Annotated in this window: 53 protein-coding genes (2 of these 53 only partly in view); 20 read left to right on the top strand and 33 right to left on the bottom strand. The window is 62.6% G+C overall.

Going from position 1 to position 56957, the window contains the following annotated elements; all coding sequences use genetic code 11:
- The 4 genes from DS839_RS04345 to DS839_RS04360 all read right to left on the bottom strand — a co-directional run.
- On the bottom strand, positions 1–1321 hold the 5' portion of the coding sequence (locus tag DS839_RS04345) for an aldehyde dehydrogenase family protein (protein ID WP_119269050.1). 149 nt of this gene lie to the left of the window's left edge; 1321 of the gene's 1470 nt are visible here — the first part of the coding sequence; it begins with the start codon at positions 1319–1321; the stop codon falls past the left edge of the window.
- Positions 1318–2181 (bottom strand): carbohydrate ABC transporter permease, encoded by an 864-nt coding sequence (locus tag DS839_RS04350; RefSeq protein WP_119269051.1) that lies wholly within the window; start codon positions 2179–2181, stop codon positions 1318–1320. The genes DS839_RS04345 and DS839_RS04350 overlap by 4 nt, the downstream gene beginning before the upstream one ends.
- On the bottom strand, positions 2178–3083 hold the full coding sequence (locus DS839_RS04355; RefSeq protein WP_119269052.1) for a carbohydrate ABC transporter permease: 906 nt from the start codon (positions 3081–3083) through the stop codon (positions 2178–2180). Before DS839_RS04355 ends, DS839_RS04350 begins: the two co-directional genes overlap by 4 nt.
- Before the next feature lie 70 nt (positions 3084–3153).
- Positions 3154–4485, bottom strand: coding sequence for an extracellular solute-binding protein (locus DS839_RS04360; protein ID WP_162918299.1), 1332 nt, complete (start codon positions 4483–4485; stop codon positions 3154–3156).
- A 199-nt stretch (positions 4486–4684) separates the two neighbouring features.
- Here DS839_RS04360 and DS839_RS04365 point away from each other — a divergent pair, with 199 nt between their 5' ends.
- The 5 genes from DS839_RS04365 to DS839_RS04385 all read left to right on the top strand — a co-directional run bounded on the left by DS839_RS04365 (position 4685) and on the right by DS839_RS04385 (position 9942).
- Entirely contained in the window at positions 4685–5719 is a 1035-nt protein-coding gene (locus DS839_RS04365; protein WP_119269054.1) for a GlxA family transcriptional regulator, read from the top strand.
- A gap of 90 nt (positions 5720–5809) precedes the next feature.
- Positions 5810–7558, top strand: coding sequence for an alkaline phosphatase (locus DS839_RS04370; protein WP_119269055.1), 1749 nt, complete (start codon positions 5810–5812; stop codon positions 7556–7558).
- Between the two features lie 80 nt (positions 7559–7638).
- Complete coding sequence (locus DS839_RS04375; RefSeq protein WP_119269056.1) at positions 7639–8055, top strand: hypothetical protein; 417 nt, start codon at positions 7639–7641, stop codon at positions 8053–8055.
- Between the two features lie 7 nt (positions 8056–8062).
- A complete protein-coding gene (locus DS839_RS04380) occupies positions 8063–8749 on the top strand; it encodes an ABC transporter ATP-binding protein (RefSeq protein ID WP_119269057.1) in 687 nt (228 codons plus the stop codon).
- Positions 8746–9942, top strand: coding sequence for an FtsX-like permease family protein (locus tag DS839_RS04385; protein ID WP_119269058.1), 1197 nt, complete (start codon positions 8746–8748; stop codon positions 9940–9942). The genes DS839_RS04380 and DS839_RS04385 overlap by 4 nt, the downstream gene beginning before the upstream one ends.
- A gap of 3 nt (positions 9943–9945) precedes the next feature.
- Here the strand turns inward: DS839_RS04385 and DS839_RS04390 are convergent, their stop codons facing one another.
- Positions 9946–10191 carry a hypothetical protein gene (locus DS839_RS04390; RefSeq protein ID WP_119269059.1) on the bottom strand — a complete coding sequence of 82 codons (246 nt, stop codon included), beginning with the start codon at positions 10189–10191 and terminating at the stop codon, positions 9946–9948.
- A 323-nt stretch (positions 10192–10514) separates the two neighbouring features.
- Here DS839_RS04390 and DS839_RS04395 point away from each other — a divergent pair, with 323 nt between their 5' ends.
- The 8 genes from DS839_RS04395 (at position 10515) to DS839_RS04425 (ending at position 15646) form a co-directional block, all read left to right on the top strand.
- Positions 10515–11909, top strand: a complete 1395-nt coding sequence (locus DS839_RS04395) for an ammonium transporter (protein ID WP_119269060.1) — start codon at positions 10515–10517, stop codon at positions 11907–11909.
- 12 nt (positions 11910–11921) lie between these two features.
- Positions 11922–12140, top strand: coding sequence for a hypothetical protein (locus tag DS839_RS04400; protein ID WP_119269061.1), 219 nt, complete (start codon positions 11922–11924; stop codon positions 12138–12140).
- Positions 12141–12315: 175 nt separating this feature from the next.
- A complete protein-coding gene (locus DS839_RS04405) occupies positions 12316–12606 on the top strand; it encodes a hypothetical protein (RefSeq protein ID WP_119269062.1) in 291 nt (96 codons plus the stop codon).
- Positions 12607–12617: 11 nt separating this feature from the next.
- On the top strand, positions 12618–12998 hold the full coding sequence (locus tag DS839_RS04410) for a hypothetical protein (RefSeq protein ID WP_119269063.1): 381 nt from the start codon (positions 12618–12620) through the stop codon (positions 12996–12998).
- A gap of 9 nt (positions 12999–13007) precedes the next feature.
- Entirely contained in the window at positions 13008–13169 is a 162-nt protein-coding gene (locus DS839_RS36305) for a hypothetical protein (protein ID WP_162918300.1), read from the top strand.
- 10 nt (positions 13170–13179) lie between these two features.
- Positions 13180–14589, top strand: coding sequence for an APC family permease (locus tag DS839_RS04415; RefSeq protein ID WP_119269064.1), 1410 nt, complete (start codon positions 13180–13182; stop codon positions 14587–14589).
- Positions 14590–14651: 62 nt separating this feature from the next.
- Complete coding sequence (locus tag DS839_RS04420; RefSeq protein ID WP_119269065.1) at positions 14652–15338, top strand: hypothetical protein; 687 nt, start codon at positions 14652–14654, stop codon at positions 15336–15338.
- Positions 15335–15646 (top strand): hypothetical protein, encoded by a 312-nt coding sequence (locus DS839_RS04425; RefSeq protein ID WP_119269066.1) that lies wholly within the window; start codon positions 15335–15337, stop codon positions 15644–15646. Before DS839_RS04420 ends, DS839_RS04425 begins: the two co-directional genes overlap by 4 nt.
- A gap of 18 nt (positions 15647–15664) precedes the next feature.
- On the opposite strand, the gene DS839_RS04430 is transcribed toward DS839_RS04425, so the two are convergent.
- The 4 genes from DS839_RS04430 to DS839_RS04445 all read right to left on the bottom strand — a co-directional run bounded on the left by DS839_RS04430 (position 15665) and on the right by DS839_RS04445 (position 19726).
- Positions 15665–16780 carry a lipid II:glycine glycyltransferase FemX gene (locus DS839_RS04430; RefSeq protein ID WP_119269067.1) on the bottom strand — a complete coding sequence of 372 codons (1116 nt, stop codon included), beginning with the start codon at positions 16778–16780 and terminating at the stop codon, positions 15665–15667.
- Positions 16777–17562 (bottom strand): class I SAM-dependent methyltransferase, encoded by a 786-nt coding sequence (locus tag DS839_RS04435; protein WP_119269068.1) that lies wholly within the window; start codon positions 17560–17562, stop codon positions 16777–16779. Before DS839_RS04435 ends, DS839_RS04430 begins: the two co-directional genes overlap by 4 nt.
- Positions 17563–17578: 16 nt before the next feature.
- Positions 17579–18805 (bottom strand): carboxylate--amine ligase, encoded by a 1227-nt coding sequence (locus DS839_RS04440; RefSeq protein ID WP_119269069.1) that lies wholly within the window; start codon positions 18803–18805, stop codon positions 17579–17581.
- A 294-nt stretch (positions 18806–19099) separates the two neighbouring features.
- Positions 19100–19726, bottom strand: a complete 627-nt coding sequence (locus DS839_RS04445) for a hypothetical protein (RefSeq protein ID WP_162918301.1) — start codon at positions 19724–19726, stop codon at positions 19100–19102.
- A 434-nt stretch (positions 19727–20160) separates the two neighbouring features.
- Between DS839_RS04445 and DS839_RS04450 the strand changes: the two genes are divergently transcribed.
- Complete coding sequence (locus DS839_RS04450; RefSeq protein ID WP_119269071.1) at positions 20161–21612, top strand: DEAD/DEAH box helicase; 1452 nt, start codon at positions 20161–20163, stop codon at positions 21610–21612.
- Here the strand turns inward: DS839_RS04450 and DS839_RS04455 are convergent.
- The 12 genes from DS839_RS04455 to DS839_RS04510 are packed head-to-tail and all read right to left on the bottom strand — an operon-like array spanning position 21609 to position 30997.
- A complete protein-coding gene (locus DS839_RS04455) occupies positions 21609–22904 on the bottom strand; it encodes a lipopolysaccharide biosynthesis protein (RefSeq protein ID WP_119269072.1) in 1296 nt (431 codons plus the stop codon). The two genes, DS839_RS04450 and DS839_RS04455, sit on opposite strands and share 4 nt — an antisense overlap.
- A gap of 52 nt (positions 22905–22956) precedes the next feature.
- Positions 22957–23346: a TfoX/Sxy family protein gene (locus DS839_RS04460; RefSeq protein WP_119269073.1), complete on the bottom strand. Its 390-nt coding sequence runs from the start codon at positions 23344–23346 to the stop codon at positions 22957–22959.
- A gap of 7 nt (positions 23347–23353) precedes the next feature.
- Positions 23354–23731, bottom strand: a complete 378-nt coding sequence (locus tag DS839_RS04465; protein ID WP_368911169.1) for a HesB/IscA family protein — start codon at positions 23729–23731, stop codon at positions 23354–23356.
- Between the two features lie 3 nt (positions 23732–23734).
- The gene (locus DS839_RS04470) at positions 23735–24118 is read right to left on the bottom strand and encodes an SUF system Fe-S cluster assembly protein (RefSeq protein ID WP_119269075.1); all 384 of its coding nucleotides are present in this window, start codon (positions 24116–24118) and stop codon (positions 23735–23737) included.
- A complete protein-coding gene (locus DS839_RS04475) occupies positions 24115–25362 on the bottom strand; it encodes a cysteine desulfurase (RefSeq protein WP_368911171.1) in 1248 nt (415 codons plus the stop codon). Before DS839_RS04475 ends, DS839_RS04470 begins: the two co-directional genes overlap by 4 nt.
- The gene (gene sufD / locus DS839_RS04480; protein ID WP_119269077.1) at positions 25359–26558 is read right to left on the bottom strand and encodes a Fe-S cluster assembly protein SufD; all 1200 of its coding nucleotides are present in this window, start codon (positions 26556–26558) and stop codon (positions 25359–25361) included. The genes DS839_RS04475 and sufD overlap by 4 nt, the downstream gene beginning before the upstream one ends.
- Positions 26555–27310, bottom strand: a complete 756-nt coding sequence (sufC, locus tag DS839_RS04485) for a Fe-S cluster assembly ATPase SufC (RefSeq protein WP_119269078.1) — start codon at positions 27308–27310, stop codon at positions 26555–26557. Before sufC ends, sufD begins: the two co-directional genes overlap by 4 nt.
- On the bottom strand, positions 27303–27590 hold the full coding sequence (locus DS839_RS04490) for a hypothetical protein (RefSeq protein ID WP_119269079.1): 288 nt from the start codon (positions 27588–27590) through the stop codon (positions 27303–27305). The genes sufC and DS839_RS04490 overlap by 8 nt, the downstream gene beginning before the upstream one ends.
- A complete protein-coding gene (locus DS839_RS04495) occupies positions 27587–27940 on the bottom strand; it encodes an ADP-ribosylation/crystallin J1 (protein WP_368911173.1) in 354 nt (117 codons plus the stop codon). The genes DS839_RS04490 and DS839_RS04495 overlap by 4 nt, the downstream gene beginning before the upstream one ends.
- Before the next feature lie 25 nt (positions 27941–27965).
- Positions 27966–29432: a Fe-S cluster assembly protein SufB gene (gene sufB / locus DS839_RS04500; protein WP_119269081.1), complete on the bottom strand. Its 1467-nt coding sequence runs from the start codon at positions 29430–29432 to the stop codon at positions 27966–27968.
- 10 nt (positions 29433–29442) lie between these two features.
- The gene (locus DS839_RS04505) at positions 29443–30522 is read right to left on the bottom strand and encodes a cysteine desulfurase family protein (protein WP_119269082.1); all 1080 of its coding nucleotides are present in this window, start codon (positions 30520–30522) and stop codon (positions 29443–29445) included.
- On the bottom strand, positions 30506–30997 hold the full coding sequence (locus DS839_RS04510; RefSeq protein WP_119269083.1) for an Rrf2 family transcriptional regulator: 492 nt from the start codon (positions 30995–30997) through the stop codon (positions 30506–30508). The genes DS839_RS04505 and DS839_RS04510 overlap by 17 nt, the downstream gene beginning before the upstream one ends.
- 217 nt (positions 30998–31214) lie before the next feature.
- Between DS839_RS04510 and DS839_RS04515 the strand changes: the two genes are divergently transcribed.
- Positions 31215–31862: an alpha/beta hydrolase gene (locus DS839_RS04515; protein WP_119269084.1), complete on the top strand. Its 648-nt coding sequence runs from the start codon at positions 31215–31217 to the stop codon at positions 31860–31862.
- A 55-nt stretch (positions 31863–31917) separates the two neighbouring features.
- On the opposite strand, the gene aqpZ is transcribed toward DS839_RS04515, so the two are convergent.
- The gene (gene aqpZ / locus DS839_RS04520; protein WP_119269085.1) at positions 31918–32622 is read right to left on the bottom strand and encodes an aquaporin Z; all 705 of its coding nucleotides are present in this window, start codon (positions 32620–32622) and stop codon (positions 31918–31920) included.
- Between the two features lie 64 nt (positions 32623–32686).
- The gene (locus DS839_RS04525) at positions 32687–33601 is read right to left on the bottom strand and encodes a hydrogen peroxide-inducible genes activator (protein WP_119269086.1); all 915 of its coding nucleotides are present in this window, start codon (positions 33599–33601) and stop codon (positions 32687–32689) included.
- Between the two features lie 161 nt (positions 33602–33762).
- Between DS839_RS04525 and katG the strand changes: the two genes are divergently transcribed.
- A complete protein-coding gene (gene katG, locus DS839_RS04530) occupies positions 33763–35955 on the top strand; it encodes a catalase/peroxidase HPI (RefSeq protein ID WP_119269087.1) in 2193 nt (730 codons plus the stop codon).
- Positions 35956–36136: 181 nt separating this feature from the next.
- On the opposite strand, the gene DS839_RS04535 is transcribed toward katG, so the two are convergent.
- The 4 genes from DS839_RS04535 to DS839_RS04550 form a co-directional block, all read right to left on the bottom strand.
- Complete coding sequence (locus DS839_RS04535) at positions 36137–37069, bottom strand: sigma-70 family RNA polymerase sigma factor (protein ID WP_368911175.1); 933 nt, start codon at positions 37067–37069, stop codon at positions 36137–36139.
- Positions 37070–37077: 8 nt separating this feature from the next.
- The gene (locus tag DS839_RS04540; RefSeq protein WP_119269089.1) at positions 37078–37530 is read right to left on the bottom strand and encodes a carboxymuconolactone decarboxylase family protein; all 453 of its coding nucleotides are present in this window, start codon (positions 37528–37530) and stop codon (positions 37078–37080) included.
- A 106-nt stretch (positions 37531–37636) separates the two neighbouring features.
- A complete protein-coding gene (locus DS839_RS04545; protein ID WP_119269090.1) occupies positions 37637–38836 on the bottom strand; it encodes an exo-beta-N-acetylmuramidase NamZ family protein in 1200 nt (399 codons plus the stop codon).
- A gap of 57 nt (positions 38837–38893) precedes the next feature.
- Positions 38894–39976, bottom strand: coding sequence for an anhydro-N-acetylmuramic acid kinase (locus tag DS839_RS04550; RefSeq protein WP_438816496.1), 1083 nt, complete (start codon positions 39974–39976; stop codon positions 38894–38896).
- Positions 39977–40055: 79 nt separating this feature from the next.
- Here DS839_RS04550 and tyrS point away from each other — a divergent pair, with 79 nt between their 5' ends.
- Positions 40056–41309: a tyrosine--tRNA ligase gene (tyrS, locus tag DS839_RS04555; protein ID WP_119269092.1), complete on the top strand. Its 1254-nt coding sequence runs from the start codon at positions 40056–40058 to the stop codon at positions 41307–41309.
- Here tyrS and DS839_RS04560 read toward each other — a convergent pair.
- The 6 genes from DS839_RS04560 to DS839_RS04585 all read right to left on the bottom strand — a co-directional run bounded on the left by DS839_RS04560 (position 41306) and on the right by DS839_RS04585 (position 51624).
- Positions 41306–41722 carry a RidA family protein gene (locus DS839_RS04560; RefSeq protein ID WP_119269093.1) on the bottom strand — a complete coding sequence of 139 codons (417 nt, stop codon included), beginning with the start codon at positions 41720–41722 and terminating at the stop codon, positions 41306–41308. The two genes, tyrS and DS839_RS04560, sit on opposite strands and share 4 nt — an antisense overlap.
- A 36-nt stretch (positions 41723–41758) precedes the next feature.
- Positions 41759–45169, bottom strand: a complete 3411-nt coding sequence (locus DS839_RS04565; RefSeq protein ID WP_119269094.1) for a YhdP family protein — start codon at positions 45167–45169, stop codon at positions 41759–41761.
- Between the two features lie 303 nt (positions 45170–45472).
- Positions 45473–46486, bottom strand: a complete 1014-nt coding sequence (locus tag DS839_RS04570; RefSeq protein ID WP_119269095.1) for an aromatic ring-hydroxylating oxygenase subunit alpha — start codon at positions 46484–46486, stop codon at positions 45473–45475.
- A gap of 68 nt (positions 46487–46554) precedes the next feature.
- Positions 46555–47686 (bottom strand): peptide chain release factor 2 gene (gene prfB, locus DS839_RS04575; RefSeq protein WP_119269096.1). Its coding sequence is split into 2 segments (ribosomal slippage): positions 46555–47616 and positions 47618–47686, totalling 1131 coding nucleotides; the frame shifts between segments, so codons are not numbered across the junction.
- A 36-nt stretch (positions 47687–47722) separates the two neighbouring features.
- The gene (locus DS839_RS04580) at positions 47723–50203 is read right to left on the bottom strand and encodes a penicillin-binding protein 1A (protein ID WP_119269097.1); all 2481 of its coding nucleotides are present in this window, start codon (positions 50201–50203) and stop codon (positions 47723–47725) included.
- 140 nt (positions 50204–50343) lie between these two features.
- Positions 50344–51624: an N-acetylmuramoyl-L-alanine amidase gene (locus DS839_RS04585; RefSeq protein ID WP_162918302.1), complete on the bottom strand. Its 1281-nt coding sequence runs from the start codon at positions 51622–51624 to the stop codon at positions 50344–50346.
- Positions 51625–52233: 609 nt separating this feature from the next.
- Between DS839_RS04585 and DS839_RS04590 the strand changes: the two genes are divergently transcribed.
- From DS839_RS04590 to DS839_RS04600, 3 genes are all read left to right on the top strand, one after another.
- Positions 52234–54777, top strand: coding sequence for a ribonuclease E/G (locus tag DS839_RS04590; protein ID WP_119269098.1), 2544 nt, complete (start codon positions 52234–52236; stop codon positions 54775–54777).
- Positions 54778–54925: 148 nt separating this feature from the next.
- Positions 54926–56296, top strand: coding sequence for a M48 family metalloprotease (locus DS839_RS04595; RefSeq protein ID WP_119269099.1), 1371 nt, complete (start codon positions 54926–54928; stop codon positions 56294–56296).
- 62 nt (positions 56297–56358) lie between these two features.
- Positions 56359–56957 carry the 5' portion of a DsbA family protein gene (locus DS839_RS04600; protein WP_119269100.1) on the top strand. 154 nt of this gene lie beyond the right edge of the window, so 599 of the gene's 753 nt are visible here — the first part of the coding sequence; it begins with the start codon at positions 56359–56361; its stop codon lies beyond the right edge, outside the window.

The following is a 56957-nucleotide window of genomic DNA, read 5'->3' on the forward strand; positions in this document are numbered from 1 at the left end:
CGAGATCGCGCGCGAGGGTCAGCGCCCGCGATATGTCCCGGCTGTAGACGCCCGAGACCAGGCCATAGCCCAGGCCATTGGCCAGCGCCTTCGCCTCATCGATCGTATCGAAGAGCTGCGCCACGGCGACCGGTCCGAAGATTTCCTCGCGGGCCAGCACGTTGCCGGCATCGACGCGATCGATGATCGTGGGCGCGATGAAATAGCCGCGATCGAGAGCCGGCGGCCGACCGCCGCCGAGCCTCACCCTGGCGCCGGAGCTGCGCCCGGCCGCGAGATAGGACTGGACCTTGTCATACTGCTCCTTCGAGACGAGCGGTCCGAGATCGAGATTGTCGAGGCCGGGTCCGACGCCGAGCTTCTTGGCATTCTGGGCAAGCCGATCGAGAAATTCCTCGGCAATGGAGTGCTGCAGGAGGAAGCGCGAGGAGGACGAGCAGACCTGCCCGCTATTGCCGAAGGCGCCGTCGATGGCATCGAAAGCGGCGCGCTCGAGATCGGCGTCGTCGAGCACGATCATCGGATTCTTGCCGCCGAGTTCGAGCACGGCGGGCTTCAGCCCTTGCGCGGCATTCATATAGATCTTGCGTCCCGTGGCGACAGAGCCCGTGAAGGTGATGCCGCGCACCATGGGATGGGCGACGAGGGCCGCCCCCGCCTCCTCGCCATAACCCGCCACGACATTGACGACGCCCGGCGGGAAGCCAACCTTGTGGCAAAGCTCGGCAAAGGCGAGAGCCGTCAGCGGCGATTGCTCGGCGGGCTTCACCACCGTCGCGCAGCCCGCGGCAAACGCCGGCGCCACCGAGCGCGCCACCATGCCGAGCGGATAGTTCCAGGGCACGATATGGGCCGTGACGCCGACGGGCTCGAGCACGGTGAAATCAACGAAGCCCGGGCCTAAGGGAATGGTCGAGCCTTCCATCTTGTCGGCCGCACCGGCATTGTAGCGGATCGTCGCGCACACGCCCCGGACATCGCCGAGCGACTCCTTGACCGGCTTTCCGACATCGAGCGTCTCGAGCAGCGCGAAGCGCTCGGCCTCCGCTTCGAGCGCATCGGCCAGCCTGAACATAAGCCGGCCGCGTTCGGCCGGCGTCATGTCGCGCCATTCGCCCTTCATGGCACGATCGGCCGCCGTGACCGCCAGATCGATATCCGCATCCCGGCCGCGGGCGATCTGGGTGAGCGTCTCTTCCGTGCTCGGATCGATGGTCGGGAAAGTCTCGCGTCCGACCGCCTTGTGCCGCGCCCCATCGATGAAATGCGCGTCGGGAAGCTCGCTCTTGAGGTCGTTGCGGGTATATCGTCTGTCGCTCATTGCTTGACGCTGCCTTGCGAAATGCCCTGGATGAAGTAGCGCTGCAGGAAACAGAAAAGCAGCAGGCTCGGAATGCTGAGGATCGTGACCGCCGCCATGGCGACGCTGTAGCCCTCGATCTGGGTGCGGGTGCCAACCACCGGCGTGAAGGCGGCGACGCCCACCGGCAAGGTCTTCATGCTCTCGTCGAAAGTGACGAGGAGCGGCCACAGGAAGCTGTTCCAGTTGAGGGTGAAGATGATGACCGAGGCGGCAATGGCGGGCGCCCGCGCCAAGGGCAGAGCGATGCGGAAGAAGAGATTGAACGGCCCGGCGCCATCCATTTTCGCCGCGTCCTCGAGCTCGGACGGGAAGTTGAGGAAGAACTGACGGAAGATATAGACGCTGAAGACATTGCCGATCGCCGGCAGGATGAGCGCCTGATAGGAGCTGGCCCAGCCGATCTTCACGAAAGCGAGAAGCAGCGGGATGACGGAAACCTCGACCGGGATCATCAGCGAGGCGAGGAAAATGACGAACAGCAGGTTGCGGCCGGGGAAATTCATGCGCGCCAGCGCATAGCCCGCCATGGCGCCGAACAGCACGCAGAAGAAGGTCGCGGCCGCCGCCTGGATCAGGCTGTTCACGCCCCAGCGCACCACCGGATACTCGAAGACCTTGATGTAATTGTCGAAGGTGACGCGGCTCGGCAGCCATTCGATATCCTGCGTCATCACATCGGCGGGGAATTTGAGCGAGGTCGAGACCATCCAGACGAAAGGCAATGCCCAGAGGATGGCGACGGCGATGCCGATCGGCCAGATCAGGAGATCGAGCCGGTTGAGGCGGCGTTCCTCCAATTCCCGTTCGAGCCAGCTCATGGCCTGCGCTCCTTGAGCAGGAAGCGCTGCGCGAAGGTGATGGCGAGGATCAGCACGAAGAGCAGGATGGCGATGGCCGAGGCATAGCCGAAGAGGTTGCGCACGATGGCGATGGAGTAGATGTAGTGGATGGGCGAGGATGAGGATCCCGCAGGTCCGCCATTGGTCATCACATAGACCTGGCTGAAGATGCGCAAGGTGGAGATGAGCTGCAAGGTGACGACCATGCTGATCACCGGCCTCAGATGCGGCAGGATCACATAGCGGAAGCGCTGCCAGCGATTGGCGCCGTCGACGATCGCCGCGTCGTTGATCTCGCCCGGAATGTCCTGGAGTGCCGCCAGGAACAGCACGAAAGCGAGCCCTAAGTCCCACCAGATCGAGGCGATGCTGACCCCCACCAGCGACCATCGGGTCGAGGTGAGCCACGGGACGTTGTCGATGCCTAAGAAGGAGAGATAGTGATTGATGAGGCCGAACTGGGTATCGAGCAGCCAGACCCACACCAGGCCGATGACCGTCGCCGAAACGACCGTCGGCGCGAAGAACAAGGTGCGCGCCAGGCTCGACAAGGGATAGCGCTTGTTGACGAAGAGCGCGAAGACGAGTCCCAGAACCGTGACGCAGGGAACGATGATGGCGCCATAGAAGAGAATGTTCTTGAAGGCGACGGCGACCCACTGGTCCCTGAAGGCGCGGGTGAAGTTGGCGAGGCCCTCCCATTTCGGTGAGCCGACGATGCTCCAGCGGGTGAAGGCGACATAGAAGCCGAACAGCACCGGCATGATGTTGAACAGGAAGAACGGGATCCCAAAGAAGGCGACAAGGAGATATCCGGCCTTGTCGACCTCGCTCGACGTCTCCCGCCCCGCGTGGTCGATGCTATGGGCGACTGCGCTCATTCCTGGTCCCGCGCTGCTCTAGAAAAAGGGGGCGCCACCGCCGAAGCGATGGCGCCATGGCACTTGCCCCTCAGCCCTCGTCGAGGTCCGCCTGCCATTGGGCCTGGATCTGGGTCATCGCGTCATCGATCGAGGTCTGGCCCGACCACACGCCTTCCAGCGTCTTCGCCAGGAAGTTGCCGCCGGAATAGATGGTGAAGTTCGGCCCATTGACGACCGGGATCTCGCCCACCGTGGCGAAGCTCATGCCGTCGACGAAAGCGCCGCGCACATCCCATCTGTTGCCGGTCGTCTTGTAGTCCGGCCGATCGAGGATCGACTTGCGGGGGCTCGCACCCCGGCCGACCGTCGTCCACAGGAAGCTGTTGTCGGACAGCCACTTGACCGCCTGCATCGTGGCTTCATAGCGGGCGGTGTCGGCCTGCTGGTAAAGCTCGAGACCGCCCATCTCGAAATAGGTGACATGCTTGTCGCCGATCTTGGGGAAGAGTGCCGTCTTGAAGTTGAGCTTCTGGCCGACATAGCCGTTGAGCGTCCATGGTCCGGTCCAGAAGATCGAGCCCTGCCCCGTGCCGAAAGCCTTGTAGCGGTCGGTGACGTCGCGCGTTGACACCTTGTGCTTGTCGAAGAGATCGAGCACCCATTGCATGGCCTTCTTGCCGGCGTCGGGATTGACGCAAGCGGTCTTGAGGTCGTCGCTCGCGCGCTGGAAGCCCATCTGCTCGGCGACGATGCCCCAGGTCACGGTTGGCTGGACGCCCGATCCCGTCATCATGATGCCGGAGCGCGTGACCTTGTCGCCGTCGCGCTTGGTCATCGCGGTGGCCCAGTTGAGCAACGTCTCGTCATCGACCGGCGGCTTCTCCGGATCGAGCCCCGCCTCCTTCACATGGTCGAGATTGATCTCCGGCTGCAAGCTCATCAGATCCATGGGGACCATGAACATCTTGTTGTCGTATTTCGGATAGCGCGACGCGGTGATCGAAGAGGCGCTGAAATCGGCAACATCGAGTCCGACTTTCGCCGCCAGATCGTCGAGCGGGATCACCACCTCGTCGCGCGCCAATTGCGCGCCCTTGCCGGCGGTGCCCCAGCCAAAATCAGGTGCCTTGCCGGTCGCCGCAGCCGCCAGCACCTTGGTGACATATTGCTCCTCGGGCACCACTTCCATCTTGATCTGGACGCCCTTGTCCCTATGCGCCGCGTTGAAATCGGCGATCATCTTGGCCCAGACCTCGCCGTCAGACGCGGCTAGCCAGCTCCAATGGACGATCTCGATCGGATTGCCGGCGCTGCGGCCGAGTCGCGGCGCGGCAAGAACGGCAGCCGCGGCGCCCGCGGTCTTGAGAAGGGCGCGCCGGTTCATGGCCGGCTTTGCATTGAACGTCGCTTTCGCAGACATAAAAACCTCCCTCATGGCATACGACAAGCCGCATGCCTCGTTGTGCTTCGAGCCATTTTCCTGAGCTTTTGGGCCGGTTTAGCTGTGTCCGGGCGCTGCCGGCCGTGACCTGGAGTTTTTGACAAATGGGCAAGTTTCAGTTGATACTGCGCGCCGAAAACTTTGCACAGAGCGACACTCGAGCTTGCAGGTAGAAGGGATGAGCGAGGAACGGCGCAACGGCGCTTTGGATCGGAAGCCGAAATTCGCTTTCCTGCTGCAGCCGGAATTTCCGTTGAATGCCTTCATCCTGGCGACCGAAGCGCTGCGCATCGCCAATCAGAACAGCGGCAAGGATCTTTTCGACTGGGTGCTCGCATCGGAGACCGGCAAGCCGGTCAGGGCCAGCAACGGCATGCGGATCGAGGTCGACAGCGACCTCTCATCCCTTCCCCACTGCGATTATCTGATCCTGCTCGAAGGCAACCTGCCGACCCAAAACAACTCGCCGCAGCTTCTCTCGACCTTGCGCAATGCCCACCGGCACGGATCGACGGTGATCGGCGTCGATACCGGCGCTTTCGCCCTCGCCAGGGCCGGCCTCACCGGCGAGCGCAAGCTTGTTATCCATTGGGAAGCCGCCCCCGCATATCTCGAGCATTTTCCCGAGGCGCAGATCGAGAACCAGCTCTATCTCCTCGACAAGCAACTCGGCTTCTGCGCCGGCGGTGTCGGCATGCTCGATCTGATGCTCGACCTCATCGGGCGCCTGAGGGGTGCGGCGCTGGCGCGCGAGGTCGCCAATGCCCTCATCCACACGCCGCGCGATGCCGCCCGGGCGCAGCGTGTCGAAGGCGCCGATACCGACGCCGAGCCTTCCCTGTCGCGCCGCCTGATTGCGCTCATGGAGCGGCATCTCGATTTTCCGCTCGGCCCCCGGCTTCTCGCCGAGCAGCTCAGTATTTCAGTCCGCACATTGGAGCGTCATTGCGCCCGCGAATTCGGCCAGACGCCCTCGCAGCTTTATCTGCTCGTCCGCCTGCAGGCGGCGCGCAACCTCCTGTTCTATGAGGAAGGCGAGATCAAGGACATCGCGGTCGCCTGCGGCTTTTCCTATCCTTCCGTCTTCACCCGCGCCTTCAAGGCGCAGTTCGGCCAGTCGCCACGCGCCTTCCGGCAGTCCTTCCGCGACATCCAGGGCCGCCTGGTGCGTCCCGAGATCGCGCGCCTGTCAGCGGCGAACAAGCGAAATTGAACGGCTTACAATCGGGCCTTCTTTATCAATCTGTCATGTTCGGGTCCTACGCCCAAAAGAGTCGTCCCAGACTCTCATGGAGCACCCGAAATGCGCAGATTCCTCGCCACGCTGGCGGCTACGACCTTCCTCACCGGAGCGGCGGCCGCCGCCACGATCTATCCGATTGATCGCGCGACGATCCTCGTCGGCTCACCCTTCGATTTCAAGGTCGAATTCGCCGGCCTCGTCAAGCCTGAGGACGTGAAGATCACCGTGAACGGACAGCACTACAAGGCTGTCTTCGGCAAGGACATGGCTTTCACCGAGAAGGAGGAAAAGGCCGATGCCTCCGCCGTGGTCGCTCGCGGTGTCATCCTCTCCCAGCCCGGCATCTATACGGTCGAGGCGACGGCCGGCAATGAGACGAAGAGAGTCGTGTGGGATGTCTATGATACGGCCGCCACGCCGAAAGCGAAGAACATCATCTTCTTCCTCGGCGATGGCTTGTCGGTGGCGCATCGCACCGGTGCCCGCATCATGTCCAAGGGTGTTACCGAGGGCAAGGCGAATGGCCGCCTCAACATGGACATGCTCGACCGCATGGCCTTCATCGGCACATCGTCGGTCGATTCGATCGCCGTCGACAGCGCCAATTCCATGTCGGCCTACATGACCGGCCACAAGACCTCGGTCAACGCGCTCGGCGTCTATGCCGACCGCACGCCGGGAAGCCTGGATGATCCGCGCGTCGAAACCATCGCCGAGGCGCTGCGCCGCCAGACCGGCAAATCGATCGGCGTCGTCGCCACCGCCGAGATCGAAGACGCGACACCCGCCGCCGTCGTCTCTCATACGCGCCGGCGCGCCGACAAGGCCGACATCGTCGAGATGATCTACAATGTTAAGCCGGATGTCGTCCTGGGCGGCGGCTCGGCCTATTTCCTGCCGCAGGCCACGGCCGGCTCGAAGCGCAAGGACGACAAGGACTACATCCAGCTCTTCAAGGATGCGGGCTATGCGCTCGCCACCGACAAGACCGAGCTCGCGGCGGCTGCCGACTCGAACCAGCCTAAAGTTCTCGGCCTCTTCCACACCGGCAACATGGATGTCACGCTCGATCGCGAGTTCCTCAAGAAGGGCACGGTGTCGAAATTCCCGAACCAGCCTGGCCTCGTCGAGATGACCAAGGTCGCGCTCGACCGGCTGTCGAAGAATCCGGAGGGCTTCTTCCTGATGGTCGAAGGGTCCTCCATCGACAAGATGTCCCATCCGCTCGACTGGGACCGCTCTCTCTTCGAGACGATCGAGTTCGACAAGGCGATCGGCCTCGCGCGTGAATTCGCCGCGAAGAATCCCGACACGCTCATCATCGCGACCGGCGATCATACACATGGCTTTTCCATCATCGGCACGGTCGATGATGAGAAGCCCGGCAGCGACATGCGCGAGAAGGTCGGCACCTATGACAAGGCCGGCTTTCCCAACTACAAGGACGAGAATGGCGACGGTTATCCGGACAAGGTGAACGTGACCAAGCGCCTTGCGATGTTCGCCAACAACTTCCCCGACTATTACGAGACTTTCCGTCCGCATCTTGACGGCCCGTTCGTGCCGGCGGTGCAGGACGAGAACAAGAACTATATCCCCAATGCGGCCTACAAGGATATCCCGGGCGCCGTCCTGCGGGCCGGCAACATACCGAAGGATGGCGATACCGGCGTCCATGCGGTCGACGACGTCGTGCTCCAGGCACAAGGTCCTGGCTCGGAAGCCTTCAAGGGCTATATGGAAGAGAGCGACGTCTACCGCGTACTCGTGGATGTCTTCGCTCTCGGCAAGAATCAGCTCGGAAATTGATGCCTGACCGACGAGACTGTCTTCGCAGCATCCCTCCCCGCTCGGGGAGGGATGCACGATGTTCCCTGACCCGGCGCGCGATGCTTGGCGTCATCGCGCTTGCCGGCTTCGGCATTCCTGCGCAGGCGGCAGAGCCCCTCACCTTCGATGAGCTCTATGCCGTGCAAGGCGTGCTCGGGCTCAAATTCACTGAAAAGGTCAAGACGCTCGCGGGCCAACCGGTCACGATGAAAGGCTTCATGGCTCCGCCTCTCAAGGCGGAGGCGAAATTCTTCGTGCTCACCGAGATCCCGATGGCGCTCTGTCCTTTCTGCTCCTCCGATGCCGACTGGCCGGACAATATCGTCGTCGTCTATCTCGACGAGAAACAGACTTTCGTCCAGGCCAATGCGCCGATCGAGGTCGAAGGCACGCTCGACTATGGCTCCTGGACCGACCCCGAGACGGGATTCGTCAGCCTCTTGCGCCTGCGCCACGCCCAGTTCCAGACCGTCTGAGCCCCTGATGCTGCCGCTCAGCCTCGACAATGTCGCCGTCTCCTATCCGGGCCTCGCCGCCTCGGCCCTCGATATTCCAGCGCTGCGGATCGAGGCCGAGGAATGCGTCGCCGTCACCGGCCCATCGGGATCGGGGAAGACGACCTTCGTCAATGTCATCACCGGCCTCGCGCGTCCCGACCAAGGCCGCGTGCTCTGGGGCACGCAAGACATCGCGGCGCTCTCGGAATCGAGGCGCGACCGCTTCCGGGCAGAGACGATCGGCCTCGTCCTGCAGGAATTCCACCTGTTTCCCGGCCTCTGCGCCCTCGACAACGTCCTCTTGCCGGCGCGCCTGCGCCGCGTGGCGTCCGCGGCCACGGTCCGGCAAGCCGCCACCCTCCTCGAGCGCGTCGGCATAGCGCGTCACCGCCAGCCGATCGAAACCATGTCGCGCGGCGAGATGCAGCGCGTCGCGGTGGCGCGCGCCTTGCTGCGCCAGCCGAAGGTGCTGATCGCCGACGAGCCGACGGCCAGCCTCGATCCCGACAATGGCGGCGAGGTCATCGACCTCCTTCTGTCGCTTGCCCGTGAGACCGGCGCCACGCTGATTGCCGTCTCGCATGACGAAAGGCTCATCCAGCGGATGGATCGCGCGCTTCGGCTTGCCGCCGGCCGGCTCGGCGGCGGCAACAAAGCGAGCCTTGCCGCATGATGCGCTTCGTCCTCGCCGATCTGAAACGCCTCTGGCCGGCAGCGCTCGTCATCGTCTGCCTCGTCGGCCTCGCCTCGGCGCTCAGCATCGGCGTCACGCTGCAGGAACGCGCACTCCGGCTCGGCAGCGCCCGTGCCGCCGACAAATTCGATCTCGTCATCGGTGCGGCGGGCAGCGAGACGCAGCTCGTCCTCTCCTCCGTCTTCCTGCAAGCGGCACCACTGCCGCTCTTGCCCGGTGACGTCTTGACGAAGCTCCGGCAGGATCCGCGCGTGGCTTTCGCGGCGCCGATCGGCTTCGGCGATTCCTATGAAACCTATCCGATCGTCGGATCGACGCCCGAGCTTCTCGGCGCTTTGACCAACGGGATCGAGGGGCGCGCGCCCAGCGCCTTGCATGATGCAGTCATCGGCGCATCGGTCGAACTGCCTCTCGGCCAATCCTTCGCGCCGATCCATGGCCTCGCCGGCAATGCCGGACCGGTTCACACCGACTTCACCTACAAGGTCGTAGGCCGGATGGCGTCCGGCGGAACCGCCTGGGACCGCGCCATCATCGTGCCGATCGAAGCGGTCTGGGCGGTGCACGGCCTGCATGCTGAGGGCCATGATGCGCCTGTCGTTCCGGGACTTCTCGACGGATCGGTCACCGGCAAGCTCCCCGGCGTTCCGGCCATCCTGGTGAAGCCCAAGACCATCGCCGACGCTTACAGGCTGCGCGGCGAGTATCGTGGCGATGCGACCATGGCGGTTTTCCCGGGCGAGGTCCTGACCCGGCTCTATGCGACGCTCGGCGATGCACGCGCCGCCATGAGCTTGATCGCGCTGGCGAGCCAAGGCCTCGTCGCCGCGGCGATCGCCCTCATCGCCATCGCGCATGTGAACCAGCGCCGCCGCCAGATCGGCGCGCTGCGCGCTTTCGGTGCGCCGAGAAGTGCAATCTTCGGCATCGTATGGAGCGAGCTCATCCTCCTGATGGCGGTCGGTATCGCCTTGGGCTTCCTCATCGGCTGGATCGCGGTCAGGACTCTGTCGGCCGTCTTCACCGCGCAAAATGGCGTGGTCCTGCCGGTCGAATTCGCGTTGAGCGATCTGGGCCTTGCCGCAGCGCTCATCCTGGGCGCTGCGGTGATCGCCTCGATCCCGGCTGCTCTCGCTTTTCGCGAACCGGCGGCAGCAGCCCTGCGGAGCTGACGCTTAAACGAGCTTCACGCTGATGCCGGCCAGGAGCCGCGCGGCCATGCCGCCGGACGGCGGCACACGCGCCGGATCGAAACGCTCCGGCATGGCATGATCGGCAGAGAGCAGTGCTACGCCCGCCGCATGCGGCAGGCTCGACTGCATCTCGGCAAAGAGCTTCTCGGTGCGGGTCGCCGCGATGCCGAGAGCGAGGACCAGCCCGAGAAAGGTCTGGAGTTTGCTGCGGGCAACGAGGCGGAACATGGCGAAGGCGTCCTTTGCGATGAATTGATCGATGCGGGAAGATGCGCCATCACAGCTGTATGAAGACTGAGAAGTCCGTTAAGCCCGCGTTCAGCTTCGGATCGCACCGACCGCGCCACTTACAACCCATTGAATATGTTTATATATTATCGACAAGGCTTGGCCCTCCGGCGCAGCGGAAGAACTTCAGTGGGAAACCCTCGGTCCCGACTTGACTCTACGGCAATCGATCCCTTTCCTGTCATGCACATTTCGCCCCGCCGCCAATGAGTCGTGGGAGCGCCCAGCGGGGTTCAAAACGCGCTTCCCGGAGGGGACGTACGATGGGCGACAATCTCACTTCGCTGACCGTTATCTTCACGGAGTTCTACTACTGGGTGACGATCGTCATCATGTTTCTGATTCATGTCGGCTTCTGTCTTTACGAAGTCGGCGTGTCGCGACGACGCAACCATCTCAAGACGCTGATGAAGAACACAATGGCGATCCCGCTGGTGACCGTCACTTTCTATTTCTTCGGCTGGTACATCTATTTCGCCTTTCCGAACGGTCCCGGCTTCACCGGCGGCATGACGGCGGCACCCTGGGCAACACCCTGGAGCCCCCTGATGGCGACACATCTTTCCGGACCGACGCCGGATAGCGGCGTGGATGCGGCGATGGCGGGCCTGTGGCACCGTCTCAACGGCGTGTTCTGGGGTGCCTTCCTGCTCTTCTCGATCACCACCGCTTCGATCATCTCGGGCGCCATCATCGAGCGCGTACGCTCCGGCGCCTTCTGGCTCGTCGCGGTACTGATCGGCTCGGTGATGTGGATCCTCGATGCCGCCTGGGGGTGGCATCCGCTCGGCTGGATGGTCAAGCTCCTTGGCTATCACGACGCCTATGCGTCCGGTGTCGTGCATGCCATCGCGGGAGGGGCCGCGCTCGCCATGCTGATCGTGCTTGGACCAAGGCTCGGAAAATTCCGTGCCGACGGCACGCCGCGCGATATCCCGCCGCACAATACGTGGCTCGTCGCGATAGGCCTGCTGATGATCTATACCGGCTTCTGGGGCTTCTATGCCGCCTGCAACATCCCGATCATCAGTCCGACGACCATCGCCGGGCAGATCAGCGGTGCGACCTGGACGGCAACGAACATCTACTTGGCGCCGACGACACTTTCCGCCATCACCTTCAATTTCCTGATGTCGCTCTCGGGCGGCATGATGGCGGGCTACATCTTCTCCAAGGGTGATCCCTTCTGGACCTTCTCGGCGGGCTTGTGCGGCATCATCGGCGCCTCGGCGGGCAATGATCTCTATCACCCGATCCAGGCCATGCTGATTGGCGCGATCGTGCCGACCATCGCTTACAAGCTGCACAACTATGTCGAGCGGCGCTACGGACTCGATGACGCGGTCGGCGCCGTGGCGGTCCATGGCTATGGCGGGTTCCTCGGTGTGGTGATCGCCGGCATCATGCTATGGGGCACGCCCTCTTCGCCCTATGAAGGCTTCGCCACCATTACGCCGTGGGGCAATCTCATCGGCGCGGTGATCATGGTGTGCTTGGGCTTCGTACCGACCTTCATCCTGGCCAAGATCCTCGAAAGCGCCGGACTTCTGCGGGTACCGGCGAAGGTCGAGCTCGAGGGTCTCGATTTCGCGAACAATCAAGCTTACGAGGCCGCGCTTCGAGATGTGGCGGCGGCGGAGCGAGCGATGATCAAGTAACAGGAGCGACATATGTCTACCAATGGAATGACCAGTTGGGCTGTCGATCTCGCCAATGTGGGCGCCATCTATCCTTTCCAGGGGCTCGAGGTCTTGTTCGTGATCCTGGGGCTGGCCTTCTGGATCGGCTGGCACGTTCTGCAGACCCGCCAGGAAACGGCCGAGTTCAACCAGGACCTCAATGCCGATCCGCGCGGCGAGGAGACGAAAAAGGCAATAGATAGATACTGATACGAGGCGTCTCCGCTTCCGTTCCGATTAAATTGCTGCGAAAGGCGTTAACCGGTCTTGACTTTCGTCAAAGGCCGGTTTTTCCTGTGAGATAACAATTTTGCCCCGTAAGCAACGAATCGGAGGGGGCGGACGCGCTTAGCGGGGACAACGCAGCGCCCTTGGGAGGAACCAAATGGCTGACCTCAATCAGAGGATTGAGGCCATGTACCGTAGTGATTGTCGCGGTGCATGGGCCCTCATCGCGATCCTGTGGATCGTCATTCTCTTCGTGCTGTTCATGACTTGGCCGTACATACCCGACAACACCATTCGCATCGTGGTGCTGATCGGCGCGGCCGCCATCCTCATCTTCAACACCGCCGCCATCGCCGCCATGGTCAAGCACTATGCCGAGGACAAGGAGTTCATCTACGGCCTCGACATCAAGCATCTCGACGCCATGCGCAAGCAAGGCCGGCTGTAGGGGAGGACACAATGGCAAAATACATACCACCCGAACAAAACAAGGCGTTGCAATTCGTCGATGTGATCTTCCTCCTGGTTGCGATTTTCGTAGCGCTCTGGCTGCCGCTCAAGCTCGGCCTTGCTGGTGCCGCCAAAGCCATCGACAAGATCGAAAGCCCGACCTGGGAGCTGCTGGGGCAGAATCCCACCATGGTGTCGATCTGGGAGAAGCTCGGCTACACGCCCGAGACCGCGCATGACATCATACAAAACCGCTTCCACTACAATATCGACTGGATCAGCCTCATCCTGATGGCTGCGGTTCTCATCGGCTACTACGTCTTTCTCTTTCGCGCTTCCGACAAGGAATATCGCGAAGTGATCGCCGAGAAATTCGGCGACCGGAAATAGGAGCGGCTCATGTGGTTCACACTTTCATATATCGCCTGGGCAATCTCGGCCGCTCTCGTGCTGTGGATGGCCTATGACTGGTTCAAGACGGACTCGACCTATAGCGAGGATCAACTGACCTCCTCGCGTGAGGGTGAGATCGAAGCCGTCCAAGAAAAGCACAAGGTCTGAGGGGGAAGCCATGGCAGAAGCAGCTCAAGCCACCGCTACGGCAACTCCCTCCAGCGGGCAGCGCATCTCGCTGCTCCGGGTGCTCGGCCCCGCCCATGTCTGGGCGCTCGGAGTCGGCATCGTTCTCGTCGGCGAATTCACCGGCTGGAACTTCTCGGCCGACAAGGGCGGCGCGCTCGCCGCCCTCATCACCTGCTGGTTCGTCGGACTGCTCTACACTTCCGTCGCCATGATCGATTCCGAAGTGACCTCGACGGTCGCGGCGGCCGGCGGCCAATATGCGCAGGCTAAGCACATCGTCGGCCCGCTGATGGCCTTCAATGTCGCGCTCTATCTCGTCTTCGCCTATACGATGCTGGAAGTCTCCGACGCGATCCTGGTCGGCGACCTCATGACCACGGTGGCGGCGACCGAGGGCCTGACACGACACGCCTTCGTCGTGCTCGTCATCGTCGTCTTCGCCTGGCTCAACTACCGCGGCGTGCTGATGACGCTCAATGTCAACTTCATCATCACGGCGCTCGCCTATCTGTCGATCATCATCCTGTTCTTCTCGGTGCAGCCCTGGAGCCAAGGCGCTGTCCTCAAGCTCGGAGAGCTGGTTACGCCGCAAAACGCCCTGCCCTATGGCTGGATCGGCGTCATTGCCGCCTTCCAGTTCGCCATCTGGTACTATCTGGGGATCGAAGGGACGACACAGGCGGCCGAAGAGGTTCGCTCGCCGTCCCGTGCGCTTCCCTATGGCACGATGGCGGGCATCATCACGCTGCTCATCGCCGCTGCCCTCACCTGGTATGTCTGCGCCAGCCTGCTGCCCTGGGAATATCTGGGCTTCACCTTCTTCCCGCTCTTTGACGCCGCGCGCGTCACGGGAAGCCCGACGCTCGAATTCCTCTTGTTCTGGGGAACGGTGCTGTCGGCAGTGGCCTCGGCCAATGGCTGCATCAACGATGCGGCACGCGCCTGGTTCTCGCTCGGCCGCGACCGCTATCTGCCGGCATGGTTTTCGGCGGTGCATCCCACCTATCGCACACCCTATCGGTCGATCCTGTTCCTGCTGCCGATCGCCCTGGCTTTCGCCTTCATCGCGGACCTCAACCAGGCGATCACCTTCTCGATCCTGTCGGGCGTGCTGCAATATACCTTCATGAGCATAAATATCGTGATGTTCCGCAACAAGTGGCCCTTGGGCTCGATCCGGCGCGGCTATACCCATCCGTTCCACCCGATCCCGGCGCTCTGCCTGTTCGTGCTGTGCGTGGTTACTTTCTTCGCCATCTTCTTAGGGTTCGGATCGCAGCTCATCGCGATGGTGCTCTTCTATGTCATCGTGTCGCTGTGGTTCCACTTCTACCGCTACAAATTCGTGCGGCGCGGCGACCAGTTCACGATGCCGTGGCCGAAACCGCAAGGCTATTGAGCCCGGCCACAACCGCGAGAGACATATGGCCCGCCGGACAAAGGCGGGCCATATTCGTTGCGATGTTCGAAACCCTCACCACCCTCCTCGGCATTGCCGCCGCCATCGGCCTCGCGATCCATCTCGCGATCAAGCTGCGCCGGGCTGCTGAGAAGCGCGCCGCAGCGCCCGACCTCCTTTTCGCGAAGATCAAGCCCCTCATCGAAAATGCCCGCTATGAGGGTGAAAGCGGGGTCGGCTATCCCCAACTCGTCGGCCGCTACCGCGACCTCCCGGTCAGGCTTTATCCCGTCATCGACACGCTTGCCATCCGCAAGCTGCCTTCCCTGTGGCTCCTCGTCACCATTCCCGAAGCGCTGCCGGTCAGGGCCACCTTCGATCTCATGATGCGCCCAGCCGGACCCACTACCTTCTCGAATTTCGATCACCTGCCGGTAACCCTCGATTCCCTGCCCGACCTGCCGAACTATGCAGTGGTGCGCACGGATGACCCTGAGCATGTGCTGCCGCATCATGTGGTGGCGCCGCATCTCGATATCTTCGGGGATCCGCATGCCAAGGAACTCCTGATCACGCCCAAGGGCCTGCGTTTCGTCTGGCAGGTGGCGGAAGCCGATCGCGCCCGCTATGGCGTCTTCCGGCAGGCGGAATTCGGTACGGTGGAGCTCGATCCATACCTCGTGAGCAGCCTGCTCGACCGGCTCATCGCCTTGCGCACATCCATCCTCGATTGGGCCCAACCCGCATGACTGACAGGCCGCCTAAACCGATGCATCCCTACGCCATACTGGCGCTGGCGATCGTGCTGCCGGGATCGGGCCATGTCTTCTCCGGCGTGCCGGCGCGCGGTCTGCAATTCCTGTTCTTCATGATCGTGATCGGCTGGGCCACGTCGAAGATCGCGCCCGATCAGGCCTCTTTCCTCGGCCGCTATGCCGGCGGCTTCTTCATCTATGCGCTGTCGATCCTCGATGCCTACAAGATCGCCCGGGTCAAATGGGAGAAATGGCGCTATGCCGCCGGGCAAAAGGGAGCTGATGACGGGCGAGCCGCTTAAGAGCGACGTTGCCGTAGGTCACGACTTGGCGCCGGTCGCCGCCCCGAATTTCGCACCATGACGGATGCGGCGCTTGAAGTGACGAACACCAAAGACGACATCTGCCGAAAGCCGGCTGAGGGACGTCGTCCAGCGTTCATATTCGCCTTCCATGGTGACGATCTGTCCGGCCTTGCCGACGAACTGCTTCTTGAACTGACGCAGACCGGGCTCGTGCGATGCGCCGCCAAGGTCGTACCATTGGAAACCTTGGCTGTGGAGCCACTGCGATATCCACCAATGAAGCGCGTATCCGGCCTTGAGCGGCAAGGCGTCGGCCGAGGTCGCCCCGAACATATAATAGGCGGTGTCCCCGAACAGACCCACGGTCGCGCCGGCCACCAGCTTTCCCTCGTGACAGGCAACGACAAGCTTCGGCTTGAGCTTTTCCGGCAGATTGGCGATCAATTTTCCTGTCAGATGAACGGGCGTGGTGCTGGAAAACTGCTTTCGCTCCATCATTGACACGTACAAGTTCTGAAAAGCGTCGATCTCCCCGGGATCCTCCGTCACTCGGACGTCGAGAGAATTGGCGAGCGCCTGGCGCAAGGCGTAGCGCCATTTCTGCGCGAGGCTCTGACGCCGGGCGTTTTCGTCAAGGGCGGTGTTGACCAGATAGCGTTCCGGATCGTCATACTTGCGCCGCTGCGCGAATCCGAGATCGCGCAGCCAACCGCATTCCAGCGCATGATATTGGGGATGGGGACGAGCCAGAACCGTCAGGCAATGGCCGCGCGACACGCAATATTCCTGCACCAACGCTGCGATCATGGCGCGGTAGATTTCCGGGTCAGCGGCCGTTACCTGCCGCCGCCAGAAGGGACCAAAGCGAAGGAAAGCCAGCCCGCGTCCCATCACCGGGAGGCTGACGAGTGCAACCCGGGCCCCGGCTACAGCTTTGCCATCGCGGCGCAGAAGGATATGGCTGTCCCTCCCCTTCCAATGAAGACCGGAGTAGCAAGCCGTCTGTTCGGGATTGATGTCGGCGAAGTCGCCGGCAATGCGGTCCCATTCCTGATCGGGGACATTGTCCACTTCGACGCTGTAGGCTCCCGCAAGTTCATGGGTGGTGCGTTCGATTGATATCGCGTTCATGGAAGACGCTCCGGCGTTTCATAGCGATAGATCAGCAAGGGATATGGACTGAGGAACCACCAGACCGCGCGGTCGATCAGTCCGCGACGGCGCGGCTGAAATGGATATTGCCCCAGCAGCTCCGGGTGTTTGAGGTTGAGAAACACCAGGTAGTGCGTCGTGCCAGGGTTTGCCGTCGCGTGCACCCGCCCCAGAAACCGCTGCATGAACTCGCGGTCGAACGGATTGAAGAGGAAGAAGACGCGCGATCCTTGAGGCCAGTCGACCTCAAGGGCGTTCGCATTCACACTTGTTGCTTTCGTCTGCAGCTTCAATGCGTCTTTCGCTCGTTCGATATTGGCGACAGCTCCCTGGTGAAGCGACGGCGACAGCTCATAGCCAATGACGGAATCGAAGCCATACTCGGCTGCGACGAGAAGAGGTCTGCCAAGACCTGATCCGATATCAACGAAGGTGAACCGGTGAAGCGGCTCGGCTATGAGCTTGATCGCTTCATGAATGAGAAGACGCGGCGCCGCCAGGTACTCCACGCTGTGGCGGCGGAGTTCGTCGTCATAATCGAGGTCGATGGCCGGAACACCCTTGGATGTCGGTACTGCCTCGAACCGTTCGAATGACCTGTCATAAAGACGGTAGTGCGCTTTGTAGAGGAACCAGCGCCTTGCGAAACGCAGGACGCCAATAAGGCCTTCGTTTTTCGCGAGTTGGACAATGCGGGAAACAGGGCTTCTGCTCGTCGCAACAGATGAGTTGCCGATGGGAGTGGTGGCTTGCTGGCTCATATGACCCTGAAGAGTTTCACGAATTGTGGCGGGACTTTCCAAAATTGCGGGCGAGTACTCGCGCGACCGTGATGGGCAACTCTATCAGGCTCGGCAGCGGATCGCTGAGCGACAGGCTCGCGAATGTGCGTGTGCGGGTGAGCGAGGCGAGCCAGCGTCCGACATCGAGGCGCCCGGCGAGTGCGAGCTGGAAGGCGGCGACGGGATCGCGCTGGCCGAACATCCAGCCCACACCGGCCCGCGCCCGCATGGGGGGCGGCTTATGGCCGCTCGCGAGCGCGACGATGGCCGCGCCGAAATCGATCCCGGCCGCATCGGCCAGGCCGAACCACGACCAGGGGCGTGGATTGACATCGAGGATCTTGAGCGCGCCGTTGCGCGGATCGCGCTTGAACTCGATCTCGCACAGGCCGTGATGGCCGATGGAGGACAGGAAGGTCTCGGCCGCCTGATGCACATCTTCCGATTCAATGGTTTCGACGAAGGTCGACGTATAGCTGAAATCGATCGGATATTGGCGGGTGCGCTGCGCCGTGAAGGAGCTGACCGGCCGACCCTGCCACCAGAGGCCGGCATAGGAGAGCTGGCACTCTCCATCCCCGGGCACCAGTTCCTGGACGACGACGCAGTCCGGCCCGACCAGGCTTGCCGCTTCGGCATAAAGCCGCACGAAGTCTTCCCGGTTGTCCGCGCGCCAGACTTTGTCGCGCGTGAAACGGTTGAGCGCGATGCGCATCGACGGCTTGAGCGCCACTGGAAAACGCATCGGCATGGTGGCGGCATCCGCCAGCGAACGAACGGGATAAACCTCGGGAAACGCCAGGCCGAGTTCGGCCGCGCGCCGGTAGGTCTGGGCCTTGTCGCCAGCCCATTGCAGGCTGGACCAGTCCGGAAGCAGCACATTGAGATGCCGGGAAAGCCGCGCATGGGCTTGGGCGACGAACTTGACGTCGCCATCGGCCGCCGGGATGAGAAGATAGCCCTCGAGCTTTTCGCGCCGCACGATGTCTTCAAGCTGATCGACCGCGCCTGGCTTCTCCGGGCCGGACCAGTTGCGCCAATGCGCTACGGCGCGGGAAAAACGCGGCAACGGCGTGTGATTGGTGAGGAACCATACATCGAGCTTCTGGCGCGCCAGAACACGCGCCAGCGCAATGGCACCGTGCGATCCCGCCAGGATGATCGCGCCGCGCGGCGCGGACGCCGTGGCGGCCGGCACGCTCGAGGTGTCGGCTGTCGTCATCGGGGTGTAATTCCGTAGCTGGAATCGGCGCTGTCGTCCGGTCTCCACAAGATTGTCGATTGAACTTCGTTTAATATTCGTCACCAGATGGCTTCCCTTAACCATTTCGGCACAGCCAACGTCCCCGGAGACCATTAACAGCGTCGTTCAGGTCAAGTCTGCAAAGAGAATGCCAATGGTTACCGTTCACATCCCGGTGACCGTTCATGACTTTGGGATGGTTAGAAAATCCTCAAGCAAAGCCCGGCCGGTGGTGTTCCGGACGGGGCCCGTCAAATCATATCCGGGTCGGGCTTATTGCGGCTTTTGTCCGCTTACGGAGAGATCGGGATTGGCCTGCAACTGCTCGGGCGGAATGGCTACGCCGTCGCGCATGAGGACGAAGCACGGCGCCTTCTGCGCCGCCTCGTTGCGGTTGCAGCTGTCGAGCGCCTCCTTCTCGGCCTCCTCGATCGTGCTGCCTTCCCACGAACGTGCCCAAGGCCCTTTGAGGCTGATGGCAAAGGCCTTGTGCTCGGCCTTTTCCGCATATCCCTCCTTCGCCCGCCAGGCATCCACGTCCAGCACCAGGTCCGGGATCTTCATCGGCTTCTCGAACAGGCTGGGATCGACCCTGAGGAGCTGCGCCGTCTGCAGCGCGTCGGACAGGCGTTGACCATTGAGATCGATGAGGATGCAGCGCTTCGTCTCGTCCGAAATCCCCTCATCGCACGCTTTCAGCGCCTCACGCACGGCGATGGTCAGGCTGGTGAAACCTGTCTGCGCCGAGAACTGCCCGCCGGCGCCGGCAGCAAAGGCCTTCTCGCCCTTGGCGGTGGCATATTCTTCCAGCGCCTTGAGCTGCTTGTCGTTCAACGGAAAGATGGGCGGCTCGAAGGCCGAAGCGCGGCCGCAGCTCAAAGCCATCACAGCGAGTGCCAAGATTGTCTTACGTAACGGTAAATTGATGCTCATGGTTACCGGTGCTCTGTTCGATTGCCTGATTGGTGGGTCGGAGCCGACCATAAAGCCTTTCCCCGGCGGATCAAATTGATCCAGGAAACCGCGGCCCCACAACACAATTTCTGGGTGCCCTGCCCGCAAGAATCAGGCATACTGGACCCATTAGCGATGTTAATCTGGTGTCTGTAACCTCCCTGGCGTACAAACCTTGGGCAGCCTTTTGAGAAGACTGCCCATTTTTCTGTCTCCGCTCTCAATAAGTTAATATGCCGCAGCAGACCGTCATTTGACTTTTGTGAAATTCTACTTATTTTTCGGGCACATTTCATGCATCCGAATACTTGGCGAGTCCGAACGGATGCTTTTGACACACTAATCAACAACATCTCGCCAGATCGGTTTTTTGACTTTCCATGCAGTTTTCTGAACTGGGACTGAGCCCCAAGGTTCTCACCGCCGTTGAGACAGCGGGCTTCCTCACCCCCACGCCCATTCAAGCCGGTGCCATACCGCCAGCCCTCGCCCGCAAGGACGTGCTGGGGCTCGCCCAAACGGGTTCCGGCAAGACCGCCGCCTTCGTGCTGCCCATGCTTTCACTGCTCGAGACGGGACGCGCCAGGGCCCGTATTCCACGCACCCTCATCCTCGAGCCGACGCGCGAGCTCGCCGCCCAGGTCCAGGAGGCCTTTGAGCGCCTCGGCCAGAAGCACCGCCTCACCGTGGCGCTGCTGATCGGCGGGGTCTCCTTCGACGACCAGGCCGCCAAGATCGATCGTGGCGCTGATGTCGTCATCGCCACACCGGGGCGCCTGCTCGACCATTTCGAGCGCGGCAAGCTGCTGCTCACCGGCGTCGAGATGCTGGTCATCGACGAGGCCGACCGCATGCTCGACATGGGTTTCATCCCGGACATCGAGCGCATCTGCAAGCTCCTGCCCTTCACCCGCCAGACGCTGTTCTTCTCGGCGACGATGCCACCCGAGATCCAGCGCATCACCAACCAGTTCCTCCATGCGCCGGTCAGAGTGGAAGTTTCTCCGCATTCGAGCACGGTGCCGACGGTCGAACAGAAGCTGGTGCGGGTTCCTCATGACCCCAAGCTGAAGCGTGAAGCGCTGCGCCGGCTTTTGATCTCGCAGACCAATGTGAAGAACGCCATCGTCTTTGCCAACCGCAAGACCACTGTCGGCGTGCTGGAAGCCTCACTGAAACGGCATGGCTTCAACGCCGCCGCCCTCCATGGCGATATGGATCAGCGGGCGCGCCTGCGTACCCTCGATTCCTTCCGGGCCGGTGAAATCACCTTCCTCATCGCCTCCGACGTTGCGGCGCGTGGCCTCGATATCCCGGAAGTGAGCCATGTGTTCAATTACGACGTGCCCATCCATGCGGAAGATTATGTCCACCGCATCGGGCGGACCGGCCGGGCTGGACGCGAAGGCTTTGCTTTCATGCTTACGACGAATGCGGAAGCAAAATATGTGAAGGCGATCGAGCAGTTGATCCGGAAGACCATCCCGCAGGAAGGCAGTGCCGCACCGGCGGAGGACGAGCGGCATGGCGATGAAGCGGAGCCGCCGCGCAAGCGCCGCAGCAGAGCCGGCGGCGAGCGCCAGAAGCCCGCAGCGGCCAAACCGCCGCGCGAAGAGAGACAGGCGCGTGAGGAGAAACACCCGCGCGAGGAGAAACCGCCGCACGAGGCGAAACCGCAGCGCGAGGAAAGACCGCATGCCGCTGCCGAATCACGCCGCAATAAGCCGCCGCGCGACCGCCGGCCCTCTCCGTCCGGCGATGTGCCCGATTCCGACAGCTTCCATTCGGGCAATATGCCGGCCTTCCTGTCGCGTCCGGTGCGCAGCGCCTAACGCGCCCCCGACCCTATCCTGGCAAGCAGGTCACCACGGCGGCCGGTCAGGGCCTGGGCCGATAGAGCAAGTCCAATCGCCCAGACGATTTCAGCTGCCAAGGTGGCCCACCCCATGCCGTTGATTCCGAGATAAGGGATGAGGCCGGCGGCCGCGCCAATGAGCACGACGAGCGCAATGGCGCAGACGATCGCGGTGCGCGACTGGTGGCCGCCCAGCGACAGAAGATGGTTGTTCATCGCCCCGGCCGATCGCACCGTCTGGCTGAGGAGGAACAGGATCAGCAGCCATTTGCCGGCCCGATATTCGGGACCGAAGAATGCCAAGACCCAATCGCCCAGCACCAGGGTCACCAGGATCGCCGCGGTCATCAGCGCGCAATTCACGAGATTGGTCCGCCGCATCAGCTGATCGGTGGCTTCGTGCGTGCCTTTGGCCATCGTGTCGGTCAGGTCCGGAATGGCGATGACCTGCATCGTCTGGACGACGAAGCCCGCGATCGAGGCGAGCCTGACGGCAATGCCCACGACCGCCACATCGGCTGGCGGCAAAAGGAGGCCGGCGACGAGCGTCACGATTTCGGCGAAGGTGAAGGAAACGAAAGCCCCGATCAGGAGAGCGGCCGCCCGCAGTCGGTAGTATGGCGCCAGGCTGCGCCGCTGGCGGGAAAATATCTTCGCCACCACGCCGGAGCGCCCGAGCAGCACGGCTTGTATCAAGGCGGCGGCATAGGTCGAGATAACGATCGCCCACAATATCCAGATCATCCGGGGGTGCTGCGCGAGGGCGATGATCGCGATGATGGCTGCGAACAGGAAACCGCTGCGCAGCACGAAATCCGGCACGAAGGAAAGGTCGAAACGGCGCAGCGAGTTCGCCGCTGAATTGTTGAGCCGGATGAGCGCCTGGCCCGGCGCCGCGATCGCGCCGAAGAGAATGGCCGGCCGCAGATCGGCGAGGGCCGGCGTGAAATAGGCAACCACGGCGAGCATCGCCATGACGATGGTCCAGATGAGCGTCGTGCGCAAAGCGGCGGCATGGTAAGCCGCGACCAGCGTCTTGCGCGCCAGCGACTCATAGCGCGCCAGATAGGTGAGGCCCAGGGCCGTATAGCCGCCGGTGATCAACAGGCTGGCGAAGGCCATGATGCTGGTGGTCAGGAGGAAGATGCCGACATCGGCGGGCGAGAATGCCCGCGCCAAAGCGAGCTGGCTGAGCAAGCCAAAGGCCGCCCCGGCGGCGCGCGCGCCGACGACGCCGAACAAGCGCGTGATGAGCTTCCTGGCCGACATCCACCCTCCGCCCTGAGATTAGCGAGGCGGGTATGAAAAGCGGGTAAAAGCTCTATTTGGGCTTAACCGGTCTGCGTCGCCGGACGGGCTTACGCTCGGTGGATTTGGCTGGCTTCTGCGCGCGCAAGGCGGCGGCAAAGGCCTTGCGGGCCCATCCGGTCATCTCATCGCGGTCGTCGAGGCAGGCTTCCGGCGCCCGCCAATACGACATGACGGTTCTCTTCCCGCCTTTCCCATAGGTGAAGGGCGGAAGCGACAAAGCTTCGAATTCCCTTTGCGAGGCGTCATCGGCCTTGAGATAGAGGGTCTCATCGGCAATGAGCGCGAACATGAGATCGTCGCGGAAGATGCCGGCACCGCCGAACATGCGGCGCACCGTCACCGGGCCAAAGCCCGAAAGCTGCTCCTTGATGAAATCGAGATATTCGGCGCTCGCCGCCATCGGCCGCTTATTCGGCCGGAATCGCCTGAGCCGGCTTCAGCATCACCGATTCACCGCAACCGCAGGCCGAGGTCTGGTTCGGGTTGTTGAAGACGAAGCCGGATTTCAGCATCGATTCCTTGTAGTCCATCTCGGTGCCGAGCAGGAACAGGATTGCCTTGGGATCGATGAAGATCGTGACATCGCGATCCTCGACGACCTCATCGTGCAGGCGCTTATGTTCCGCCCACTCCATCGTGTATTCCATGCCGGCGCAGCCGCCATTCTTGACGCCAAGCCTGAGGCCCAGCACTGGTTTCTTCGCTCTTGCGATGATGGCCTTCACCCGCTCAGCCGCGGCATCGGTCAGCGTCATCACTTTGGGACGGGGACGGGTCATAGCCATATTCTACCACATATTGAGCGCGACGCGCGCTTCATCCGACATGCGCGAATGATCCCACGGCGGATCGAATACCAGGTTAACCTTGACGCCCGAGACGCCGGGAACCGCGCCGACGGCATTTTCGACCCAGCCCGGCATGTCGCCCGCCACCGGGCAGCCCGGCGCCGTCAAGGTCATGTCGATCTTGACCTGGCGGTCATCATCGATGTCGACCTTGTAGACGAGCCCCAGCTCGTAAATATCGACAGGGATTTCAGGATCATAGACCGTCTTCAGGGCGGCCGTGATGTCGTCCGTCAGGCGCGCCACCTCATCCGGCGGAATAGCGGAGGCCGGTGCGGCGGATGCTGCCTCTGGCGCAACATTATGATCCTGGACCTCGGTCACAAGAATATCCTCTGCGCTGAGATAAGCGCTTCCGCCAATTTATCAACTTCGGCCCTGGTGTTGTAGAGGCCGAAGGAGGCCCGGCAGGTGGCGGTCACGCCGAAGCGGGCGAGCAGCGGCTGGGTGCAATGGGTGCCGGCCCTGACCGCGACGCCGGCGCGATCGATCACCGTCGAAATGTCATGGGCATGCGCCCCTTCCATATTGAAGGAGACGATCGCCCCCTTCTCCCGGGCGCGGCCGAAAATTCGCAGCGAATTGATCTCCGACAGCCTGGCCATGGCATAGTCGCGCAGATCCGCCTCATGCGCGGCAATGGCCTCGAGGCCGATGCCCTTCATGTAATCGAGCGCCGCACCGAGCCCGATCGCCTCGACGATCGCGGGCGTCCCCGCCTCGAAGCGGTGCGGCGGCTCGGCATAGGTGACATTCTCGAGAGTCACCTCGCCGATCATCTCGCCACCGCCCTGATAAGGCGGCATGCGCTTCAGATGCTCCATCTTGCCATAGAGCACGCCAATGCCCGACGGCCCATAGGTCTTGTGGCCGGTGAAGGCATAGAAATCGGCATCGAGCGCCTGGACGTCGATCGGCAGGTGCACCGCCGCCTGGCTGCCATCGACCAGCACCGGGATGCCCCGCGCATGAGCGATACGGATGACTTCCTTGATCGGAACGATGGTGCCGAGCGCATTCGACATCTGGGTGATGGCGACGATCTTGGTGCGGGGGCCAAGCAGCTTCTCGAATTCCTCGATCAGGAAATTGCCGTCGTCGTCGATCGGCGCCCATTTGATGACGGCGCCGTGGCGCTCGCGATGGAAGTGCCAGGGCACGATGTTGGAATGGTGCTCGAGGATCGACAGCACGATCTCGTCGCCCTCGCCGATCACCATCCCGCCGAAGGATTGCGCCACCAGGTTGATCGCCTCGGTGGCGTTGCGGGTGAAGATGATCTGGTCCTTGGACGGCGCGTTGATGAAGCGCCTGACACTTTCGCGCGCGTCCTCGAAGGCCTGGGTCGACGTATTGGAGAGATAATGCAGCCCGCGATGGACATTGGCATAGTCCTCTTCCATCGCCTGGCGCATGCGCTCGAGCACCGCCTTGGGCTTCTGGGCTGAGGCGGCATTGTCGAGATAGACCAGGGGCTTGCCATAGACCTCGCGCGACAGGATCGGGAAATCGCGGCGGATGGCCTCGACATCATAGGCGGCGCGGATTTTCTTCTCGAGAACGGTCACGGCGCAGCATCCTTGTGGCTCACCAGCCATTGCTCGGCAAAATGCGCGAGCTGGTCGCGAACACCCTCATGGCCGATCGTCTCGAAGGCCTCGGCGACGAAAGCCGCGATCAGCATGGACTTGGCCTCGGCTTCGGGGACGCCGCGCGAGCGCAAATAGAACAGATGGTTGTGGTCGATATCGCCGCTCGTCGCGCCATGGCCGCAGACGACGTCATCGGCATAGATCTCGAGCTCGGGCTTGGCATCGAACTCGGCCGTCTCCGACAGAAGCAATCCGTGCGAGGACTGCTTGCCGTCGGTCTTCTGGGCGTCGCGCTGGACGACGACCTTGCCCTGGAAGATGCCGCGCGCCCTCTCGTCCATGACGCATTTGAACACCTCGCGGCTCGTGCATTTCGGCATCTGGTGGTCGACCAGGAGGCGCGTGTCGGCATGCTGCCGGCCCGAAAGCAAATAAGAACCCGCGATCTTCGCATCCGCCTTCTCGCCGGTGAAGGCGATCGTGCCGTTCTGGCGGTTGACGCGGGCACCCGAGGTCAAGGTGAAGTCGCGCAGCACCGCATTGGCGCCGAGCGTGATCCGCGCATGCGCCAGATGGATCGCCTCGCGCGATTCGATCTCGAGCTTTACCCGGTCGAGCTTCGCCCCCGCTCCCAAGGCGACGTCGATCACGCTGTTGGTGAGATAATCGCCCTCGCCCAGATGGGTTTCGAACAAGGTGGCCGCGGCGCCATCGGCGACGGTGATCTTATGGCGCGTCGCAATGGTGCGGGCCTCGGCGTCGGTCGCCACATGGACGAGCTCGACCGGCGCATCGATATTGGACGTAATCTCGATATGAACGCCATCGTCCGCGAAGGCCTTGTTCATCTCGAGCACCGGCTCGTCGGCGACGGCGAGCGGTGCCAGATGAGGCGTCACGCGCACGGCGCCACCGGCCGGCAGGTTCGACGACGCCTTGTCGAAGACGCCATTGACGAAAACGATGCGGGCATGGGCGATCTTGGCCAGGGGATCGCGCCTCAGGAGGCGCTCGACATCCTTGGCCTGAGCCTCAACCTTCAGGCGCGGCGGATAGGGCCGGTCGATCAAGACCCTGAGATTGGTCCATTTCCAGTCTTCGAGACGCGGATGCGGCAAAAGCATGCCGTCATAGGCGAGCTCCGCCGGCGTCTTGTTCACGGCGATATTCATGCGGCTTCCCTGGCGAACTCGGCATAGCCCTTGGCCTCGAGCTCGAGGGCCAGTTCCTTGCCGCCCGATTTGACGATGCGCCCATGCGAGAGGACATGCACATAATCCGGCACGATGTAATCGAGCAGGCGCTGATAATGGGTGATGACGACCATGGCGCGGTCGGGCGAGCGCAGCGCGTTCACGCCGTCGGCGACGATGCGCAAGGCGTCGATGTCGAGGCCGGAATCGGTCTCATCGAGAATGCACAGGGAAGGCTCGAGCACCGCCATCTGCAGGATCTCGGCGCGCTTCTTCTCGCCGCCGGAGAAGCCGACATTGACGGCGCGCTTCAGCATGTCCTGCGAGATGTCGAGCTTGCTGGCACGGTCCTTCACCAGTCGCATGAATTCCGGTGTGGTCAATTCCTTCTCGCCCCGCGCTTTGCGCTGGGCGTTGAGCGCCACTTTCAGGAACTGCATCGTGGCGACACCCGGTATCTCGATCGGATACTGGAAGGCCAGGAACAGACCCTTGGCGGCGCGCTGGTCGGGCTCCATCGCGAGCAGGTCCTCGCCCTTGAACTTGACCTCGCCACCCGTCACCTCATAGCCCTCGCGGCCGGCGAGCACATAAGAGAGGGTCGACTTGCCCGAGCCGTTCGGGCCCATGATGGCATGGACCTCGCCCGCCTTCACATTAAGGGTGAGGCCATTCAGGATGGTGCGGTCTTCATCCGCCAGTTTGACGCTCAGTTCGTTGATCTCAAGCATTCTTCTTGTCTTTCACATACTCATTGTAGGTCGTCGAATAATCGGTATGGGCGCGGGCCGTCATGATGAACCAGATGGCGGAGATCGCCATGCCCAAGGCGGTGATCGCCACCCACAGGAAGGTCGTCATGGTCTGCGCCAGGACAAGGCCCATGATCGCGGACGCAACTATGCCGGCGACGAATACCCAGACGACACGCCAGCCTTCGGTGGTCACGGGATAAGACCCCTGCCCGCCGTTGGATCGCACGAACCAGATGTCACCACGACGCTTGGTCATTGGGCTACCCCATCAAACCGATGGATGATCTCGATTGCGCCGACAATGTTCGTATTGAATTCATCGAGCTCCGCGGCAGGAACCCAAAGCTCCTCATGCAGGGCACCACCTACCACTTTCCTGTCAAAGCGGGCGAGATAGTCGGTAGGTAGCGCAAAGCGTGTGACGTAGCCCTTCTTGTCGGCATTGTGCCGTGTGTTCCAATCGCGGGCGATCTGGACGGCATATTCCTCATTGGTCACCGGATAGAAAATCGGCTGCTCAGGTAGACGTGGCGGGAATCGCCTGAAGCCGGAGGCTGCGATCAGCTCCAGTTCCTTCGTTCCGACCGGGCGATATAGAGTCGTCATCTTCATCCTACGCAACCAACTCAAATCAACCTACGCTGCCTTCCAAAGAGATGCCGATCAGCTTCTGCGTCTCGGCCATGAATTCCATCGGCAATTGCTGCAGCACGTCGCGCACGAAGCCGTTGACGATGAGCGTCACTGCCTCCTCTTGCGAGAGCCCGCGCGACTGGCAGTAGAACATCTGGTCGTCGGAGATCTTGGACGTCGTCGCCTCATGCTCGAAATGCGCGGTGAGCGTCTTGGCCTCGATATAGGGCACGGTATGGGCGCCGCATTTGTCGCCGATCAGGAGCGAGTCGCACTGGGTGAAGTTCCGCGCGTTGATCGCCTTGCGATGCGCCGAGACGAGGCCGCGATAGGTGTTGTCGCTCTTGCCCGCAGCGATGCCCTTGGAAACGATCCGGCTCGAGGTGTTCTTGCCCAGATGGATCATCTTGGTGCCGGAATCGACCTGCTGATAGCCATTGGAAATGGCGATCGAATAGAACTCGCCGCGCGAATTGTCGCCGCGCAGGATGCAGCTCGGATACTTCCAGGTGATGGCCGAGCCGGTCTCGACCTGGGTCCAGGAGATCTTGGCGTTTCGGCCGCGACAGTCGCCGCGCTTGGTGACGAAATTATAGACGCCGCCCTTGCCTTGCTTGTCGCCCGGATACCAATTCTGCACCGTCGAATATTTGATCTCGGCGTCATCGAGGGCGATGAGCTCGACCACGGCGGCATGGAGCTGGTTCTCATCGCGCGTCGGCGCGGTGCAGCCCTCGAGATAGGAGACGTAAGACCCCTTGTCGGCGATGATCAGCGTGCGCTCGAACTGGCCGGTCTTCTTTTCGTTGATGCGGAAATAGGTCGAAAGCTCCATCGGGCAGCGCGTGTTGGGCGGCACATAGACGAAGGAGCCGTCGGAGAAGACCGCCGAATTGAGAGCGGCGTAGAAATTGTCGCCCTGCGGCACGACCGAGCCCAGATACTTCTTCACCAGTTCCGGATGCTCGCGGATCGCTTCCGAGATCGAGCAGAAGATGACGCCCACCTTGGCGAGCTCATCCTTGAAGGTGGTGACGACCGAGATTGAATCGAACACCGCATCGACCGCGACCTTGGCGCCCTGGACGCCGGCCAGCACCTCGCGCTCGCGCAAGGGGATGCCGAGCTTCTCATAGGTCTTGAGCAATTCGGGATCGACCTCATCGAGGCTCTTCGGCCCCGACATGCTCTTCGGCGCCGCATAATAATGCAGATCCTGGAAGTCGATCTTGGGATGCTTGACCTTGGCCCAAGTCGGCTCATCGACCTTCTGCCACCGGCGATAGGCCTCGAGCCGCCATTCGAGCATCCATTCGGGCTCACCTTTCTTCTTCGAGATGAAAGCAACGATGTCCTCATTGAGGCCCTTAGGCGCCAATTCGGTCTCGATCTCGGTGGTGAAACCGTATTTGTACTTGTCGACGTCAATATCCTTGACGAGCTCTATGGTATCGATATCGGGCATTCTCTTAACCTCAAGCCGCCTTGCGCCGGGCCTTGATCCGGCTCCAGGCGGAAATGAACTGTTCAATGTCTCGAGCCGTCGTCGTCCAGCCCAGGCTCACGCGGATCGCCGCGTTGGCGAGATCGGGGGCAATCCCCATCGCCGCCAGAACATGCGATTTCGCCACCTTGCCGGAGGAGCAGGCCGAGCCCGAGGAGACCGCGAAGCCGGCGAGATCGAGCGCCATCAGAAGGGTTTCGGCGGGAAGCCCCGGCATGGCGAAGCAAGTCGTATTCGGCAAGCGCTCCGTCTTGGCGCCGAAGATCACGGCGCCTTCCAGCCTCTCCTCAAGATGGTCACGCAACGCCTTGATTTCGAGTCTTTTTTCTTGAAGCGCGGCGGCAAAGCCCGCGATCGCGACAAGGTTTTCGGTTCCCGCGCGGCGCCTGAGTTCCTGGCCACCGCCATGAATGAGGGGCTCGAGCGGAAGCCCGTCGCGCACGATAAGCGCTCCGGCGCCCATCGGGCCCCCGAGCTTATGGGCGGAGAAACTCAAGAGGTCGACGCCCACAAGACCGAAATTGACCGGGATCTTGCCCAGGGCCTGGACGGCATCGCTATGGAGCAGCGCGCCATGCGCATGGGCGAGTGCCGCCACATCGCGCAAGGGCTCGATGACACCCGTTTCGTTATTGGCGAGCATCACGCTGACAAGCGCTTTGGGCCCTGCCTTCAGCAGGCGTTCCAGCGCCGCGAGGTCGACCACACCCTCGCCATCGACCGGGAGGATATCGACGTCTTTGCCCGAGCCGCGCGCCGCTTCCAGCACCGATGGGTGCTCGATGGCGGAGACGATCAGCCGCTTGGCTGGCGCTCCCTTGAGCGCCAGATTATTGGCCTCGCTGCCGCCCGAGGTGAAGACCACCATAGGGGCAATCGCTCCCACCGCCCGGCCGACGCTCTCACGCGCGCCATCCAGAAGCGCATGCGCCTGGCGGCCCTCTTCATGGACGGAGGAGGCATTGCCGCCAAGCTCGAGTGCCGCGAGCATCGCTCGGCGGGCGGCCTCCTTGAGCGGGCTCGTGGCATTATGGTCAAGATAGACGCGCATCGGCCTCGTTCTGGACTTTGGGTCGGTAGCGCGCCTTGGCCTGGCGAATGGATGCTGCGAGCGCCAGGTTGCGCTTGTTGACCACATCATCGAGCGTGACATTGGCGAGGAAAGTGTTCACCTGCCGGCCGATCGAGGACCACAAATCATGGGTGCAGCAGCGCTCGCCCTTGACGCAGCCATCGACGGCATCGCCCTCGCAGCGGGTCATCTTCATCGGCTCGTCGACCGCGGCAATGACGTCATAGATGACGATGTCGTCGGCATCCCGCGCCAGCCGGTAGCCGCCGCCCGGCCCCCTGGCGCTCTGCACCAGACCGGCCTTGCGAAGCTTCACGAAGAGCTGTTCCAGATATTCCTGGCTGATCTCCTGGCGTGCGGAAATCTCGGCCAGCGACACGGTGCGGCCCTCGCCATTCTGGCCGATATCGACCATGGCCATCACCGCATATCTGCCTTTTGTCGAGAGTTTCATGGTCCTATTTCCGTTGCCGCCGCGTTGAGAAAACTTGCCATTTTCCCCCGCAGCCGTGCTAAGAGCCGGGCTTCGCCGGCGTCCCGAGGGATTCTATATTTCTTTGAACAATTCTAAACAAGGGAAATAGAATATCCGACTACCGGAGTCAACTATTTCGCCGGTTTTCACACGATTTCAATGACCGCCAGATGCAGAACAGGATCGACATTCGCTCATGCCTGAAGTGATTTTCAATGGGCCGGCCGGCCGGATCGAAGCGCGCTACCATCATTCGAAGGCCCAAGGGTCCCCCATTGCGATCCTTCTCCACCCCCATCCGAGCTTCGGCGGCACGATGAACAATCCGATCGTGCATTCCCTCTATTATATGTATGCCCAACGGGGTTTTTCGGTCCTCCGGTTCAATTTCCGGGGGGTCGGGCGGAGCCAGGGTCTGTTCGAGAACGGTGCCGGGGAACTTTCGGACGCGGCCTCGGCGCTCGACTGGCTGCAGGCGCATAACCGCGAGGCCAAGATCTGCTGGATCGCCGGCATCTCCTTCGGCGCCTGGATCTCGATGCAGCTCCTGATGCGCCGGCCGGAGATCTCGGGCTTCATCTCGGTCGCCCCGCTCGCCAAGCACTATGACTTCTCCTTCCTCGCCCCCTGCCCGGCCTCCGGGCTTTTCGTCAATGGCGACAAGGACACGGTGACGCCGCCCGAAGCGGTCAACACGCTGGTGACCAAGCTCAAGACCCAGAAAGGCATCGTCATCGAGCACAAGGTGCTGCCCGGCGCCAACCACTTCTTCCAGGACAAGATCGACGACCTGACCAAGATCTGCGCCACCTATCTCGACAAGCGGCTGGCTCGCGAGGCTTGAGCGGCCGAAGCCGCCCAGCCAAATTCAAAGCGTCAGACCTCTGTGCAGCGAGGGATTAGTCCTCGTCGCTGAGCAGCGCCTTGTGGACGAGGCCGCCCAGCGCGCCGCCGATCAGCGGAGCGACCCAGAACAGCCAGAGCTGCTGCAAGGCCAAGCCGCCCGCGAAGAGCGCAGGCCCCGTCGAGCGCGCCGGATTGACCGATGTATTGGTGACCGGGATCGAGATCAGGTGGATGAGCGTCAGCCCAAGCCCGATCGCGATCGGGGCAAAGCCCGCCGGCACCGATTTGCCCGTGGCACCCAGGATGATGATCAGGAAGAATCCGGTCATCACGATTTCGCAAATGATCGCAGCCATGAGCGAATAGCCGCCGGGCGAATGCGTATCATAGCCGTTCGTCGCAAATGCCCCGGGGGCTGCCGGATCAATCGCGAACCCCGCCTTGCCCGAAGCGATGAGATAAAGCACGCCCGCTGCAACAATGGCGCCGACCACCTGGACAATGATGTAAGGAGCGACCGAGGCCCAGGGAAAACGACCGGCAGTTGCAAGGCCAACCGAAACGGCCGGATTGAAGTGTCCTCCAGAAATGCCGCCCACCGCATAGGCCATGGTGAGTACCGTCAGTCCGAACGCGAAGGCTACGCCCAGCAGGCCGATACCTACGTTAGGGAAAGCAGCGGCCAGAACCGCGCTCCCGCAACCGCCGAGAACCAACCAGAATGTACCAAAGAACTCTGCCGCAAGCTTCTTCTGCATGTGAATCCCCATCCGACTCAGTTGAGCGAGTCGATGGCTTTTTGTAATCTTTCCCGGCGAAAGTTCAAAGTGGGTCGTGCCGTGCGCGCAACGCATCCGCTGACTGACGCACGACCTCGGAAATCTGCATGAGCTGTTTGCCAAGCGGGCTTGTCTTGCGCCAGATCATGCCGATTGTTCGCGAGGGTTGCGGGCTCTGGAAACGAGCTACAGATACCGACGCAGAACGTGTCTCCACCGCAACAGCCATTTCCGGGATCAAGGTGACACCTATGCCGGCGCTGACCATCTGAACCAGCGTGGACAGAGAGCTGCCGTCAAGCAATTCCCGCGGCCGTGCCGAATGCATGTTGCAGAAGGACAGAGCCTGATCGCGGAAGCAATGCCCCTCCTCCAGCAGAAGCAGCCGCATTTCGCGCAGCATTTCGCCATTGGGCACGGGCTTGCCCTCGTCTTCGCCAGGCCGGACCAGCACAAAATTCTCGGAGAACAGGGCTACCTCGGTCAACGAAGGTTCGGACACCGGCAGAGCGACGATCGCCGTGTCGAGCCGGCCTTCCGCCACCTCTGCAATCAGCTTCAGTGTGAGCGTCTCGCGCACGTGAATGTCGAGGCCCTCATGCAAACGGGTCAGGTTTCCGATGATGGTAGGCAGCAGATAGGGAGCGATGGTGGGGATCACGCCTATTCGCAGCCGCCCCGCCAGACGCTCGTGCGAGGCGCGCGCCAAGTCTCCCAATTCATCCACCGAGCGCAGTATGTCGCGCACGCGCAGCGCAAACTCCTCTCCGAAGCCCGTCAGTCGCACCTGCCGCGCGCCTCTTTCGAAAAGCTCCGTGCTGAGCGTTTCTTCCAGTTCCCTGATCTGCACCGACATAGCGGGCTGAGAAATCGCACAGGCATCCGCCGCCCGCCCGAAATGGCCGTGTCGTACCAATGCCTCGAAATAGCGTAGTTGCTTCAGCGTCAGGTTGGTCATAACCTCAACTTATTCCTGCAATCAAAAAATCCAACTTAAATTAATCGCGCAACTCTGATAGACGAAGCAATATGAAGGGAAGCGAGGGCCTTCGTGGCCTTCCCCCGGACAGCTCAATCAACTCAGCCAGGAAACCCACTTAGCCAGGATCGGAGCGATAAATGGATACCAAGACCACCGAAAGTACGGGCAAGTGCCCGGTCATCCATTCGACTGCAGTAAGGACTAACCGCGACTGGTGGCCGAACCAGTTGGATCTTCGGGTTCTCCACCAGCATTCCCGCTTGTCAGATCCGATGGGCGAGGCGTTCGACTACGCCAAGGAATTCAAGAGCCTCGACCTCGATGCCGTGATCAAGGATCTCAAAGCGTTGATGACGGACTCGCAGGATTGGTGGCCGGCGGATTTTGGCCATTACGGGCCATTATTCATTCGCATGGCGTGGCACAGCGCCGGCACGTATCGCATCGGCGACGGGCGCGGTGGCGCCGGTGCCGGTCAGCAGCGTTTCGCGCCGCTCAACAGCTGGCCCGACAACGTGAATCTCGATAAAGCGCGCCGGCTGCTGTGGCCGATCAAGCAGAAATACGGCCGCAAGATCTCCTGGGCCGATCTCATGATCCTCACCGGCAACGTCGCGCTCGAATCGATGGGTTTCAAGACGTTCGGTTTCGCCGGCGGGCGCGCGGATGTCTGGGAGCCCGAAGACGACATCTATTGGGGGCCCGAGGGCACGTGGCTGGCGGACGAGCGCTATAGCGGCGACCGCGACCTCCAGGATCCGCTCGGCGCCGTGCAGATGGGTCTGATCTACGTCAATCCGGAAGGCCCCAATGGCAACCCGGATCCTATCGCTGCGGCACGCGATATTCGCGAGACGTTCAGGCGCATGGCGATGAATGATGAAGAGACGGTCGCGCTGATTGCCGGCGGTCACAGTTTCGGCAAGACCCATGGCGCCGGCGATGCGGCATTGGTGGGCGCGGCCCCGGAAGCCGCCGGCATCGAGGAACAAGGCCTCGGCTGGCAGAACAAATTCGGCACCGGCAAAGGCGGCGATGCGATCGGCAGCGGCCTGGAAGTCACCTGGACCACGACGCCGACGAAGTGGAGCAACAACTTCTTCCAAAACCTGTTCGGCTACGAATGGGAGCTGACCAAGAGCCCGGCGGGCGCGCATCAATGGAGGCCGAAAAACGGCGTAGGTGCCGGCACCGTGCCGGATGCGCACGACGCAGCGAAGCGTCATGCGCCCTCCATGCTGACCACCGACCTCTCCTTGCGGTTCGATCCCGCCTACGAAAAGATCTCGCGGCGCTTCCTCGAGAATCCCGACCAGTTCGCGGACGCCTTCGCGCGCGCCTGGTACAAGCTCACGCACCGCGACATGGGCCCGATCGCGCGCTATCTGGGTCCCCTTGTTCCGAAGGAAGAACTGCCGTGGCAAGACCCGATCCCGGCGCGCGAGCATGAGCTGATCGGGGAGCAGGACATCGCCGCCCTGAAGGCGAAAATCCTCGCCTCCGGCCTCACGGTCTCCCAGTTGGTCTCGACCGCCTGGGCGTCGGCCTCGACATTCCGCGGCTCCGACAAGCGCGGCGGCGCCAATGGCGCGCGCATCCGGCTCGCGCCGCAGAAGGATTGGGACGTCAACCAACCGGCTCAGCTGGCGCAGGTGCTGCAGAAACTCGCAGCGATCCAAAAGGACTTCAACGCCTCTCAGAGCGGGGCTAAGAGGGTTTCGCTTGCCGACCTCATCGTTCTCGGCGGTTGCGCTGCCGTCGAGAAGGCTGCGAAGGCCGGCGGGCAGGATGTGAAGGTGCCCTTCACACCGGGCCGCATGGACGCATCGCAGGAGCAGACCGATGTCGACTCCTTCACGCCGCTCGAGCCGACCGCTGACGGGTTCCGCAACTATCTGCGCGGCCGGCAGCGCCTGTCGCCTGAGGAGTTGTTGGTGGATCGGGCACAATTGCTGACGCTGACGGGCCCCGAAATGACGGTTCTCGTCGGGGGCTTGCGCGTCCTCGGCGCAAATGCCGGGCAGTCCAAGCACGGCGCCTTCACACAGCGCCCTGAGACGCTGACCAATGACTTCTTCGTCAATCTGCTCGATATGGGCACGGAATGGAAAGCGAGCTCGGACGCCAAGGACGTGTTCGAAGGACGCGACCGGACGAGCGGCAAACTCAAGTGGACCGGCACTCGCGCCGACCTCATCTTCGGCTCGCACTCGCAGCTCCGCGCCTTCGCCGAAGTCCATGCCTGTGCGGATTCGAAGGAGAAGTTCGTGAAGGACTTCGTGGCGGCATGGACCAAAGTGATGAACCTCGACCGCTTCGATCCAGCCTGATCTGAGCGCAAGCAGTCTTGCCGTTTCAAGACAAAGCCGCGGGACGCAAGTCCCGCGGCTTTTTCTTTGTCCATCCCCTCTCCCCCCGCGGGGGAGAGGGTTAGGGTGAGGGGGAACCGGCAGAGCAATGCGTCGATAGAGTGCAAGTCATCTCCGTCCGTTCCCCCTCACCCTCCCATTGCTACGCAATGGGCCCCTCCCTCTCCCCCGTTGGGGGCGAGGGTGGTTCGCCCTGTTTGACCCATTCAGCCGTGATGTGCTTCAGCTTGTCGGGGTTGCGCATCACATAGATGGCGGTGATCTTGCCATCCTCGATCGCGAACGACATGGTCTGCGGAAGCCCGTCGGTCTCGATCGTGGCAAAGCCCGGCATGTTGTTGACGCGGGTGAAGCGTACCGGCGGGAGGCCATAGAGCGGGAAGAGCTTCTGCCCGTAGCCGGCAACGAACTGAACCACGCGCGCGATACCCTCGAGGATATTGGTGGCCGCCGCCCGCTTGCCGCCGCCATCGGCATGGAAGATGACATCGTCGGCGAGAAGTTTTGACAGGCCGGCGACGTCGCCGGTGCGCGAGGCGGTGAAGAACGCCTGGGTGATGGCGCTCTCCTCCTCTTCGTTCACCTTGTAGCGCGGGCGGCTGCTGCGCAGATTCTTGCGCGCCCGCGCCGCGAGCTGCCGGGCGCTTTCCTCGCTGCGCCCGATCGTCTCGGCGACCGCCGGAAACCCCATCTCGAAGATATCGTGCAGCAGGAAAGCCGCGCGCTCGAGCGGCGAGAGCCGCTCCAGCGCCAGCATCATGGCCACTGAGAGATCGCCCGCTAGCTCCTCTTCCGGCGAGCTTTCATCGACAAGACCTTCGATCAAGGGCTCGGGCAGCCACTGGCCGACATAGGTCTCGCGCCGCATGCGCGCCGATTTGAGGATGTCGAGGCAGAGCCTGGTCGTGATCCGCGTCAGGAAGCTCCTGGGGTCGACGACCGTGCTGCGGTCGATCTTGTGCCAGCGCAAGTAAGCTTCCTGGACGACGTCCTCGGCCTCGGCATAAGAGCCCAGCATGCGATAGGCGATGCCCGCCAGATATTTCCGATAAAGCTCGAAATCCGTTTCCGCCATGACCGCCATCATACGCCAGGCGGCTTGGTTCCGGGAGGCGTGCGGAACGAAACCGAGATCCGGTTCCAGACATTGATGGTGCTGATGGCGAAAGTAAGCCTGGCCACCTCTTCCTCACTGAATTCCTCACGCACCGCGTCCCATTCCGCATCGGGCACATGCGTGTCGGCAAGCAGCGTCACGGTCTCTGTCCAGGCAAGCGCTGCCCTCTCCTTGGCCGTAAAGAAGTGCGGCGCCTCACGCCAGGCACTCAAGAGGAACAGCCGCTCCTCGCTCTCGCCATGGGCGCGCAATTCTTTCATGTGCATGTCGATGCAGAAGGCGCAGTTGTTGACCTGGGAGGCGCGTGCTTTGACAAGTAAATAGAGCTTCTTGTCGATGCCGCTCGCACGGACCTTCGTCTCGAGGTTCAGTACGGCCTGAAACAGGTCCTGATCGATTGCTTTTTGTGCCAGTCTCATGGGGGTCGTCCTTTTAGGGTTGTCACCCACAAGACGAGATGGCGGCGGCCTCTGTGACATGCCGGCCGAAAAATCTTCAGGCTTCCGTTAGGATATCTGAGGCGTCTCAGTAGCGCAGATAGGGTTGCCGCTCGACGAGCCACGCTTGTTCGTCGGGTTTGGTGAGCGCGTCAAGATCGTGCGGTGTTGCGGCCTTGTCGTCGACCCACTCTTTCAGGAGCGGGCTGCCGTTTATGATGTCGATGGCGAGCCGGCTTTCGTATTCGTAGGGAAAATCGCGCCATAGCGGATAATCCGGATAGAGGCGTCGGATCGTCTTGAACGCGAGCGTCTGGATGCGCCATGGCTTGAACGCCTGGTGATCGTAGCCCGGGCCTTCGGTGTGGATCTGCACGCCGTTGCAGAGCTTGCCGACATGTTTGTGGAAGGTCGGCTCGAACCAGACATCGCGCAGCGTGCAGCCCGCGAGCCAATGCGGCATCAGTTCCTGCATCTCGGCGACAAGGCGGCGCGCGTCGATGTCGGGCGCGCCGAACAGCTCGAGAGGCCGCGTCGTTCCGCGTCCCTCGGACAGCGTCGTGCCTTCGAGCATCACCGTGCCGGGATAGGCGCGCGCCATCCACAGATTAGGCGCGTTGGGACTGGGATTTACCCAGTCGCGCTCGCCGATCTCCCAGCCGAAACCGGGCGCTGCGTCGGGCTGCCAACCTTCCATCTCGATGATCTGATAATCGACATCGAACTTGAAGTGCCGCACGAACCACAGGCCGAGCTCGCCGAGCGTGAGCCCATGCCGCATCGGCATCGGGCCCGAGCCGACGAAGCTCTCCCAGCCGGCGCGGAGGGTCAGACCTTCAACGGGTCGTCCGACCGGGTTTGGGCGATCGAGCACCCACACCGATTTCTTGTGCTTCGCCGCCATCTCCAGGCAATTCCTGAGCGTGGTGATGAACGTATAGATGCGGCAGCCCAGATCCTGCAGATCGACAAGCAACACGTCGAATGTGTCCATCGACGCATCCGTCGGTTTGCGCACCTCGCCGTAGAGGCTGAAGACCGGAATGTCGTGGACCGGATCGCGGTGGTCCGGCGACTCGACCATGTTGTCCTGCTTGTCGCCGCGCAGACCGTGCTGCGGGCCGAAGGCGGCGGTGAGCTTCACGTCATTGCATGCGCCGAGCGCATCGAGCGAGTGCGTCAGGTCGCGCGTGACGGAGGCCGGATGCGCAAGCAGCGCCACGCGGCGGCCCTTGAGAGGTGCCCGCAATTTTGGTTCGGCGATGAGCCGGTCGATTCCGAATTTCATGATTCGACACGCTGGGGCAAGCTCAGGTGCAAAGCAATAGACACGCCGGCCGAAAATCTAAGCTTCCGCCAGAACACCCCCGGTCATCGGCTCAGGCGCGTCGGTCGTTCCCGGAAAGGTGATCGGCAGCTGCTTCAGGCTCCTCACCGCAAGATAGGCCCAGGCCTCGGCCTCCATGGAATCGCCGTTGAAGCCTGCCGCTTCGGCAGGGATGACGGCTTCCGGGCCAAGCCCCAGGCTCAAGCGCAAGGCCGCCATCAAGGCCGGGTTCTTGCGACCGCCGCCGCAGATCACCCAGCATTTGGGATCGGCCGGGAACCAGGCGCGTGACATGGCAACCGAGCGCGCAGTGAAGGCGGTCAAGGTCGCGGCACCGTCGGCCGGGCCCAGGCCTGTAAGGTCGAGACCGGCGAAACTATTGCGGTCGAGCGACTTGGGCGGCTTCTCCTCGAAGAAGGGAACGCCCAGGAACTGCGCCAGCACGGCCTCGTTCACGCGCCCCGAAAAGGCGAGACGGCCGTTGGTGTCGACAGGATTGCCCGTCATCTTGAGCGCCCAGTCGTCGATGAGCGCGTTGCCGGGGCCGGTATCGAAAGCGAGGAGCTCGCCATGGGCACCGACCCAGGTGACATTGCTGACCCCGCCGATATTGAGGAAAGCCAGCGGCAGCACTTCCAGGCTCTGCGCCAGCGCCCGATGATAGACCGGCACAAGCGGCGCCCCCTGCCCGCCCGTGGCGATATCGTCGGCCCGCAAATCATGCACCACCCGGATGTTGAGCCGCCGCGCCAGCAGCGGACCATCGCCCAATTGGACCGTCAGACGGCGCTCCGGTCGATGGATGACCGTCTGGCCGTGGAAGCCGATTACGTCGATATCCGCGCTGGTTAGGCCGAAATCCTGGCAAAAGGATTCAACCGCCAAGGCGTGCCACTCGGTGAGCGACCATTCGACCTCGGCGAGGCTGCCGGGCCGCTCGCGCCGCTCTTTGATCGCCAGCGCATCCTTCAAGGCATCCTTGAGGATGGCACGCTGCTCCGGGACGTAACGATAGGTGCGCGAGGGGCCGCGCTTCACCGTGTCCTCGCCATCCGTCTTGATGAGGGCGATGTCGATGCCGTCGAGCGATGTCCCCGACATCAGCCCCAAGGCGGTGTAGAGTTTTGACACACGCTTTTCCCGTGGTAAGAGCCCGCTTTCGCTAAATCCAGGCCCGTTCATGAGCAAGTTTTCGTCCGAATTCCTTAACACGCTTTCCGCCCGCGGCTACATCCACCAATGTTCCGATTACGACGGATTGGACCGGCTCGCGGCCAAGAACGAGGTCAACGCCTATATCGGCTTCGACTGCACCGCACGTTCGCTGCATGTGGGCTCGCTCGTCCAGATCATGCTGCTCTACTGGGCGCAAGCAACCGGCCAGAAGGCCATCGCGCTCATGGGCGGCGGCACCACCAGGGTCGGCGATCCGACCGGGCGCGACGAGAGCCGCAAGCTGCTCTCGGTCGAGGAGATCGAGGACAACAAGCGCGGCATCCAAAGCGTTTTCGCCAAGTTCCTGAAATTCGGAAACGCGCCTCAGGACGCCATCATGGTCGACAACGCCGAATGGCTGACCAGGCTCAATTACATCGACATGCTGCGCGACATCGGCCGGCATTTCTCGATCAACCGCATGCTGACGATGGATTCGGTGAAGCTCAGGCTCGAGCGCGAGCAAGAAATGTCGTTCATCGAATTCAACTACATGATCCTGCAGGCCTATGATTTCACCGAGCTCGCGCGGCGCTACGGCACCAACCTGCAAATGGGCGGCTCCGACCAGTGGGGCAATATCGTCACCGGCGTCGATCTCGGCCGGCGCATGGGCACGCATCAGCTCTATGCGCTGACGACACCGCTGATCACGCTCGCCTCCGGCGCCAAGATGGGCAAGACCGCGGCGGGCGCGGTCTGGCTCAATGCCGACATGCGCAGCCCTTACGAATACTGGCAGTTCTGGCGCAATACCGAGGATGCCGACGTGGTCCGCTTCCTCAAGCTCTTCACCACGCTGCCGCTCGCCGAGATCGACCGGTTGGCGAGCCTCGGCGGAGCCGAGATCAACGACGCCAAGAAGACGCTGGCGACGGAAGCCACCACCCTCCTCCATGGCCGCGAAGCGGCGGCCGAGGCGGCCGAGACGGCACGCCGCACCTTCGAGGAAGGTCTCGCCGCCGAAGGCCTCCCGACGATCGATGTGCCGGCGGCCGATTTCCGCGGCGGCCTGGGCCTGCTCAAGGCGCTCGTGATGGCGGGGCTGGCCTTGTCCAATGGCGATGCCCGCCGGCAGATCCAAGGCGGCGCCGTGCGCGTCAATGATGCCGCCGTGAGCGATGACAAGCTGCAGCTCACCGAAGCTTCGCTCAATTCCGACGGCGTCATCAAGCTGTCGATGGGTCGCAAGAAACACGTGCTGCTGAAAGCGTCTTAGTCGTATGGCCGCTTGAAGCGGTCGCGCGGTATCTCGGCAATGGCCATGATCTCGATCACCAGATCGGGATGATAGAGTCGGCTGATTTCCACGGTGGTGGTGATCGGAAAGGGCGCGGCAAAGAACTCCTTGCGGATATCTCCGGCCGCCATGAAAGCATCGATGTCGGTCGCATAATGCGTCAGCGATATGATGTCGGCCATGGTTCCGCCGACCGAAGCGAGGGCCGCCCCTATATTTTCCAGCACCTTGCGCAATTGCGCGCGCATGTCATTGCGGCCGACGATCTCACCAGCTTTGTCGAGAGCGACCTGACCCTTGAGATGGACAATTTGACCTGCGCCCTCGATCTTCATCATCGAGAACGCACCGAAGGGTTGCCAGATATCAGGCGGATTGAAGCTGTCAGCCATCTTCGATCTCCAAGACCGCGGCGACCGGCGCGAGCGTCAGTTGTTCCGGCCCCGCGGCCTGACGGGACCGTTGCTGGTGCCATATTCGAAGAACTTGCGCAGGATTCCGGGTGCAATGGCCGAGACCGGATTCACCTGGAAGCGCGGCCGGGACATCGTGCCTCCCACGGCATAAGTGAGGCCGAAGATGCCCTCGCCTTTGCCGCCGGTGAGGATGTCGCCCAGGATGGGCACTTCGCCGATCGCCGCATTGAGCGCATAGGCGGGAATGATCGTGCCGTCGATGTCGATGGCGCCATCCGTCTTGCGGATCAGGCCTTGCGCCGTGGCGCCGAGCTCCGGCCCCTTGACCAGCGTATCGCCGATGCGGATGAAACGCGTATCGCTGGTGAAGGGTAAGGTGAGCCGCGAAAACACCACGCCGCCCTTGCGCGGGCCGGTCTTCTTCGGCTTGCCCTTCTGATCGAGCTCGGCCAAGGCTGCCTCGTCGCGCACCTCGAAATCGCGCAAAGTGAGGCGGCCATTGCGCACCGACGCATCGGCGCCCGAGCCGAGCCTGGCGTTGAAATCGATCTGGCCGCCGGCGACCTTGGAATAGAGATTGGCGGCCCTGAGTGCTGAGCCCGCATCGCGGCCGGCGATGCGCAGATCACGCCCGCCATCCTCGGCGGGATTGATGCGGATGGTGATCGGCTGGCCGCTGACGAAAGTCCCGCTCAGAGCGGCGCGCTCGACATAGCCGTCGCGCAGCACGAAACTCCCGGCCACCCCGTTCACGACCTCGCCCCTATGCGCATAGACCTTGTCGACGAGCGCATCGACGATCAAGACGCCTTTCGCTTTGGACTCGCTATCGGCACGGTTGGCGAACAGCGAGCGGATCAGCGGCCGCGCATCGAAGCTTGCGCCATTGATCGAGACATTCGTTCCGTCCGCGCCGCGCCCAACCCGGACACCGAAACGGTTGTCATCGTCGAGGACAATGGTCGGGAACTTCGCTTCCGACAGGTTGCCGCTCTTGTCCACGCTGATCTGCCCCTTGAGCAGAAGGCCATCGCCCTTGATGGTGAGGTTGTCGATGCGCCCGCCTTTGCTCTCGCCTGGCAAATAGTCGAAGCTCGCCGTCGTCTTGGGAGACGGCGGACGCCACCAGTCTATGGCGGCCAGGCGAAGCTGCGCCTTGGATAGGTCGGCCTCGACCTTGATCTTGCCCATCTCATCGCGAAGATCCTGCAGGCTGACCTTGACCTTCACCGGTCCGTCGAGGAAGTCGTCGACCCTGGCGCCGACTGCCGCGCGCTCCTTGGCGTCGAGCTCGGTCTCGATGATGGCGTTCTGCGGGCTTTCCGCGCCGCCATCGCGCCACCAGGTGACTTTGGCGGCGATGCCATTGAGCTTGGCCGTCCCTTCCGCCCTGAACTTGTCTTCGGTGATATTGAGCACGATCGTGCCGTCGCTGAGATCGATGCCGTCGAGTGCGCCCTTGAGGTCGGCGTCGCGGATCCGGGCCACGGCTGACACTTTGACGTCGTCGCGCGCCACGACCTGCATGAGCGGCAGATGCAGGTCCATCGCCACGGTGGCATCGCCGGTCATGGCCCGTGCCTTGCTGCCGCTCTTGCTCACGAGATTCAGGGGGTCGAGGTCGAGATATTCGATGAAGGCCGGGACGGTGCCTTTGCCTTCGAGATGAATATCGACCGGCGTCATCGGCGCCAGCAGCGAGGTCATCTTGAGCGTGCCCTTGGCGAGATCGACCGTCTTGCCGGAAGGTACCTTGACCTTGCCCTTGTCGAGACGGAGCGCGAATGTGTCGCCGCCCAGCGTGCCCTCGCCCGAGGCTTCGCTGATCGGCGGCAGGCCCCCGAAATAGGTCGTGGTGACGCCTTCGAGACCGAAACGGGCCGAGATGGCCGCATCCGGGATGAGCTTGTTGTCGAGTCCCTGGGCCAAGGCGTCGACCGGAAGATTGATCGAGAACTCACCGTCGGTGACGCGGCCGGCGAGAATGTTCGTGTTGACCCAGTCGCGTGTATTCTGAGCGACGACCGGCGGCCACAAGCGCTTGAGGATCGGCGCCGATACGTCGCGCAGGCGCCCCGCGAGCCTGATGCCCACCGACCGCTCGCCACCGGTGAAGCTGCCGCGCAGCCTGATGCCGGCATTGCCGGCCATGATCACCGCATCCTCGACGTCGAAACGCGCTTCCCGCACCGAGGCGAGCCCAGAGAAATCCACCCGATCGATGGCGATCTCGTGGTCGAAATTGGCGCTCGGATCGAGGCTCAGATTGCGGGCGTTGATCTCGATCTTGAGCGCATCGAGGCGCCGGTCGGCCTCACGGATCGGGGTGATGCGGCCTGAGATCTGCGCCGGCGTGCCGCCGATGAGCAAGGTCGAATTGCTGATGACCATGCCGCCGCTCTTGGGATCGAAATCGAGCCGCAGCAGCCCCTCATCGACGGCGATCGGCTCGGCGATGAAGCCCGGCAGGCCGACTTCGCCGGCGGCGGCGGTGAATTCGGCCGAGCCGCTCAGTATGTCGGCGTCCTCGCTGACCTCCATCTCGATATGGCCCGAGAGCGGCAGCTTGACCTGGGCGAGCTTGGAGAGCGCAAAAATCTCATCGGCGATGTTCGCCGGCACCAGATCGTTGACTCGGGCGGAGACCGCGAATGACTTGCCTTCCCGCCGATAGCTCGCCGAAACCTCGGCGCGCCAGGGCTCACCGCCCGAGGCGATCGACGCCTCGGAGAACAGCGTGAAGCCATAAGGCATGCGCTTGAACGCAAGGCTGGCCTTGGGGATGTTGAAGCTGGTGGCGTTGATCTCATCCACCAGCTGGATGACGGCATCGCTCACCAGAATGCTGTCGAGGCTGGCGATGGTGGCGGTCGCCCGCTCGGCGCCCGGCATGTTGCCGCTCAGGAAATCGATGACGGTCGCCCCCTGAGTCTCCGGCGGAATCTGCTGCAGGCTGGTTTCCTGGTTGGATTTGCCGGCATCATTCTTGGGGCCGTCAGCTGCCTGATGCTCGTCGAAGCCGAGCTTGAAGCCGCCGCCGAGGGTGCGCCTGACCACGATACGTGGACCGATCAGCTCGATCTGCTTCGGCACAACCGTGCCGCTCATCAGCTCGCTGCCGTCGACGCCGATCGCCGCCTTGGGGGCCCGGGCGATGACCTCGCCCCGCGGATCGGTGAGCTCGACATTGCGCAGGCGGAAATGCGGCATGCCGGTATTGGCATCGCGCTCGACGAGCACGCCTTCGAGCCTGACCCTGAGGCCCCCCAGATTGGAGTTGATCCCGGATTGGATGCGGTCGCGCATGAAGTCGAGCGAGACCGGTCCCGTCATCAGCTTGATGAAGAGCGCACCGCCCGCGACGACAATGATCGCCGTCAGGGACAGGAGTACCAGCGCCGCCGTTTTCCAAAATCGCCGCAAACTGCGCAGCCCCGACTGAAGATTTCGCCTAATGCACCGTCACACGTCGACGGCTTGCGCCGCCCAATAAACCATCAGGGCCTGCCCCCTCCGGACGGCTTAATGACCGCTCCGGAACATTCCCCACCCGCCAATGCCTGCCGGTTCCGGCGGCCAGCACCACGGCGTCTGGCGAGATAAGCCCATCAATGACGGCCAAACAATGGCAGGTCGCAATTGCGCGGCCCTCCCCCATACTTATCTCAACCCTGGGCAGTTTCGAGGATTCTCTCGATTAATCAAGGCCCTCTTTGCTCATACCGATCACATCTGCGACAGGCCGAGACTGTGCCGGATGCGGTCCTGGAAATAGGCGACGCCCGCCTCATGCCGGGGCGACAAGGGGCCCGGCGAATAGGCGCCCGAGGCATAGTTCTTGTGGGTCTCGAGGCATATTTCGAAGTCCTCGCGCACGATGGCGAGATTGCGGGCGATCAGGTCGTCGCGCTCTTTGGCCTTCGCCTCGGACGTATCGGCGAAATAGAAATGATAGATGAGCTCGGTGCGGTCGGGACCCAAGGGGTTGATCCTGGATGTATTCATCCCGCCGTCGAACAGCGACAGGGTCCAGTTCGGCCACATCCACAGCCACTTGCCGCGATAGAACAAGCCGTCGCGCGGCGGCGCCGTCATGCGGATCAAGCCGTCATGGGCGGTGGTCTTGAACTGCTCGAAATCGATGGCCGCGAAGAACTGCGGGTGGATGCCCGGTATGTGATAGCCCTCGACGAAGTTGTCCGTATAGATCTTCCAATTGGAGTCGAACACCATGCGCTCGCGCCTGAGCGGCGTGTAGCTCTCGATCGGCTCTTCGGCGAGCTCGCCGACGACATCGGCCAATTGCTGCTCGAGCGTCACCTGGGGATCTATGGCGATGAACAGGAGACCCCGCCATTCGGCGACCGGGATCTCCGCCAGCCGCCAGTCGGTGAGCTTGAAATCCGCGTCCTCGCCGAACCACGGCACATTCATGAGACGGCCGTCATCGGCCCATACCCATTGATGATAGGGACAGCGGATGGTCGGGCAGCGGCCATTGCCCTCCTCGAGGAGGCGGGCGCCCCTGTGCCGGCAGAGATTGCGGAAACCGCGCAGCTTGCCGTCCTTGCCCCTGATGGCGAAGACCTTGTGGCCGGCGATCTCGACCGCGCAATATTCGCCCCGCTCCTTCACCTGCGAGACCGGTCCGAGTAATTGCCACGTCCTGGCAAAGAGTTCCGTGCGCTCACGGTCGTAGATCGAGGGGTCGATATAATAACGCGGATCGAGATTGAGCATGACACCTGCCTGATTAGTATTCTGGCAGGCTAACCCATTATTCCGCCGGTTGAAAAGGCCTCAAGCGATCAATCGATATCGTCCACCTGCGCCGGTCCGCCGCCATGCACGCGTTGCGCGAGCGAAGCGGCCATGAACTCGTCGAGGTCGCCATCGAGCACGGCGCCCGGATTGGTGCTGGTCGTGCCGGTGCGCAGATCCTTCACCAGCTGATAAGGCTGCAGCACATAGGACCTGATCTGGTGCCCCCAGCCGATATCGGTCTTCTTGGCATTGGCGGCGTCGATCTTTTCCTGCTGCTTCTGCAGTTCCATCTCATAGAGCCTGGCTTTCAGCATCTTCCAGGCGGTCGCCCGGTTCTTGTGCTGCGAGCGCTCGCTCTGGCAGGCGACGACGATGCCGGTCGGTATATGGGTGATGCGCACCGCCGAGTCGGTCGTGTTGACATGCTGGCCGCCGGCGCCCGAGGCGCGATAGGTGTCGATGCGGCAGTCGCTTTCATTGACCTTGATGTCGATCGAGTCGTCGATGACCGGATAGACCCAGATCGAGGCGAAAGACGTGTGGCGGCGGGCATTCGAATCATAGGGCGAGATGCGCACCAGGCGGTGCACGCCCGATTCGGTCTTGAGCCAGCCATAGGCATTGTGGCCCTTGACCTGGAGGGTGGCCGACTTGATGCCGGCCTCCTCGCCTGCATGCTCGTCGAGGACGTCGACCTTGTAATCATGCTGCTCGGCCCAGCGAATATACATGCGCAAGAGCATGTTGGCCCAGTCCTGGCTCTCGGTGCCGCCGGCGCCGGCATTCACTTGCAGGAAGGTGTCGTTCTGATCGGCCTCGCCCGAGAGCAGCGTCTCGATCTCGTGCTTGCCGACCTCATCCTTGAGGCCGATGAGCGCCTTCTCGGCATCCTTGACTATGCCCAAGTCGTTCTCGGCCTCGCCGAGCTCGATCAGGCCGGTATTGTCCTCGATCGTCTGCTCGAGGCGGCGCACCAGCTTGATCCGGCTTTCGAGATCCTGGCGCTTGCGCATGACGTCCTGCGCCACCTGGGGATCGTTCCACAGAGCCGGGTCCTCGGCCCTGGCATTCAGCTCGGCGAGCTTCTTCTGGGCGTTATCCCAGTCAAAGATGCCTCCTCAGCAGTCCTATGGACTGCTTCATCTCATCGACGAGATTGATGATTTCGGCGCGCATGACGTTATTCTAACAAGTTGATCCGTTTGAGCGGGCTCAATAAAGGCCGCCGGTGCCGGTCGTCAACCCACCTTCGATCACCGCTTCGCTTTCGGGCGGCGCCTGGGTTCCACCGGACATCGGCGCGCCCGAGGTCGCCACTTGGTCGCCGATCACCTTGGTCCTCGACGGCGGCTCCTCGCCGGGCTTGAAGGCCTCGAGAATGACGCCGTCATCGCCGAAGAGATCGCGCTGGCCACTTTTCACATTGATCGGGATGAGCTCGATGCCCTTCGGCACCCGGAACGGCGTCGCCGGCTTGTCGCGCAGCGCCATGCGCATGAAATCGGTGACCACGGGCGCCGCCAACTCGCCGCCGGTGCGGCCCTTGCCCATGGGCTTGGGATTGTCATAGCCGATATAGACGCCGACGGTCAGATCGGGCGTGTAGCCGATGAACCAGGCGTCGCGCTCGTCATTGGACGTGCCGGTCTTGCCGGCAACCGGCTTGCCGACGAGCCTGAGCTTCTTGCCGGTGCCGCGCTCGACGACGCCTTCCAGCATCGAGGTGATCTGATAGGCGGTATAGGGGTTCATCACCTCGGGGCGAATGTCGAACAATTCGGGCTCGGCCTGCTCCTGCCAAGCCTGATTGCCGCATTGATTGCATTCGCGCTTATCGTGCCGGTAGATGGTCTTGCCATAGCGGTCCTGCACCCGGTCGATCAGCGTCGGCTCGATCTTCTTGCCGCCATTGGCGATGATGCTGTAGGCGGTCGTCATCTTGAGCAGCGTCGTCTCGCCTGCCCCCAGCGCGTAGGACAGCTGGTTCGGAACCCGATCATAGATGCCGACCCGCTGGGCGAGATCGCTGATCTTGCTCATGCCGAGATCGTTGGCGAGGCGCACCGTCATCACGTTGCGCGACTGCTCGATGCCGCGGCGCAGCGTCGAAGGACCGTAATATTTGCGCTGATAGTTGCGCGGCCGCCAGATTTCGCCGTTCGACATCTTGAACTCGATCGGCGCATCGAGAATGACCGATGATGGCGTGTAGCCATTGTCGAGAGCGGCGGCGTAGACGAAGGGCTTGAAGGAGGAGCCCGGCTGGCGCAACGCCTGCACGGCGCGATTGAACTGGCTCCTGCCATAGGAGAAGCCGCCGACCAGGGACAAAACGCGGCCCGTATGCGGATCCATGGCGACGAGCGCCCCTTCGACATCGGGGACCTGGGCCAGATGGAACTGGCCCGCCGTGCTGTCGGGCGCCACATAGACGACATCGCCCACCGAGAGCACGTCCGTCGCTGTCTTGATCTCGGGCCCAAGCTTGCTGCCGTCGATATATTTGCGCGCCCAGGTCATCAGGGCGACGGGAATGGTGCCGGTTTCACGGTCCCTGGCGACTCCGGTCGAGAGTGTCTGAGGCTGCAGGCCGATCTTGGCGCCCGCCTCGCCCACTTCGAGCACGACCGCGAGCCGCCACGGATCGAGATCCGAGGGGACCTCGATCTTGGCAATGGTCTCGCCCCAGTCACCATCGATCGCGACATTCTTGACCGGACCGCGGAAGCCGCGCTTGCGGTCGAAGGTGATGAGGCCGCGGGCGAGCGCCTGGCGGGCATAGATCTGCAGCTTGGGCTCGAGCGTGGTGCGCACCGACAAACCGCCGGTCATCAGCTTCTTCTCGCCATAGATCTGGGCAAGCTCGCGGCGCGCTTCCTCGGCGAAGGATTCAGCGGCGAAGAGTCTGGCGCCGAAGGGGCGCGGATTGACCTCGAGCGGCTGGCCTTGCGCCGCATCGCGCTCGGCCTTGGTGATGTAGCCGTTGTCATACATCTCGTTCAGCACCCAGTTGCGCCGCTCGACGGCGCGCTTAGTCTGCTTGAACGGGTGATAGTTGTTGGGGCCCTTGGGCAGAGCCGCGAGATAGGCGATCTCCTCGAGCGAGAGATCGTTCAGCGACTTGCCGAAATAATTGAGCGAGGCGGCGGCCACGCCATAGGAGTTCAGGCCGAGGAAAATCTCGTTGAGATAGAGCTCGAGAATCTGGTCCTTGTTGAAGGCTTGCTCGATGCGATGCGCCAGGATCGCTTCCTTCACCTTGCGCTCGACGGAACGCTCGTTGGTGAGAAGGAAGTTCTTGGTCACTTGCTGGGTGATGGTGGAGGCGCCGACGATCTGCCCCTTGCCCGTCGCCTTGACCTCGATATAGCGCAAGCCCGCTGCCGCGAGGCCCGGCCAGTCCAGGCCCTGATGCTGATAGAAAGTCTTATCTTCCGCTGAGATGAAAGCCTGGATGAGCTTTTTCGGGATATCGTTGATCGGCACGAAGAGACGGCGCTGCTCGGCATATTCGGCGACCAGCGTACCGTCGGCGGCGTGCACCCTGGTCATCACCGGGGGCTCATATTGGGCAAGCTGCTTATAGTCCGGCAGGCCCTGGGACATGTCCCAGATCACATAACTCACGCCGGCGGCAACGCCCAGAAAGGCGATGAATCCCACCGTGAACAGCCAACCTAGAAATCTCAGCATGTTTCCCCTGAGATAGCCTCAGATCCCCAAGAACAATCGTTGGATCAGCGCTTTAGCACGCTTCACGCCGCCTGCCCAATTACTGTTTTGGCAGGCCTAGAAGTCAAATGTGGCGGGCTTCTGGCACCTTCCGCAACTATTTACTGGCGCTGGGCGATCTCGGTCGAGAAATAGGCATCTATGGCTTTCGTCATCGCCGTCGCGACCTCTGCCTGCCACTTGGGCGACACCAGAAGGGCTTCGTCGGCCTTGCTCGAGAGATAGCCGAGCTCGAGCAGGACGGAAGGGACATCGGGCGCCTTCAGGACCACGAATCCGGCCGAGCGCATCGGCTTGCCGGTCATGTGGGTGACGAGCCCAAGCTGCGTCGTCGCCTTCTTGGCGAAGAAGGTCGAGTGATTCTTCGTCTCGCGCTGGGCGAGTTCGATCAATATGTCGGTGACTTCCTCATTCTCGGTCGCGAGATCCATGCCGCCGATGATGTCGGCGCGGTTTTCCTTCTGCGCCAGCGCTTCGGCCTCGGCGTCTGAGGCCTTGTCGGAGAGCGTATAGAGTGTCGCTCCCCTTACCGACCTCCCGCGCACCGTGTCGGCATGGACGGCGATGAACAGGTCGGCCTGATTCTTGCGGGCGACGCCGACCCGCTGCTTGAGCGAAAGGAACGTGTCGTTATCGCGCGTCAGCACCACCTCATAGTTCTTGTTCTCTTTCAGCCGGTCGCGCAGGACGCGGCTGAAAGCGAGGACGACATCCTTCTCGCGGGTGCGGCGCACGCCGACGGCGCCGGGATCGACGCCGCCATGGCCCGGATCGATCACGATGACGCGGCGGCCGTCGGCGCGCTTCGCCGGCATGGCGCGTTCGGCCGCGGACGGATTGGGCTCGCTGCCGGGTTTGGGCGGTGGCAATGGCGCAATCGTCGCGGTCTGCGTCGTGTCGTCCACCACGCTCGCTTCCGTCTGTGGCAGGTCTTGCGCGCCTCGCCGCGGCGAACGGTTCGCCTGGTCGGCGGCATGCGCCATCATGAAGGTCTTCTCGTCGGTCTTGACCAGATCGACGACGAGACGGGCGGGCTGGCCCGCCTCGGGCTTCACCAGAAAGGACTTGCCGATGAGGACCGGCCCCGTCGCATCGATCACGATGCGGGCATGGCCATTGCCCAGGGGACCGAAGCGATAGGCGCTCACCAGGCCCAGAGGCTCGCCGCCGGCATTGGGCGGAAGGTCGAAGCTGACGTCGGGCAGATCGATCATGACCCGATAGGGATTGGGCAGGACATAGACGCTGTAGCTCACCGGACGGCTGAGATCGGCGACAAAACGGGTCTTGCTGTCATCGCCCGCCACCCGGGCGGCAAGTGCGGTCACGGGCTTCGCGTCCGCGGCCACCGGCGCCGCATTCGCCGCGGCGAGTGTCAGCATCACTATAAAGAGAGCGCCTAACCCCCAATTTTTATAAGGAAAAGCCGGCATCACCCGTTTGACCCAAATCATCGGGACGAAGCCTACGGGGTGGTGGTTAACTCAAAGTTTCCAAAGGCCTAAGAAATATTCCCCAGGGTTATCTACCTAAGCTTGCCAAACTGCCCGCGTCTGCCTAAACAGGCACTAACCCTCCTGGGGGCGAGTTGGACCTTTGGGTCCGTGAGCGAGGCCTCAGGAAGCGTCGAATTCCGCTAACGGACGGGCTTCCGGGATCTTAACGATAGCCCCTTCGGATGCGTTTCAGTACGGGCCCGCAATAGGGCGGTCCCACTGCCCTTTTGGGGTGGCACCCAGATGACGGGGCAGATGCGTTGAACCGTTCCGGCACGGCCGGGACATGTGGATAACAACAGGCATGAATCATCCCACGCTGACAATTTCTCCGGACTGGCCGCCAAGGGCAGCCGCTTCGGACAGCGCGCGGTTGCGCCTTGCGCAAACCATGCCTCTTACGCGCGCGCCGGCGCCTTGGCCTTCACACCGTCTCCTGCCCGGAATCGAGACAGAAGCTGCCTTGCCGCCCGCCGCTCTAAAGGATAATGACATATGGGCAGCAAAATGCTCATCGACGCCACCCATGCGGAAGAGACCCGCGTCGTGGTGGTTCGCGGCAATCGCATCGAAGAATTCGATTTCGAAAGTGCCGCACGCAAGCAACTAAAAGGCAACATCTATCTCGCCAAGGTGACGCGCGTCGAGCCGTCGCTGCAGGCCGCCTTCGTCGATTACGGCGGCAACCGTCACGGTTTCCTCGCCTTCTCGGAAATCCATCCCGACTACTACCAGATCCCGGTAGCCGACCGGCAGGCGCTCCTGCGCGAGGAAGAGGAAGACGCCCGCCATCAGGCCGAAGACGACGTTCACTCGACAAGGAACGAGGGCCGCGACAATTACGAGGCGCCGCATGACGATGCTCACCATGATGACGCGCAGAACGATGAAGATGCCGAAAGCGCGGCTGAAGCAAGTGGCGGCGAGGAATCAGAGGCGAGCACCGGAGCCGCAGGCCCCGAGACCAGCGAGGCCGAGCCCGTCGCCGCCCCCCATGTCGAGCACGGCCTTCCCGCCGAGATCGGCGATGGCATAGAGACGGTCGAAGAGGACGCCGAGGCGCAGAAGGTCGATTCGGTCGGCGCCGAGGATGCGCTCGAGGAAGTGCCGCAGCGCCGCCGCCGTCCGCAACGGCGCGTCTACAAGATCCAGGAAGTCATCAAGCGCCGCCAGGTCATCCTGGTGCAGGTCGTCAAGGAAGAGCGCGGCAACAAGGGCGCGGCACTCACCACCTATCTTTCGCTCGCCGGCCGCTATTGCGTGCTGATGCCCAATACCGCGAGAGGCGGCGGCATCTCGCGCAAGATCACCGATTCCACCGATCGGCGCCGCCTCAAGGAAGTGACGCGTGACATCGAGGTGCCGACCGGCATGGGCCTCATCGTGCGCACCGCCGGCGCCCAGCGGACCAAGAACGAGATCAAGCGCGACTTCGACTACCTGATGCGCCTGTGGGAGAACGTGCGCGACCTGACGCTCTCGTCCACCGCCCCCGCCCTCGTCTATGAGGAAGGCAGCCTGATCAAGCGCTCGATCCGCGACCTCTACAGCAAGGATGTCGACGAGGTTCAGGTCGAGGGCGACGAAGCCTATCGCGAGGCGAAGGACTTCATGAAGATGCTCATGCCGAGCCATGCGCGCAACGTGAAGCCCTACAAGGATACGCGCCCGCTGTTCTCGCGCTTCCAGATCGAGACCCAACTCGACAGCCTGTTCTCGCAGACCGTGACGCTGCAGTCGGGCGGATACATGGTCATCAACCAGACCGAAGCGCTAGTCTCGATCGACATCAACTCGGGCAAAGCGACGCGCGAGCACAATATCGAGGACACGGCACTCAAGACCAATCTCGAGGCGTCCGACGAGATCGCCCGGCAGTTGCGCCTGCGCGACCTGGCCGGCCTCGTGGTCATCGACTTCATCGACATGGAAGAGAAGCGCAACAACCGCTCGGTCGAGCGCCGCCTCAAGGAAGCGCTGAAGAACGACCGCGCCCGCATCCAGGTCGGCCGCATCAGTCATTTCGGCCTGCTCGAGATGTCGCGCCAGCGTCTGAGGCCCAGCCTGCTCGAGGGTTCGACCCGCGTGTGCCCGCATTGCGAGGGCCGCGGCATCGTGCGCTCGGTCTCCTCATGCGCCCTTTCCGTCATGCGCGCCATCGAGGAGCATCTGATCAGCCGCAAGTCGGAGAACCTCACGGTCAAATGCCACCGCGACGTCGCCGCCTATGTGCTCAACGAGAAGCGCAATCACCTGCTCGATCTCGAAGCGTCCTACGGCATCTCGATCTTCATCGTGCCGAGCGACGACATCAAGGGTTCGCAGGCGCAGATCGAGCGCGCCGGCGAGCGTGCCGTCCCGCAGCGCAAGACCGCCGCGGCGCCGGTCAAGATCGACACCGCCTTCCAGGACCGGGAAGAGGAGCCGGAAGCCGAGGCGATCGAAGAGACCGAGGAGGACGAGGACACAGAGCGCCAGCCCGAGCGCGCCGAGGCCGAACAGGGTGGCAATGGCGATTCGTCGCGCCGGCGCCGGCGCCGGCGTGGACGCCGCGGCGGGCGGCGCGGACAGGAACGCGACCAGGCCTTCAATGGCGGCGAGCGTGAGAACATACCGGGGTTAGGCGACCAGCCGGAGCTCGAACCGCAGGCCGAGCTCGTCGAGGTGAGCGAGGACGAAACCGAAGTGCAGGAAGCCGGCGCGAGTGACACCGGCGAGCAGGACGCTCGTCCGGAGCGCGAACGCGGCCGCGGTCGCCGCGACAGATGGGGGCGTGGACGGCGCAATCGCAACCGCCATGAGCGTGGCGGCAATGGCGAGAGCGCCGAACATGTGGCTCAAGAGGCGCCGCAGCGCGAGGAACGTCATGAGGCCCGCCGGGAAGAGGCCCCGCCCGCCAAACCGGTGGCGAAGCCGGAACCCGAACCTGCCGCGGCACCGGCCGAAGCCTATCAGCCCCCCAAGTGGCAGCCGCCCGCGCCGACGGTCGTCGAGCGTCCGGCGCAGACGAAGTCCGGCTGGTGGAGCAAGCGTGGATAGCGCAGATCCGGAAAAGCGGGTGGCCGCCCTCGCGGCGGCCATCCACCGGTTTTCCGAAACGATCATGCGCCAACAAAACCGGCGCACTTTACCGTGAAACAGGATGGGGAGCCTCAAACTCGCCTCATTTGATCCCGAGAGACTTTGAATGACTTGGCGGCGCATCACAGGCTTGGTGTGTGCGACGAGCTTCGCCATAGCGTCGCTCGTGGGGCCTGCATTTGCGCAAGCCAAGAGAAGCGGTCCGTCGCTCATTCGCGATGCCGAGATCGAAAGCCTGATGCGGCTCTACACCAAGCCGATCTTCCAGGCGGCGGGGCTCAATCCGGGATCGGTGCATGTCTATCTCATCAACGATCCGCGCATTAACGCTTTCGTCGCCGGCGGCCAGCGCATTTTCATCAATACCGGCCTCCTGACCCAGGCGAAGACGCCCAATGAGGTGATCGGCGTTCTCGCCCATGAAACCGGTCATATTTCCGGCGGCCATCTCGCCCGAATGCAGAACGAGATCGATCGCAAGAGCACCATTGCGATCATCGGCATGCTGCTGGGAGCGGCCGCCGTTGCCGGTGGTGCCGTGGCCGGTGAAGGCGAGCTCGCGCAAGCGGGCGGTGGCATCATGATGGGGGCGCAGGGCCTTACCCAGCGCCTGGTCTTGAGCTATGCGCGTGCCATGGAGGCCTCGGCCGACCAGGCCGCGATCAAATTCCTTACGGCGACCGGACAGTCCGGCAAGGGCATGTTGACCCTGTTCCAGAAGCTCGCCACCCAGTCGATGGCCTCGCTGCGCGATGTCAGCCCCTACGTGATGTCGCATCCGATGCCCCTCGACCGCATCCGCAATCTCGAGGTCGAGGCCAAGGCGAGCAAATATTTCGACACGCCCGACAAGCCGGAAATCATGATGCGTCACAAGCTGATGCAGGCAAAGCTCGTGGGCTTCCTGCAGCCAATGCAGACGGTGTTCCAGCGCTATCCGACATCCGATACCAGCCTGCCCGGGCGCTATGCGCGCGCCATCGCCATGTTCCGCAGCGGCGACACGCGCAATGCGGTCAAGGTGATCGACACCTTGATCCGCGACCTGCCGAGCGATCCCTATTTCCATGAGCTGAAGGGCCAGGCGCTGCTGGAAGGCGGCCAGCCGGCTCAGGCCGTGGCGCCGCTGCGCCAGACGATCAAGATGCTGCCCAACAGCGGGCTCATCCGCATCATGCTGGCGCAGGCCCTGCTCGGCACCGAGAACCGGGCCAATGCGCAAGCCGCGCTGAGCGAGCTCCGGCTGGCGCGCAAGACCGAGGACGATACGCCCGCCCTCTATCAGCTCATGGCCATGGCCTATGGCCAGATTGGCGACATTCCGCGCGCCGACCTCGCCACGGCGGAAGCCGCCTATTACCGGGGCGACAAGAAGCTGGCCGAGGAAAAGGCCAAGGTCGCCATGCGGACGCTCAAGCGGGGGTCGCCCGACTGGTTGCGCGCTAACGACATTTTGAACTTCGTTAACCGGGAGTAAGTGGACCCACCCCGCAAAAGGGTGCATGGTGACCCGCTCTCCTTTTCGCTCAAGGACCATTGATGCTGAAGCTCATCCGCGCCTGCCTGATCGTCTTCGCCGCCCTTTTCGTCCTGCCCGTCCAGGCGGCCGAATTCAGCCCCGAGCAGAAAAAGGAGCTCGGCGACTTCATCCGCCAGTATCTCATGGAGAATCCGGAAGTCGTGCGCGATGCGATGCAGGAGCTCGAGCGCAAGCAGCAAATGGCCGAGGATCAGGCCCGCACCGACTCGCTCAAGAGCATGTCGTCGGAAATCTTTCGCAGCAGCGACGACCTCGTCGGCGGCAATCCCGAAGGCAAGGTCACGCTGGTGGAGTTCTTCGATTACAATTGCGGCTACTGCAAGCGCGCCTTTCCCGATGTCATGAAGATGATCGACGGCGACAAGGACCTGAAGGTGGTGATGAAGGAATTCCCCATTCTGGGCCCGGGATCGGTCTATGCCGCGCGCGCCGCGCTGGCTTCGCGCAAGCAGGGCAAATACTGGGAATATCACCTCGCCATGATGGCGCATGAGGGCCGGATCGACGAGCAGGTCGCCGACCAGATCGCCGAAGCCACCGGCCTCGATGTGAAGAAGCTCAAAGCCGACATGGAGGGGGACGAGGTCAACCAGGTCAT

This window comes from Taklimakanibacter deserti, from assembly GCA_003574785.1.

What these genes read in the sequence shown, in the direction of transcription:
- DS839_RS04350 (WP_119269051.1), bottom strand. Translation starts at nt 2,181, where the DNA reads ATGAGCTGGCTCGAACGGGAATTGGAGGAACGCCGCCTCAACCGGCTC.
- DS839_RS04355 (WP_119269052.1), bottom strand. Translation starts at nt 3,083, where the DNA reads ATGAGCGCAGTCGCCCATAGCATCGACCACGCGGGGCGGGAGACGTCG.
- DS839_RS04360 (WP_162918299.1), bottom strand. Translation starts at nt 4,485, where the DNA reads ATGTCTGCGAAAGCGACGTTCAATGCAAAGCCGGCCATGAACCGGCGC.
- DS839_RS04365 (WP_119269054.1), top strand. Translation starts at nt 4,685, where the DNA reads ATGAGCGAGGAACGGCGCAACGGCGCTTTGGATCGGAAGCCGAAATTC.
- DS839_RS04370 (WP_119269055.1), top strand. Translation starts at nt 5,810, where the DNA reads ATGCGCAGATTCCTCGCCACGCTGGCGGCTACGACCTTCCTCACCGGA.
- DS839_RS04375 (WP_119269056.1), top strand. Translation starts at nt 7,639, where the DNA reads ATGCTTGGCGTCATCGCGCTTGCCGGCTTCGGCATTCCTGCGCAGGCG.
- DS839_RS04380 (WP_119269057.1), top strand. Translation starts at nt 8,063, where the DNA reads ATGCTGCCGCTCAGCCTCGACAATGTCGCCGTCTCCTATCCGGGCCTC.
- DS839_RS04385 (WP_119269058.1), top strand. Translation starts at nt 8,746, where the DNA reads ATGATGCGCTTCGTCCTCGCCGATCTGAAACGCCTCTGGCCGGCAGCG.
- DS839_RS04390 (WP_119269059.1), bottom strand. Translation starts at nt 10,191, where the DNA reads ATGTTCCGCCTCGTTGCCCGCAGCAAACTCCAGACCTTTCTCGGGCTG.
- DS839_RS04395 (WP_119269060.1), top strand. Translation starts at nt 10,515, where the DNA reads ATGGGCGACAATCTCACTTCGCTGACCGTTATCTTCACGGAGTTCTAC.
- DS839_RS04400 (WP_119269061.1), top strand. Translation starts at nt 11,922, where the DNA reads ATGTCTACCAATGGAATGACCAGTTGGGCTGTCGATCTCGCCAATGTG.
- DS839_RS04405 (WP_119269062.1), top strand. Translation starts at nt 12,316, where the DNA reads ATGGCTGACCTCAATCAGAGGATTGAGGCCATGTACCGTAGTGATTGT.
- DS839_RS04410 (WP_119269063.1), top strand. Translation starts at nt 12,618, where the DNA reads ATGGCAAAATACATACCACCCGAACAAAACAAGGCGTTGCAATTCGTC.
- DS839_RS36305 (WP_162918300.1), top strand. Translation starts at nt 13,008, where the DNA reads ATGTGGTTCACACTTTCATATATCGCCTGGGCAATCTCGGCCGCTCTC.
- DS839_RS04415 (WP_119269064.1), top strand. Translation starts at nt 13,180, where the DNA reads ATGGCAGAAGCAGCTCAAGCCACCGCTACGGCAACTCCCTCCAGCGGG.
- DS839_RS04420 (WP_119269065.1), top strand. Translation starts at nt 14,652, where the DNA reads ATGTTCGAAACCCTCACCACCCTCCTCGGCATTGCCGCCGCCATCGGC.
- DS839_RS04425 (WP_119269066.1), top strand. Translation starts at nt 15,335, where the DNA reads ATGACTGACAGGCCGCCTAAACCGATGCATCCCTACGCCATACTGGCG.
- DS839_RS04430 (WP_119269067.1), bottom strand. Translation starts at nt 16,780, where the DNA reads ATGAACGCGATATCAATCGAACGCACCACCCATGAACTTGCGGGAGCC.
- DS839_RS04435 (WP_119269068.1), bottom strand. Translation starts at nt 17,562, where the DNA reads ATGAGCCAGCAAGCCACCACTCCCATCGGCAACTCATCTGTTGCGACG.
- DS839_RS04440 (WP_119269069.1), bottom strand. Translation starts at nt 18,805, where the DNA reads ATGACGACAGCCGACACCTCGAGCGTGCCGGCCGCCACGGCGTCCGCG.
- DS839_RS04450 (WP_119269071.1), top strand. Translation starts at nt 20,161, where the DNA reads ATGCAGTTTTCTGAACTGGGACTGAGCCCCAAGGTTCTCACCGCCGTT.
- DS839_RS04455 (WP_119269072.1), bottom strand. Translation starts at nt 22,904, where the DNA reads ATGTCGGCCAGGAAGCTCATCACGCGCTTGTTCGGCGTCGTCGGCGCG.
- DS839_RS04460 (WP_119269073.1), bottom strand. Translation starts at nt 23,346, where the DNA reads ATGGCGGCGAGCGCCGAATATCTCGATTTCATCAAGGAGCAGCTTTCG.
- DS839_RS04465 (WP_368911169.1), bottom strand. Translation starts at nt 23,731, where the DNA reads ATGGCTATGACCCGTCCCCGTCCCAAAGTGATGACGCTGACCGATGCC.
- sufD (WP_119269077.1), bottom strand. Translation starts at nt 26,558, where the DNA reads ATGAATATCGCCGTGAACAAGACGCCGGCGGAGCTCGCCTATGACGGC.
- sufC (WP_119269078.1), bottom strand. Translation starts at nt 27,310, where the DNA reads ATGCTTGAGATCAACGAACTGAGCGTCAAACTGGCGGATGAAGACCGC.
- DS839_RS04490 (WP_119269079.1), bottom strand. Translation starts at nt 27,590, where the DNA reads ATGACCAAGCGTCGTGGTGACATCTGGTTCGTGCGATCCAACGGCGGG.
- DS839_RS04495 (WP_368911173.1), bottom strand. Translation starts at nt 27,940, where the DNA reads ATGACGACTCTATATCGCCCGGTCGGAACGAAGGAACTGGAGCTGATC.
- sufB (WP_119269081.1), bottom strand. Translation starts at nt 29,432, where the DNA reads ATGCCCGATATCGATACCATAGAGCTCGTCAAGGATATTGACGTCGAC.
- DS839_RS04505 (WP_119269082.1), bottom strand. Translation starts at nt 30,522, where the DNA reads ATGCGCGTCTATCTTGACCATAATGCCACGAGCCCGCTCAAGGAGGCC.
- DS839_RS04510 (WP_119269083.1), bottom strand. Translation starts at nt 30,997, where the DNA reads ATGAAACTCTCGACAAAAGGCAGATATGCGGTGATGGCCATGGTCGAT.
- DS839_RS04515 (WP_119269084.1), top strand. Translation starts at nt 31,215, where the DNA reads ATGCCTGAAGTGATTTTCAATGGGCCGGCCGGCCGGATCGAAGCGCGC.
- aqpZ (WP_119269085.1), bottom strand. Translation starts at nt 32,622, where the DNA reads ATGCAGAAGAAGCTTGCGGCAGAGTTCTTTGGTACATTCTGGTTGGTT.
- DS839_RS04525 (WP_119269086.1), bottom strand. Translation starts at nt 33,601, where the DNA reads ATGACCAACCTGACGCTGAAGCAACTACGCTATTTCGAGGCATTGGTA.
- katG (WP_119269087.1), top strand. Translation starts at nt 33,763, where the DNA reads ATGGATACCAAGACCACCGAAAGTACGGGCAAGTGCCCGGTCATCCAT.
- DS839_RS04535 (WP_368911175.1), bottom strand. Translation starts at nt 37,069, where the DNA reads ATGGCGGAAACGGATTTCGAGCTTTATCGGAAATATCTGGCGGGCATC.
- DS839_RS04540 (WP_119269089.1), bottom strand. Translation starts at nt 37,530, where the DNA reads ATGAGACTGGCACAAAAAGCAATCGATCAGGACCTGTTTCAGGCCGTA.
- DS839_RS04545 (WP_119269090.1), bottom strand. Translation starts at nt 38,836, where the DNA reads ATGAAATTCGGAATCGACCGGCTCATCGCCGAACCAAAATTGCGGGCA.
- DS839_RS04550 (WP_438816496.1), bottom strand. Translation starts at nt 39,976, where the DNA reads ATGTCGGGGACATCGCTCGACGGCATCGACATCGCCCTCATCAAGACG.
- tyrS (WP_119269092.1), top strand. Translation starts at nt 40,056, where the DNA reads ATGAGCAAGTTTTCGTCCGAATTCCTTAACACGCTTTCCGCCCGCGGC.
- DS839_RS04560 (WP_119269093.1), bottom strand. Translation starts at nt 41,722, where the DNA reads ATGGCTGACAGCTTCAATCCGCCTGATATCTGGCAACCCTTCGGTGCG.
- DS839_RS04570 (WP_119269095.1), bottom strand. Translation starts at nt 46,486, where the DNA reads ATGCTCAATCTCGATCCGCGTTATTATATCGACCCCTCGATCTACGAC.
- DS839_RS04580 (WP_119269097.1), bottom strand. Translation starts at nt 50,203, where the DNA reads ATGCTGAGATTTCTAGGTTGGCTGTTCACGGTGGGATTCATCGCCTTT.
- DS839_RS04585 (WP_162918302.1), bottom strand. Translation starts at nt 51,624, where the DNA reads ATGCTGACACTCGCCGCGGCGAATGCGGCGCCGGTGGCCGCGGACGCG.
- DS839_RS04590 (WP_119269098.1), top strand. Translation starts at nt 52,234, where the DNA reads ATGGGCAGCAAAATGCTCATCGACGCCACCCATGCGGAAGAGACCCGC.
- DS839_RS04595 (WP_119269099.1), top strand. Translation starts at nt 54,926, where the DNA reads ATGACTTGGCGGCGCATCACAGGCTTGGTGTGTGCGACGAGCTTCGCC.